This is a genomic window from Fusicatenibacter saccharivorans, assembly GCF_027667425.1.
GTDB lineage: Bacteria > Bacillota > Clostridia > Lachnospirales > Lachnospiraceae > Fusicatenibacter > Fusicatenibacter saccharivorans.
This window is the reverse complement of record NZ_JAQEGR010000001.1, coordinates 174,819-232,489: the sequence shown is the minus strand read 5'-3', so window position 1 is coordinate 232,489 and position 57,671 is coordinate 174,819. Positions and strand designations below refer to the sequence as shown.

55 protein-coding genes, 1 other RNA gene, 1 riboswitch and 1 other annotated feature (2 of these 58 cut by a window edge) are annotated in these 57,671 nt (G+C 49.7%); of the genes, 2 read left to right on the top strand and 54 right to left on the bottom strand.

Features of this window, described 5'->3' with window-relative positions; genetic code table 11:
* The 25 genes from PGS38_RS01070 to PGS38_RS00950 all read right to left on the bottom strand — a co-directional run.
* Positions 1-825 carry the 5' portion of an aldo/keto reductase gene (locus tag PGS38_RS01070; protein ID WP_117804049.1) on the bottom strand. Its footprint begins 201 nt before the window's first position, so 825 of the gene's 1,026 nt are visible here — the first part of the coding sequence; it begins with the start codon at positions 823-825; its stop codon lies beyond the left edge, outside the window.
* 318 nt (positions 826-1,143) lie between these two features.
* Positions 1,144-1,791 carry a histidine phosphatase family protein gene (locus PGS38_RS01065; RefSeq protein ID WP_022461826.1) on the bottom strand — a complete coding sequence of 216 codons (648 nt, stop codon included), beginning with the start codon at positions 1,789-1,791 and terminating at the stop codon, positions 1,144-1,146.
* A 5-nt stretch (positions 1,792-1,796) separates the two neighbouring features.
* Positions 1,797-4,241, bottom strand: coding sequence for a phenylalanine--tRNA ligase subunit beta (gene pheT / locus PGS38_RS01060; RefSeq protein ID WP_119188479.1), 2,445 nt, complete (start codon positions 4,239-4,241; stop codon positions 1,797-1,799).
* 31 nt (positions 4,242-4,272) lie between these two features.
* On the bottom strand, positions 4,273-5,319 hold the full coding sequence (gene pheS, locus PGS38_RS01055; protein WP_022461828.1) for a phenylalanine--tRNA ligase subunit alpha: 1,047 nt from the start codon (positions 5,317-5,319) through the stop codon (positions 4,273-4,275).
* A 164-nt stretch (positions 5,320-5,483) separates the two neighbouring features.
* Positions 5,484-5,736: a binding site (T-box leader), on the bottom strand.
* Positions 5,737-5,808: 72 nt separating this feature from the next.
* Positions 5,809-6,678 carry a YihY/virulence factor BrkB family protein gene (locus tag PGS38_RS01050; protein ID WP_055226442.1) on the bottom strand — a complete coding sequence of 290 codons (870 nt, stop codon included), beginning with the start codon at positions 6,676-6,678 and terminating at the stop codon, positions 5,809-5,811.
* 113 nt (positions 6,679-6,791) lie between these two features.
* Positions 6,792-8,636 (bottom strand): alpha-amylase family protein, encoded by a 1,845-nt coding sequence (locus PGS38_RS01045; RefSeq protein WP_118639891.1) that lies wholly within the window; start codon positions 8,634-8,636, stop codon positions 6,792-6,794.
* 252 nt (positions 8,637-8,888) lie between these two features.
* On the bottom strand, positions 8,889-9,866 hold the full coding sequence (locus tag PGS38_RS01040; protein ID WP_270475757.1) for a LacI family DNA-binding transcriptional regulator: 978 nt from the start codon (positions 9,864-9,866) through the stop codon (positions 8,889-8,891).
* 78 nt (positions 9,867-9,944) lie between these two features.
* A complete protein-coding gene (locus PGS38_RS01035; protein ID WP_118639892.1) occupies positions 9,945-11,384 on the bottom strand; it encodes a SpoIID/LytB domain-containing protein in 1,440 nt (479 codons plus the stop codon).
* Between the two features lie 101 nt (positions 11,385-11,485).
* Positions 11,486-11,686, top strand: a riboswitch (cobalamin riboswitch).
* A gap of 575 nt (positions 11,687-12,261) precedes the next feature.
* Positions 12,262-13,305, bottom strand: coding sequence for an aldose epimerase family protein (locus PGS38_RS01030; RefSeq protein WP_055218365.1), 1,044 nt, complete (start codon positions 13,303-13,305; stop codon positions 12,262-12,264).
* 70 nt (positions 13,306-13,375) lie between these two features.
* Positions 13,376-13,570: non-coding RNA, 6S RNA (ssrS, locus tag PGS38_RS01025), on the bottom strand.
* Positions 13,571-13,674: 104 nt separating this feature from the next.
* On the bottom strand, positions 13,675-15,144 hold the full coding sequence (spoIVA, locus tag PGS38_RS01020) for a stage IV sporulation protein A (protein ID WP_022461834.1): 1,470 nt from the start codon (positions 15,142-15,144) through the stop codon (positions 13,675-13,677).
* Between the two features lie 171 nt (positions 15,145-15,315).
* Complete coding sequence (locus PGS38_RS01015) at positions 15,316-16,167, bottom strand: bifunctional 5,10-methylenetetrahydrofolate dehydrogenase/5,10-methenyltetrahydrofolate cyclohydrolase (protein WP_117509041.1); 852 nt, start codon at positions 16,165-16,167, stop codon at positions 15,316-15,318.
* Positions 16,168-16,254: 87 nt separating this feature from the next.
* Positions 16,255-16,887: a cyclodeaminase/cyclohydrolase family protein gene (locus PGS38_RS01010; protein ID WP_117509042.1), complete on the bottom strand. Its 633-nt coding sequence runs from the start codon at positions 16,885-16,887 to the stop codon at positions 16,255-16,257.
* 61 nt (positions 16,888-16,948) lie between these two features.
* Positions 16,949-17,620 (bottom strand): DUF3786 domain-containing protein, encoded by a 672-nt coding sequence (locus tag PGS38_RS01005; protein ID WP_117509043.1) that lies wholly within the window; start codon positions 17,618-17,620, stop codon positions 16,949-16,951.
* Between the two features lie 94 nt (positions 17,621-17,714).
* Positions 17,715-19,640, bottom strand: coding sequence for a corrinoid activation/regeneration protein AcsV (acsV, locus tag PGS38_RS01000; protein WP_119188480.1), 1,926 nt, complete (start codon positions 19,638-19,640; stop codon positions 17,715-17,717).
* 139 nt (positions 19,641-19,779) lie between these two features.
* Complete coding sequence (acsE, locus tag PGS38_RS00995) at positions 19,780-20,565, bottom strand: carbon monoxide dehydrogenase/acetyl-CoA synthase methytransferase subunit (protein ID WP_022462424.1); 786 nt, start codon at positions 20,563-20,565, stop codon at positions 19,780-19,782.
* A gap of 93 nt (positions 20,566-20,658) precedes the next feature.
* On the bottom strand, positions 20,659-22,014 hold the full coding sequence (acsC, locus tag PGS38_RS00990) for an acetyl-CoA decarbonylase/synthase complex subunit gamma (protein WP_022462425.1): 1,356 nt from the start codon (positions 22,012-22,014) through the stop codon (positions 20,659-20,661).
* 37 nt (positions 22,015-22,051) lie between these two features.
* The gene (gene acsD / locus PGS38_RS00985; protein WP_022462426.1) at positions 22,052-22,993 is read right to left on the bottom strand and encodes an acetyl-CoA decarbonylase/synthase complex subunit delta; all 942 of its coding nucleotides are present in this window, start codon (positions 22,991-22,993) and stop codon (positions 22,052-22,054) included.
* 297 nt (positions 22,994-23,290) lie between these two features.
* A complete protein-coding gene (gene acsB, locus PGS38_RS00980; protein ID WP_118639894.1) occupies positions 23,291-25,420 on the bottom strand; it encodes an acetyl-CoA decarbonylase/synthase complex subunit alpha/beta in 2,130 nt (709 codons plus the stop codon).
* 15 nt (positions 25,421-25,435) lie between these two features.
* Complete coding sequence (locus PGS38_RS00975) at positions 25,436-26,224, bottom strand: ATP-binding protein (protein WP_117509047.1); 789 nt, start codon at positions 26,222-26,224, stop codon at positions 25,436-25,438.
* Between the two features lie 62 nt (positions 26,225-26,286).
* Positions 26,287-28,179, bottom strand: coding sequence for an anaerobic carbon-monoxide dehydrogenase catalytic subunit (cooS, locus tag PGS38_RS00970; RefSeq protein WP_055226451.1), 1,893 nt, complete (start codon positions 28,177-28,179; stop codon positions 26,287-26,289).
* 126 nt (positions 28,180-28,305) lie between these two features.
* Positions 28,306-29,076, bottom strand: coding sequence for an ATP-binding protein (locus tag PGS38_RS00965; protein WP_022462430.1), 771 nt, complete (start codon positions 29,074-29,076; stop codon positions 28,306-28,308).
* A 38-nt stretch (positions 29,077-29,114) separates the two neighbouring features.
* Entirely contained in the window at positions 29,115-30,047 is a 933-nt protein-coding gene (locus PGS38_RS00960; RefSeq protein WP_118639895.1) for a methylenetetrahydrofolate reductase, read from the bottom strand.
* A 135-nt stretch (positions 30,048-30,182) separates the two neighbouring features.
* Entirely contained in the window at positions 30,183-30,365 is a 183-nt protein-coding gene (locus PGS38_RS00955; RefSeq protein WP_022462432.1) for a CooT family nickel-binding protein, read from the bottom strand.
* A gap of 14 nt (positions 30,366-30,379) precedes the next feature.
* Positions 30,380-30,730 carry a DUF8180 domain-containing protein gene (locus tag PGS38_RS00950; protein WP_055218122.1) on the bottom strand — a complete coding sequence of 117 codons (351 nt, stop codon included), beginning with the start codon at positions 30,728-30,730 and terminating at the stop codon, positions 30,380-30,382.
* Positions 30,731-31,094: 364 nt separating this feature from the next.
* Here PGS38_RS00950 and PGS38_RS00945 point away from each other — a divergent pair, with 364 nt between their 5' ends.
* Entirely contained in the window at positions 31,095-31,916 is an 822-nt protein-coding gene (locus tag PGS38_RS00945; protein ID WP_117509050.1) for an aldo/keto reductase, read from the top strand.
* Between the two features lie 48 nt (positions 31,917-31,964).
* On the opposite strand, the gene PGS38_RS00940 is transcribed toward PGS38_RS00945, so the two are convergent.
* From PGS38_RS00940 to PGS38_RS00905, 8 genes are all read right to left on the bottom strand, one after another.
* The gene (locus PGS38_RS00940) at positions 31,965-32,621 is read right to left on the bottom strand and encodes an ATP-binding cassette domain-containing protein (protein ID WP_070100780.1); all 657 of its coding nucleotides are present in this window, start codon (positions 32,619-32,621) and stop codon (positions 31,965-31,967) included.
* Positions 32,618-33,400, bottom strand: a complete 783-nt coding sequence (locus PGS38_RS00935; RefSeq protein WP_118639896.1) for an ABC transporter permease — start codon at positions 33,398-33,400, stop codon at positions 32,618-32,620. The genes PGS38_RS00940 and PGS38_RS00935 overlap by 4 nt, the downstream gene beginning before the upstream one ends.
* Entirely contained in the window at positions 33,378-34,460 is a 1,083-nt protein-coding gene (locus PGS38_RS00930; RefSeq protein ID WP_242998333.1) for an ABC transporter substrate-binding protein, read from the bottom strand. Before PGS38_RS00930 ends, PGS38_RS00935 begins: the two co-directional genes overlap by 23 nt.
* Before the next feature lie 25 nt (positions 34,461-34,485).
* The gene (locus tag PGS38_RS00925) at positions 34,486-36,009 is read right to left on the bottom strand and encodes a 4Fe-4S dicluster domain-containing protein (protein WP_022461521.1); all 1,524 of its coding nucleotides are present in this window, start codon (positions 36,007-36,009) and stop codon (positions 34,486-34,488) included.
* Positions 36,010-36,197: 188 nt separating this feature from the next.
* Positions 36,198-37,211, bottom strand: coding sequence for an NAD(P)H-dependent glycerol-3-phosphate dehydrogenase (locus PGS38_RS00920; protein WP_118639897.1), 1,014 nt, complete (start codon positions 37,209-37,211; stop codon positions 36,198-36,200).
* 3 nt (positions 37,212-37,214) lie between these two features.
* Positions 37,215-37,862 (bottom strand): glycerol-3-phosphate 1-O-acyltransferase PlsY, encoded by a 648-nt coding sequence (gene plsY, locus PGS38_RS00915; protein ID WP_117509053.1) that lies wholly within the window; start codon positions 37,860-37,862, stop codon positions 37,215-37,217.
* Between the two features lie 6 nt (positions 37,863-37,868).
* Complete coding sequence (der, locus tag PGS38_RS00910) at positions 37,869-39,197, bottom strand: ribosome biogenesis GTPase Der (protein WP_022461518.1); 1,329 nt, start codon at positions 39,195-39,197, stop codon at positions 37,869-37,871.
* Positions 39,151-40,545: a DUF512 domain-containing protein gene (locus PGS38_RS00905; RefSeq protein WP_117509054.1), complete on the bottom strand. Its 1,395-nt coding sequence runs from the start codon at positions 40,543-40,545 to the stop codon at positions 39,151-39,153. Before PGS38_RS00905 ends, der begins: the two co-directional genes overlap by 47 nt.
* Before the next feature lie 223 nt (positions 40,546-40,768).
* Between PGS38_RS00905 and PGS38_RS00900 the strand changes: the two genes are divergently transcribed.
* Positions 40,769-41,932: a ribose-phosphate pyrophosphokinase gene (locus tag PGS38_RS00900; protein ID WP_055226464.1), complete on the top strand. Its 1,164-nt coding sequence runs from the start codon at positions 40,769-40,771 to the stop codon at positions 41,930-41,932.
* Positions 41,933-42,030: 98 nt separating this feature from the next.
* Here the strand turns inward: PGS38_RS00900 and pgeF are convergent, their stop codons facing one another.
* The 21 genes from pgeF to PGS38_RS00800 all read right to left on the bottom strand — a co-directional run.
* Positions 42,031-42,885 (bottom strand): peptidoglycan editing factor PgeF, encoded by an 855-nt coding sequence (pgeF, locus tag PGS38_RS00895; RefSeq protein ID WP_270475752.1) that lies wholly within the window; start codon positions 42,883-42,885, stop codon positions 42,031-42,033.
* Positions 42,886-42,898: 13 nt separating this feature from the next.
* Positions 42,899-43,261, bottom strand: coding sequence for a YraN family protein (locus PGS38_RS00890; protein WP_022461514.1), 363 nt, complete (start codon positions 43,259-43,261; stop codon positions 42,899-42,901).
* 35 nt (positions 43,262-43,296) lie between these two features.
* The gene (locus tag PGS38_RS00885) at positions 43,297-44,064 is read right to left on the bottom strand and encodes a ribonuclease HII (protein ID WP_055266587.1); all 768 of its coding nucleotides are present in this window, start codon (positions 44,062-44,064) and stop codon (positions 43,297-43,299) included.
* A 36-nt stretch (positions 44,065-44,100) separates the two neighbouring features.
* The gene (gene ylqF / locus PGS38_RS00880; protein ID WP_055226467.1) at positions 44,101-44,943 is read right to left on the bottom strand and encodes a ribosome biogenesis GTPase YlqF; all 843 of its coding nucleotides are present in this window, start codon (positions 44,941-44,943) and stop codon (positions 44,101-44,103) included.
* 24 nt (positions 44,944-44,967) lie between these two features.
* A complete protein-coding gene (gene lepB, locus PGS38_RS00875) occupies positions 44,968-45,528 on the bottom strand; it encodes a signal peptidase I (RefSeq protein WP_243038274.1) in 561 nt (186 codons plus the stop codon).
* 81 nt (positions 45,529-45,609) lie between these two features.
* Positions 45,610-45,957: a 50S ribosomal protein L19 gene (rplS, locus tag PGS38_RS00870; protein WP_022461510.1), complete on the bottom strand. Its 348-nt coding sequence runs from the start codon at positions 45,955-45,957 to the stop codon at positions 45,610-45,612.
* A gap of 88 nt (positions 45,958-46,045) precedes the next feature.
* A complete protein-coding gene (gene trmD, locus PGS38_RS00865; protein WP_117760368.1) occupies positions 46,046-47,170 on the bottom strand; it encodes a tRNA (guanosine(37)-N1)-methyltransferase TrmD in 1,125 nt (374 codons plus the stop codon).
* A gap of 18 nt (positions 47,171-47,188) precedes the next feature.
* On the bottom strand, positions 47,189-47,695 hold the full coding sequence (gene rimM, locus PGS38_RS00860) for a ribosome maturation factor RimM (RefSeq protein WP_022461508.1): 507 nt from the start codon (positions 47,693-47,695) through the stop codon (positions 47,189-47,191).
* Between the two features lie 176 nt (positions 47,696-47,871).
* On the bottom strand, positions 47,872-48,102 hold the full coding sequence (locus tag PGS38_RS00855; RefSeq protein WP_022461507.1) for a KH domain-containing protein: 231 nt from the start codon (positions 48,100-48,102) through the stop codon (positions 47,872-47,874).
* Between the two features lie 21 nt (positions 48,103-48,123).
* Positions 48,124-48,369 carry a 30S ribosomal protein S16 gene (rpsP, locus tag PGS38_RS00850; RefSeq protein ID WP_022461506.1) on the bottom strand — a complete coding sequence of 82 codons (246 nt, stop codon included), beginning with the start codon at positions 48,367-48,369 and terminating at the stop codon, positions 48,124-48,126.
* Positions 48,370-48,423: 54 nt separating this feature from the next.
* The gene (gene ffh / locus PGS38_RS00845) at positions 48,424-49,773 is read right to left on the bottom strand and encodes a signal recognition particle protein (protein ID WP_118639899.1); all 1,350 of its coding nucleotides are present in this window, start codon (positions 49,771-49,773) and stop codon (positions 48,424-48,426) included.
* A 2-nt stretch (positions 49,774-49,775) separates the two neighbouring features.
* Complete coding sequence (ylxM, locus tag PGS38_RS00840) at positions 49,776-50,120, bottom strand: YlxM family DNA-binding protein (RefSeq protein WP_330377042.1); 345 nt, start codon at positions 50,118-50,120, stop codon at positions 49,776-49,778.
* A gap of 160 nt (positions 50,121-50,280) precedes the next feature.
* Positions 50,281-51,534 carry a peptidoglycan-binding protein gene (locus PGS38_RS00835; protein WP_117804040.1) on the bottom strand — a complete coding sequence of 418 codons (1,254 nt, stop codon included), beginning with the start codon at positions 51,532-51,534 and terminating at the stop codon, positions 50,281-50,283.
* 73 nt (positions 51,535-51,607) lie between these two features.
* On the bottom strand, positions 51,608-52,900 hold the full coding sequence (gene rseP / locus PGS38_RS00830; protein ID WP_022461502.1) for an RIP metalloprotease RseP: 1,293 nt from the start codon (positions 52,898-52,900) through the stop codon (positions 51,608-51,610).
* A 6-nt stretch (positions 52,901-52,906) separates the two neighbouring features.
* The gene (locus tag PGS38_RS00825) at positions 52,907-54,061 is read right to left on the bottom strand and encodes a 1-deoxy-D-xylulose-5-phosphate reductoisomerase (RefSeq protein ID WP_117760369.1); all 1,155 of its coding nucleotides are present in this window, start codon (positions 54,059-54,061) and stop codon (positions 52,907-52,909) included.
* A 50-nt stretch (positions 54,062-54,111) separates the two neighbouring features.
* A complete protein-coding gene (locus tag PGS38_RS00820) occupies positions 54,112-54,903 on the bottom strand; it encodes a phosphatidate cytidylyltransferase (RefSeq protein WP_022461500.1) in 792 nt (263 codons plus the stop codon).
* A 5-nt stretch (positions 54,904-54,908) separates the two neighbouring features.
* A complete protein-coding gene (uppS, locus tag PGS38_RS00815) occupies positions 54,909-55,646 on the bottom strand; it encodes a polyprenyl diphosphate synthase (RefSeq protein ID WP_118639900.1) in 738 nt (245 codons plus the stop codon).
* A 67-nt stretch (positions 55,647-55,713) separates the two neighbouring features.
* The gene (gene frr, locus PGS38_RS00810) at positions 55,714-56,232 is read right to left on the bottom strand and encodes a ribosome recycling factor (RefSeq protein ID WP_373141022.1); all 519 of its coding nucleotides are present in this window, start codon (positions 56,230-56,232) and stop codon (positions 55,714-55,716) included.
* A gap of 210 nt (positions 56,233-56,442) precedes the next feature.
* Complete coding sequence (pyrH, locus tag PGS38_RS00805; protein WP_022461497.1) at positions 56,443-57,141, bottom strand: UMP kinase; 699 nt, start codon at positions 57,139-57,141, stop codon at positions 56,443-56,445.
* 58 nt (positions 57,142-57,199) lie between these two features.
* A complete protein-coding gene (locus PGS38_RS17730) occupies positions 57,200-57,451 on the bottom strand; it encodes a helix-turn-helix domain-containing protein (protein ID WP_226906317.1) in 252 nt (83 codons plus the stop codon).
* A 75-nt stretch (positions 57,452-57,526) separates the two neighbouring features.
* Positions 57,527-57,671: the final stretch of an aspartate kinase gene (locus tag PGS38_RS00800; RefSeq protein WP_117800910.1), read on the bottom strand. The gene runs 1,175 nt beyond the window's last position; the window shows 145 of its 1,320 coding nt (coding positions 1,176-1,320); its start codon lies beyond the right edge, outside the window; its stop codon occupies positions 57,527-57,529.

The following is a 57,671-nucleotide window of genomic DNA, read 5'->3' as shown; positions in this document are numbered from 1 at the left end:
CGCGCAGGTGTTAATCTCAATGCCTGCCGGACATGGCATACAGTAACCGCAGCCGCGGCAGAAGTTGCCGGAGAGCTCTTTCTGGTCTTTCTCGATGATCGTCTTGATTTCATCCGTCATGGCAGGCGGACAGGCAATGTAGCTTAAAAACTCGTCCAGCTCTTTTTCTCTCTGGACGCCCCAGATCGGAAGCACGTTGTCGTACTGATCTTCAAAAGCATATGCAGCCGCGGAGTTTGTGATCAGCCCGCCCGAGAGCGCTTTCATTGCGATAAAGCCGATATTTTTCTCTTTGCATCCCTGTACCAGTGCTTTCTCACGGTCCGTTGCCAGATAGCAGAACGGGAACTGCAGCGTCTCGTAAAGACCGGACTCGATGATCTCCTCTGCCACGCTCATGCGGTGGTTCGTGATACCGATGTGGCGGATTTTTCCCTGTGCTTTTGCTTCCAGCATCGCCTCATACAGGCCGGTTCCATCTCCCGGCTTAGGACAGAAGGACGGATTGTGGAACTGATAGATATCGATGTAATCCGTCTTCAAAAGGGAAAGGCTTGTCTCCAGATCCTTCCAGAACCCCTCCACATCCTTTGCCATCGTCTTCGTAGAGATAAAGACCTTCTCACGCATTTTCTCAAACGCTGCGCCTAATTTTTCCTCGCTGTCGCTGTATGCACGCGCGGTATCAAAAAAGCGGATGCCTCCGTCATACGCTTTGCGCAGCAGATAAACAGCGTCTTCTTTCGTGACACGCTGTACCGGCAGCGCGCCGAAGCCGTTCTTGTTTACACAGATTCCTGTACTTCCCAGTGTTACCATGGACATACTTATGTTCCTCCTTTTTCGCTTTCATTGTTTCAACTCACAGTCGGTATTTCACGGAGTCTGACATGTCGAAAATAGTTCGACTGTGACTTACCTCATGTCAGTGGAGGATACCGATTTCTCTCCGCCCGCCAATGCCGTTATGTTTCTTTTAGCAATTCATCCCACCGCTTCAGAAACGGGGGACTTCTTGTCTACTGGTGTTAAAATCCGTTATTTCTATAGTATCACACTTTCTGTCAGACGGCAAACGCGATTTAAAGAGGCAGGCACAAAGGGAAATACTTTCCTTTTATGTCTGCCTCTGAATATCATTTTTTATTTTACTTCTTTATAAAAGTTTACGCAGTCCGACGGATCATAATAGATTTTATTATCCGCAAGCAGCGTGGAAACACCGTTCTGTACTTCGATGATGCTGACCGCACAGTTGTACGGCACGCCGCCGTGCCAGAAGTCGTTCTTGTCTTCATAGACATTGCGCAGCAGCGCACGCATGCAGCAGCCGTGGGTGGCGATCAGGATCGTCTTGTCCTGGAGCTCCGGTTTTGCAGTCAGCTCATGATAGAACGCTTCTGCCCGGTCGCAGACTTCCTGGATCGTCTCTCCGTCTCCCGCCGGGCAGAAGTGGAACGGATCTCTGTAAAAATCGTCGAAGTGTTCAGACGGAATCTCAAAATTGTTTGCCCGGCATCCAAGCCCTTCCCAGGAGCCAAAGGAAAGCTCCATCAGGCGGTCGTCGGTCGTAAGCGGCACATTTCTGCCCGCAAGGACGAGCTCTGCCGTGTGCTTTGCGCGGCGCAGTGGACTGGAAATTCCAAGGTCAAACGGGATATTTTTCAGTCCTTCCGCCGTCACTTTCGCCAGACGGACACCGTTCTCATTCAGCTCGGTGTCCGTCTGGCCCTGCAGTCTGCCTTCTACGTTCCACGCAGTTTCACCGTGGCGTATGATATAAAGTTTCATAAAAATCAGCCTCTCAGTTCGATGTTGAACTCATTCTGCAGTTTCTTGCAGATCTTCTCGACAAATTTCTGTACTTTTTCGAAGTCAAATGCTTCTTCCTTCGGTGCAAAGGTGACGGTGAACGCCATGCTCTTCTTGCCTTCCGGAATCTGGCCGCCCTCGTAAACATCGAACAGACGGATCTCTTTTACGTATTTGTTTGCCTCGCGGATGCAGTTCTCTACATCGCCGCAGCTGATGTTTTTGTCCATGACAAATGCCAGGTCACGTTTCTCCTCCTGGAATTTGGAGATCGGCTGGAAGGTGCGTTTTTTGCCGTACCATCTGGAGAGCTCTTTTAAGTCAAGCTCCATGATGTAAGCGGAAGTACGCATGCTCAGCTCGTTCTGGATATCGTATGCTGCTTTTCCGAAGTATCCGATTTCTGTACCCTCGCAGAGTACTTTCACTGCCTGATACGGATGCAGGAAGGATTTCTGAACCGGCTCGTAGGTGAACTCAATGTCCATGCTCTCGGCGATGGTGTTGGCGATGCCCTTCATAGTGAAGAAGCTCTCGTTGTTTCCGAAGGTTCCGACGCAGAGAACTTTTCTCTCATCCGGGTAGGATGTCAGCGGCAGGGACTCCGGAATGTAGATGCTTGCTACCTCGAACAGTCTTCCTTCAAGGGTGCCCTGTTTCTCATTTCTGGAAATGGCATTCAGCATGGAAGCTGCCAGTGTGGTACGCATCAGGGACAGATCCTGGTTGATCGGGTTGATGATCTCGATGGCATTTCTCTCTTTTGCATCTGCCGGCAGTTTCAAAAGATCCAGATCTGCAGGGGAGAAGAAGGAGTAATGCATGCACTCGTAGATACCCATGGTGCATAAGGTATTCTTCAGTGCCAGCTCGCCTTTCTGCTCTTCATTGTAGCCGCCCATCGTTACCTGTGCAGCGGAAAGGAAGGTATCGGTTACGTGATCGTAGCCGTACATACGGATGACTTCCTCTGCCACGTCCGGATAGCGCTCGACATCGTTCTCTCCCTCCGGCAGCATATCCTCACGGTAAGCCGGAACCTGGATGGTCAGCTCATCGCCGTTGATTTCCGGTGCAAAGTTCAGGTTTTTCATAATGCGGAGAATCTCTGCTTCCGGAACTTCGATACCGAGTACGCCGTTTACTTTGCTGACACTGACGGTCATCGGAGTCGGATCGATGGAGTTTCCGGTGTTCACATCGAAATGGGTACGGGAAACTTTACCGCAGCCAAGCTCTTCCATCAGATGCAGCGCACGTTTCATACCAAGTACGGTTGAATACTCGTCCACGCCTTTCTCATATCTTGCACTGGCATCCGTCGCTTTTCCAAGCGCACGGGCTGTCTTTCTGACGTTGTCGCGTGCGAATTTTGCGGACTCAAACATAACAGCCTCTGTCGTGTCGCGGATCTCGGAGTTTAAGCCTCCCATGACACCGGCAAGTGCAACCGGTTTTACGCCGTCGCAGATCACGAGGTTGTTCTCATTCATTGTATATTCCTGCTCATCGAGGGTCACAATCTTTTCATTTTCTTTTGCTCTTCTGACACAGATTTCATTGCCTTCCAGATAAGAGCAGTCAAAAGCATGCATCGGCTGGCCGATCTCTTTTAAGACGTAGTTTGTGATATCAACCACGTTGGAGATCGCGGACATGCCGACGAGTGCCAGACGGCGTTTCATCCATGCCGGGGACTCTCCGATTTTTACGTCATATACGTAATGAGCGCTGTAACGCGGGCAGAGTTCCGGAGCTTCCACGCGGACAGAGAAGCCTTCTTTTTCCACATCCGTCTCGGTGTAATCGGTTGCCGGCATTTTTAAAGGTTTTTCCAGCATCGCCGATACTTCTCTTGCGATACCGAGGATACTCTGGCAGTCCGGTCTGTTTGCAGTCAGGGAGATATCAAAGATCCAGTCGTCAAGACCTGTCAGCTCTTTGACATCTGCGCCAAGCTCGGCATCTTCCGGCAGAACAAGCAGTCCGTTGTAGCCTGCGCCCGGGTACAGATCCTCGGTAAGGCCGAGCTCCACGCCGGAGCAGAGCATTCCGCAGGACTCATATCCTCTTAATTTTCCTTTTTTGATGGTCATAACACCCTCGATGGTCTTATGATCCTTTGCTGTTGCATAAACAGAAGCGCCAGGAAGGGCAACCGGGAATTTTCCGCCGGTGTGCACGTTGTCTGCGCCGCAGCAGATCTGCATGGTGCCGTGTTCTCCTGCATTTACCTGGCACACATGAAGATGGGTCTCCGGGATCGGCTCGCAGCCCTCCACCAGACCGACAACAACATTGCTGATGTCTTTTCCCACCTGATAACGCTCTTCTACTTCAAAACCGCCGTCGAACAGTTTTTTCTCCAGTTCTTCCGGGGTAACATCGATATCTACATATTCTTTCAGCCAACTTAACGGTACTAACATATTAAACCTCCAAATTCAAACTGTTTCGTCTTTATTTCTCGTTAATCTGATTTAAAACCCGCAGATCGGAACCGAATAACAGTTTGATGTTGTTGATTCCGTATTTCAGCATGGCGATACGCTCCAGGCCGATGCCAAAAGCGAAGCCGCTGTACTCTTCTGAATCAATGCCGCAGTTCTCCAGCACGCGTTTGTTTACGATACCTGCTCCAAGGACCTCGATCCAGCCGGTTCCCTTGCAGAGGCTGCATCCTTTTCCGCCGCAGGCGAAGCAGCTGCAGTCTACCTCAACGGACGGCTCCGTGAACGGGAAGTAAGATGGACGAAGACGTGTTGTCGTTCCCTCGCCGTAGATCTTCTGTACGAGTACGTCGAGCATTCCTTTCAGGTCGCAGAGGGTGATGTTTTTGTCGACAACGAGTCCCTCCATCTGATGGAACATCGGAGAATGGGTTGCGTCGTCATCAGACCGAAAAACACGTCCCGGGGAAAGGATCTTGATCGGCGGCTTTTTGTTTTCCATGACATGAATCTGGCCTGCCGATGTCTGGGTACGAAGCAGGAATTCCGGGGAGAGATAGAAGGTATCCTGCATATCTCTTGCCGGGTGATCCTGTGGTGTATTCAGTGCAGTAAAGTTGTAGTAATCGGTCTCGATTTCTCTTCCCTCGTATACCTCAAAGCCCATGCCTGCAAAGATGTCGATGAGCTGTTTGCGGATCAAGGTAACCGGATGAAGGTTTCCGATCGCTGTCTCTTCTGCCGGAAGGGTCAGGTCGATTTTCTCGGACTCATATTTCTTCTGCAGCTCGCGCTCTTTCATCTCCTCTTCCACTTTCTGGAAGCGGCCAAGCGCCCACTCTTTTAACTCATTGACGGATTTACCGTAGTTTGCGCGCTCTTCCGGGGCAATGTTTTTCATTTCTTTCATCAGCCCGCTGATCTTACTTTTCTTTCCTTCCAGATACTCGCTCTTAAATTCATACAGTTCTTTGGAGCTTTTCAGCTCTTCCAGTCCATTTTCAATCTTCTGTTTTAATTCAGACAGATGGCCGGTTAATACACTTTTTTCCTGCATTTGACTCTCCTACTTTCTTTTTCTTGCTTGTTTGATGGTAAATGTGAAAAACAGTCAGATACCCCGCTGCAAACAGCGGAGCATCTGATTTTCGTGGCAGTCGCCAAATATCCATGCAAGCATGGCTGTCTGGCTCGTTGCTCACAAAAAAAGACCCCGCCCCACAAAGGGACGAGATCTGAAATTTCGCGGTACCACCCTGATTTCTGCAGATACTTCCTGCAGACACTCATAACCGGTGCTGTAACGTACACCAAACGTCTGTCCCTACTTGCATTTCCAGTATTCTGCTATACGTTCCGGACATCTGCTCCAATGCGAAATTTGAAATATTCCTGAACCTGAAGGAGCTTGCAGCCGATGACTCCCTCTCTCTGGCGGAAAAAATATTTCTCTGAACATCTTCACAGCATTTTTCCTGTTAGATTATTTATAAAACTTTCATAAACAATATTTATTGTACCGTCTTGACCCCCGGATGTCAAGCCATTATTTTCCCGCTTCTTTATTCGTCTCTTTATTTTCCATAAAATGCTCGATCGCCGCGTTCTGCAGTTTCCGCAGTTTATCCTCAAAATACGCGTTGATCTCCGCGCCGATCAGAAGGATCCACATGCAGAAATACATCCAGATCATGATAAACACGATCATCGTCAGACTGCCGTACATATTGGACGCCGCAAGCGCGATGTCGAGGTACATGGAAAATGCAAGGGAAAAAATAGACCAGGCAAGGGATGAGATCAGTGCGCCCGGGCACTGGCTCTTAAAGCTCGCCTTCCGGTTTGGAATACATTTATACAGTACAAGAAACAGAAGAGCCAGCACGCCTGTCGTGATCAGGGTACGCATTCCCATGATAGAGGATGTCACACGCGCCACCATCGGCAGATGTTCCGTCAGCTTATTCTGAATGCGGGTTCCGAAGACCAGAAGCACCAGACTGGTGAGGAATGCAACGACAAATATCAAGGTATATGCCATGCCCCGCAGCCGGTTGATGATGTAATTACGTGTCTCTGTTACGTGATAAATGCTGTTCAGCCCATTTGTCAGCGCCGCAATGCCCTTTCCCGCCGACCACAGCGTTGTGATGATCGTAATCGGCATATAAGCAACGGACTGATAAAAGATCTCATTTACAATACCGCCCACGTAGCTCTGAAACTCCGTGGGCAGCATATTGATCAGAACGCTGTAAACATCGTCGCGCGTCAGCGGCGTATATTTTACAAGCGTAACAACCAGAAGAACAAACGGAATAAAGGAAAGAAGAATGAAATACGCACTCTGCGCTGCATAAGCACCGACATGGTCCTCATTCAGGCGCTTCATAAAACCGCGGATTGTTTTTATCATCTGGCAAAACCGCCTTTTCTTTGTTTTCGTGAATCTATCCCATTCTTGCACATATATCGTACTTCAGGATAGCCTACAAAGCATATCATACTTTTCTTTCCTTCGCAAGGGATTTAATTCCATTTCCGGTAATACCATGCGTAACCGCGTGCCGGAACCGGAACGCCGCGCAGAACACGTTTCTCGCCGGTAAACAGATCCTTCCAGGTGAACTCACCCATATCGATCCAGGCCGTGCGGTCTTCATTGCTGAAGTTAAAGAGACCCGTTACCATCTCATTGCCGGATTTTCTGCAGACACAGAGAAGCGCCGTATCATACGTTTCCTCGGTCCAGACATCCGCCTCACCCTCAAACGGACGGTATTTGAATTTCAGCTCCTCCATCTTTTTCATCGAAGCAAAAATCTGATTCTGAACCGTTCCTTTTTTCTCCTTCTGGGGCTCCAGATCCCAGCGGAAGTGGCCGCGGTGCAGATAACGGCTGTCGGCTGCGCGGTCAGAATCTTCACTCTCTTTGTAGGAATAATCGTTGACCTGGCCGATCTCATCGCCGCTGTAGATAACCGGAATACCAGACTGGATGAAAAGGTATGCGTTCAGCATCTCAATTCTCTGGATCGCCTGTTCGGTCTTCGCCTCATTCTGCTCAAAGCCTGCCGCCTCAAGTCCACACAGGGAAGCGGTTGTTCCGCAGAGACGCGCATCCTGCAGCACCGGATCGTCGTTATAGAGCTCTCCTCTTGCGTCGCTTCCCTCCACATAACCGCGGAAATAGTCATTCAGATATTTCTTATGCGGTGCCTCGGCGATGCCAAACTGTTTCAGCCATTCGTAATCGAGGCCCCAGCCGATATCATCGTGGCATCTCAGATAGTTCAGGAAGACATAGTCCTTCGGCAGTCTCGTCACAATATCCATCTGATGTTTCAGCAGGCGGGTATCCGCCGTTGCAACCGTGTGCCAGGTGGATGCCATCGTCGTTACGTTGTACAGCATATGGCATTCCGGTTTCTCGAGTGTTCCGAAGTACGGAACAACCTTTTCCGGCTCCATGACAACCTCGCCGAGCAGCAGAACGCCCGGGCAGACGATCTCGGTGATCATACGCATCATGCGGACAATGGTATGTACCTGCGGCAGGTTACGGCAGGTGGTGCCGAGCTGTTTCCAGATGTATGGAACGGCATCAATGCGGACGATATCGATTCCCTGGTTGACGAGATAGAGCATATTGTTTACCATCTCGTTAAAGACAACCGGGTTCGCATAGTTCAGATCCCACTGGTATGGATAGAACGTCGTCATGACAAATTTATGGCAGTCCTCTCTCCAGGTAAAGTTGCCCGGTGCCGTTGTCGGGAATACCTGCGGACAGGTCTTTTCATATTCGGACGGAATATCGTAGTTGTCGAAGAAAAAGTAACGGTCCTGGTACTCTTTTTCACCGGCAAGTGCACGTTTTGCCCATTCATGATCCTCGGAAGTGTGGTTCATAACGAAATCCATACAAAGGCTCATGCTCTGGTCATGGCATTTTTCAGAGAGGGCAGCCAGATCTTCCATCGTTCCAAGGGACGGCTGTACCGTGCGGTAATCGGCAACCGCATAGCCGCCGTCGCTTTTTCCCTTCGGCGTTGCAAGGAACGGCATCAGATGCAGGTAGTTGACGTTGCACTCTTTTAAATAATCCAGTTTTTTCTCAAGGCCGCTGATGTTATCTGCGAATGCGTCGATGTACAGCATCATACCGAGCATTTTCTGGCTCTTGTACCAGTCTTTCTGTTTTTCTCTTTTCCGATCCAGCGCTTTCCATTTTTTATTCCGCTCTTTGTACCACTGCTCCATGGCTGCACAGAGTTCCTCAAAGCGTCCCTGGCCGTTTGGATACAGCTCACAGTAGAGCCATTTCAGCTCGTCGTAGTGTTTTTCGAGTCTTCTCTGATATTCCACTGTCATGTTGTTTATTCTCCTTTATCTTATTCTTTATTTTGTCACATCATTCCGGTAACGGTAATTCTGTGTTACGTTTCTTCTCTTGCAGTATACCGTTGTGTGAATTATATGTCAACCGTTTACATACCATATTTTTCAACAAATTTCCGGCTTCTTCTTTGTCTTTTTTGCTATTTTTCTGTCTATCGTTTACCGCAGGGCAGAAAAAAACTCCGCGGTTTCTTTTTTCCGCAGAGTTTTCTTTTCGTTTTTGTTTCACGCCGAATCGCGCACCACAAGGCTCACCGGCATGGTCGTCACATTCGGCACCATCTCTCCCTTTCTTCTCCGGTCGATATACGCAATGGAAAGCTCCGACATTTCCTCAATCGGCTGATGGATCGTCGTGATGGAAGGCGTGGTAATCCCGGCGATCACAGTGTCATCAAACCCGACAACTTTAATATCCTCCGGCACCCGTTTTCCCATGGCGTAAAGGCGCTGGAGTACCTGTGCGGCAATCAGGTCACTGCTTGCAAAAATGCCGTCCGTCTCCGGGTGCTCCAGAAGGCCCTTTTCAATATAGGATTCATAGTGCATGGAGCCGTAGCTTAAGCGGTCACTCAAAAGAACTTCCCCTTCAATCCCCCGCTCCCGGCAGACGCGCAGGAATCCATCCGCACGCCGGTCCGCCGGCATATCTCTTCCGACGATTCCGCCGAAATGAAGCAGATGGCAGCAGCCGCAGTCCGCAAGATGCGATGCTGCAAGCGCTCCTCCCTGCTCGTTGTCACACTGGATTGTAATGGCCTCCGTATTTTCCTCTCGCTCGAAATTGACGATCGGAATTTTCAGATCATGAAACTTTTCAATCTGCACCTCGCGGCTTGCCATCACAACGCCGGTTACACGGTTGGAGATGAACATATCGAGATATTCGGTTTCTTTCTCCGGCTGATCTTTCGAGTTGCAGAGCAGAATCTTGTAGCCCCGCTTTGCCGCCGCGCTCTCGAGTGCACTGATCATTTTACTGAAAAACGGGTGCGAGATGTGCGGAACGATAACCCCGATCGTATTGGAATGCGCTTTTGCCAGGGAACGCGCCAGCTCATTCGGCTGGTAATTCATCTCCTGCATCGCCTGCGTTACTTTTTTTCTTGTCTCTTCACTGATGTATCCGCGGTTGTTGATCACGCGGGAAACCGTCGTCGCCGTAACGCCGGCGCGTGCCGCTATGTCCTTGATTGTCGCCATGTTTCTCTCCTCGTCATTTTCTAACTGTTTTTCACTTTCGCCCATTATAGCACAAAAAATCTGTTTTCGGTGATTTTTTTAAAAAAGGGAACGGCAGTCGCCGATTTCGATGTTCTGGTAAAAATAGCGGAGAATCTCCTCATACGATTTTCCCTGCTCTGCCAGATGTTTCGCACCGTTCTGTGACATGCCGACGCCGTGGCCGTAGCCGCCGCCGTAAAATGTAAAGGAGACAGCCGTTTCCCCTTCTTTTTCCGGAACCACGATAAAGCAGGCACTCGGAAGCAGCTCCATCTCACAGCTTACAGTTCCGTCATTTTTCTGAATCGGCCAGCCTTTCGCCGAGAGGAACTTTCGGATCTGATACTCTCCCTCGATTTCCATGGATCCTTTTTTCCCCTCGATACGGACGGTTTCTGCCGCACCTCCCTCTGACCGCCGCCGCACCTCAATCCCCGTGATCTCCCCGATTTTCTGATCCGCTGCCCGTTCTGACAGCACATCCGCCGGAATCGTCACCTGCCAGCGGTACCAGCCGTCCTCCACTTCCAGACTTGTGCTGTCCCTTTTGGTGATAAACGATGCAAATGCCTCCTCCGTCTCCGGTTCCTGCTTCTCCCCGCCTACCGTCACGCTCTTCAGATATTCTGCCGTCTCCGCCGTATTCCACACTTCATCCGTACTCGTCTTCCCGCAGGAGGTTGAGAAAAAATACGCCTGAATTGGTTCCCCGCCGCAGGTGATGATTTTTCCTTCTGTCTCCGCCACCGCAGCGTCTGTCTCCGGCTGCGCTTCCATATTGTGGTAGACCTGGCTTTCCACGCTGTCGTCTACATCCGCGTGGTAGTTCTCCCACGTTTTTTCACGAATCCTGGCACACGCATACGTTCTCGCACAGACCGCCTGTGCTTTTAATGCCTCCTTTTCGTAGGAGGACGGCATCTCACTCGGCACGACATACCGAAGATACATTTCCAGATCAAGTTCATTTACAACGAGAAGTCCCTCTTCGCTTTTATAGATGACAAAACTTCCCGGATAAACCGTCTCGTCTTCCGGCTTTCCCGTCAGGGAAACCGCCGTTCCCGCCGTCTCATCGGCCGGCACCACATGCACAACTTCCCCGCATTCCTGTTCCGTCACACAGATCGTCTCCTGCGGGGAAGCTATGTATGCGCCGTCGTTCATGGAAAGGCTTGCGTTTCCACGCAGGGACACCTGTTTCTGTGCGTATCCCAGCTTTCCGCAGTCCGTCAGAAGGACACGAATCTGTACCGGTCCGGCTGCCGTTGTTTCTTTTTGTTCTTCCTTTTTACTGTTCAGAAAAGCCGCGTTTTCCTGTTCCATGTTCTGTATCGTCTCCTCCTGCTTTTTGCCTTCCATCGTCTCCGTCCTGCTTTCTGCTGTCGCTGTCTCTTCCGGCGCATCCAGACGGCGCTTCACAACAAACAATAACAGCAACAGGAGAATCCCCACTCCTAACAGTATCAATTCCAATTTATCATTTTTTCTCTTCATATCTCATTCTATGCACACGGCTTTTTGTCCGATTCCTTTTCTTTTTGCGATTTTTCCTTGACAAATACCGCCCTATGGTATATAGTACGGTTGTGTATAAATTTCATATCAACATCCAGAGTGCATCAAAAGAAGATCCGTCTTTTGGTGAGAGAGGGAATTCAGGTGAGATTCCTGGGCGATCCGGTCACTGTAATCAGGGAGTGAAGCATAACAAATCCATTGTATGTCCGCAACATATGAGAAGGAATGTGGAACGATGATCTGTAAGTCAGGAAACCTGCTCTGTATGCATAGGGTTGATGCTTCCGATGAAAGCTTCCATTCAAAGACTATTATGGGATATGGAATGTCTGAAAATTTTCGATTAGATTTTTAGAAACCTTCGAGCGAGATTTATGCATTGCATTAAACGGCCGGGTAAACCGTTTCAGATTCTGGTTTCGCCTGTTCTTAGTCAGGCGCCATCCTCCGCTTAAAGGTGTCTGCTATTCCGCTTGCAGGTTGATTCAGATGGCGAAGCGGTTACCCACCTCTGAAAAGAATATGACATAACTGGTAAGATTCTGTTGGATTCGAAAACAGGGTCTTTTCTTTTTCTGTTTTTTCAGAATTCGTTTTCTGCATATTTTCCCATAAAAAGGCTCCCCGCCTGCGCTCCTGTTTTCACAGGACGCTGCAGGAAGGGAGCTTTTTTATGCTGTTTCTATAGCAAGACCCGAAAATAATGCAAAAAAGGCAGTGCTGCAGAGCGCGAATTGCAAGGAACAGATTTGAAGGCGTACCGAGGTACGACGAAAATCTGTGACGCAGTAATTCATGCTCTGCGGTGCTGAATTTTTTGCATTATTTTCGAGGATTGCTATAAAATAGGATCTTAGAAAATGAATTTGTATACGGTTGTGGTGTCGTAAGTATCGCCTGCCTCGAGGATCGGTTTCTCCTCACCCTCCTGGTTGATGGCATTCGGCACATACTGAGATTCCAGGCAGAAGCCGTTGCGTTTGTCATAGAATACCCCATTCTTTCCGGTAACCGGAGCAATGAAATTTCCGGCGTAGAACTGAACGCATGGCAGATCCGTGAAGGCTTCCATGGTGATGCCGCTCTCTTTGCAGGATGCGACTGCCATCAGCTCAATGCTTCCCTCGACAGCCTTGTCCAGGATAAAGTTGTGGTCGTAGCCGCCGGTCAGTTTGAGCTGTTCGAAATCTGCTTCGATCTCTGCTCCGATTGCTTTCTCGCTGGTGAAATCCATCGGGGTTCCCTGTACCGGTGCATGCTCGCCGGTCGGGATGGATGCAGAATCGATCACCGGGCTGAACTGCTCCGCTTTTAAGACAAGTGTCTGGTTCTCAATAGATCCGGCATCGTGGCCTGCCAGGTTGAAGTAGCTGTGGTTTGTCATGTTGACAACGGTATCCTGATCGCAGCTTCCCTCATAGTGGATTTCTACGGCGTTCTCATCGGTCAGGGTATACGTAACGGACACTTCAAAGTTTCCCGGGAATCCCTGGTCTCCGTCCGGGCTCATCAGAACGAAGGTAACGGCGCTGTCATCCGCCTCTTCTACGTTCCAGAGGCGGTAATCGTATCCGTCCGGGCCGCTGTGCAGGTTGTTGTTGTTCTCATTTTTTGCCAGCTGGTATGTTTTTCCGTGCAGTTCAAATGCTGCTCCCGCGATACGGTTTCCGTTTCTTCCGATGGTGGCTCCAAAATGGCTTCCGTCGGTCTCATAGCCGGTTACGGAGTCAAATCCAAGGACAACGTCTCTCTTCTTTCCATCCTTATCCGGAACGAGAACCGATACCAGATGTGCGCCGTAATCGGTTACACTGATTTCCATTCCGTTTTTATTGGAGAGCGTGTAGAGCAATGCTTCTTTTCCGTCTTTTGTTGTTCCAAAACCCTGTTTTTTCATGTTCCTTCTCCTTTTGGTTGTATGTAACGTATAAAAGAGAACCATTTTCATGATTCTCTTTTTTCTCTTTTGTAACCCCGGAATGCCGTTTCCCATACTTTGACTCCTAGCAACGCAAGCTAGGTGGGTAGCCGCAGTCACCATTTCTGCCTTCCACTGACGTCTGTTTCCAGGGTGGCCTGACATCCACATGACAATAATAAGCCTCCCGTTTAAAGTAAATGTAGGTTCAAAATAATGAGATCATCGAACATTCCAGGAAGTTACATTTTTCTTCTTTTCTTTTCACAATTCGGATTATACGCTATTTTGGTTCGCTTTTCAAGTATTATTGCACAATTACTCAAAAATATTCGAACAGCTTTTGTATTAAATGATAATACACACCATTCCGCCCCGGCTGTCGTTGACAATTTTCTGCATGGAATCCTGGAGTTTTGCCTGGCCATCCTCGGTGATCTGGGCGATTTTGCTGCGGATGCCGTCGTCAACGAGCTGCTCGACGGATTTGCCGAAAATGTTGGTATTCCAGATTCCCTCCGGGCTCTTTGCGCTCTCTTTGATATAGGCGATCAGATCCTCCGCCTGCTGCTCACTTCCGACGATCGGCGCAATCTCCGTCTCGATGTTGGCCTTGATCATATGAATCGACGGGCTCACCGATTTAATTTTCACGCCGTATTTGTTTCCCTGATGGATCACGGCTGGCTCCTCCAGCTGAATCTCCTCCCTCCCCGGAATCACGACGCCGTAGCCGCATCCGCGCACCGCATGAATCGCGTCCTCTACCTTGCGGTACTCTTCCCGCTGTGCCGACAGCTCGCGGATCGTCTGCACCAGATCATACTCGCCTTTGATCTCCACGCCGGCAAGTACACTCAGCATTTCATAATAATACTGCTCTTTCACCTCAATCCGCACCTTCACCGTACCGCTCGCAAGATCCATCGACTGCAGCAGTGTCTGGCTGACATACTGACTGGCAATCGCTGTTTTTCCGCCCACTGCATCCTTCAGGCGCGTCTTTTCCCTGCACATCTCACGGATCTTCTGCAGCAGCTCTGCCTTCAGCGGATGGTCATCGGCAAGAAGCTCCACCCATTTTGGAATATAAAATTCCATCTGCTGAAGCGGGAACTCATACAGCACCTTTTCGAGCATATGCAGAATATCTTCTTTGCGGAGCTGGTCGCAGTTCACCGCCATCGCTGCCACGCCGAATTTTGTTTCAAGCTCCTTTACCTGCCGCTGTGTCTCCTCCCGGTACGGTTTTTTCGCATTCACAAGAATCAGGAAGGGCTTTCCCTGCTTTTTGAGCTCCGCAACGGTCCGTTCCTCCGCCTGCAGAAAATTCTCCCGCGGCAGCTCGCCGAACGATCCGTCGCACGTCACCATAAGACCGATCGTGGAATGTTCTGCGATCACCTTCTTCGTACCGATCTCCGCCGCCTCCCGGAACGGAATCGCCTGCTCGGACCACGGTGTTTTCACCATCCGCTCCTTCTCATTTTCCAGATTTCCCGCCGCGTCCGGCACCAGAAAGCCGACGCAGTCGATCAGTCGCAGCCGGATCGGATCGCCCTCCCCAAGCTGCAGCTCCACGGCGTCTTTCGGCACAAATTTCGGCTCCACCGTTGTGATCGTCTTTCCCTCCCCGCTTAAAGGCAGGGCATCCCGTACCTCCGCCTGTTCCTTTTCCGAAAGATACGGCAGTGCCAGCACCTCCAGGAAACGGCGGATCAGGGTGGACTTTCCCGTCCGTACAGGCCCCACCACTCCGATCAGGAACTGGCCCTTCGTTCGTTTCTGAATATCGCGGTATACTGAATATGCATCCATGCGCTATTGTCCCCCTTTTGATCTTTGTTGCTATGTACTGTTATATTCTATGAGCCGGCCCCCTCTCCTATCACCAAAACTGCACTGCCGCGCACGCAAAAAAGGCACCGCCGCCCTTTTTTCGGACGCACAGTGCCTTTTTTCTGTCACTTTCTTATCTTCAGCCTATGATCAGCTGTTTTTTCTCATGGCAGCCTCTACCACATGGCCGACCAGAACAGATGTGGTAACGGATCCTACGCCGCCTGGAACCGGTGTGATTGCCTCAACGATCGGCTCAGCTTTTGCGTATGCAACGTCTCCGCAGAGTTTTCCTTCTTCGTTTACGTTGATTCCGACATCAATAACGGTCTGGCCTGCACACAGGTAAGTATCATCTACAACACCTGCACGGCCTGCTGCTACGATCACGATATCTGCCTCTTTAACTACAGACGGCATGTCTTTCGTTCTGGTATGGCAGATGGTTACGGTTGCGTTTTTCTTTAACAGCATCATGGCTGCCGGTTTTCCTACAACGAGGCTGCGGCCTACGACAACGGCTTTTTTACCGGTGCAGTCGATGCCGTAGTGGTCGAGGATCTCCATGCAGGCCTGCGGAGTACATGGCGGGAAGCCCTGTTTTGTTCCGGCGAATACGCCTACCATGGAACCGTCTGTGATACCGTCTACGTCCTTCTCCGGGGAGAGTGCTTTGATGACTGCTGCCTCATCGAGATGTTTCGGAAGCGGACGGAAAATCAGAACGCCGTGGATGGAATCGTCTTTGTTTACTTTATCGATGGTAGCCATCAGCTCTTCCTGGGTAACGTCTGCCGGGAGAAGGAATTTCTCGTATGCAACGCCTAAGGTCTCACAGCGTTTGGTTGCTCCTCTTTCGTAGGAAAGGTCATCCTCTCTCTCTCCGACACGGATGATTCCGAGAGTCGGTTTTACTCCTTTTGCTTCCAGCTCTGCTACATTTGCTTTGATCTTCTCATTTAATGCTGCTGTTACTTCTTTTCCTAATAACTGTTTTGCCATTTTTTTATCCTCCGCTTTTCTTTTCGGTCAAAGAGAACTCCTTTTGCAACCCGCTTGCTGCCGGGAAGTTTCTCTGGCCGTTTGTTTTCAGGCTTTCAGTCTTCCCAGTACGTTCCGGAAAATCTCGTCTGCTTTTACGGTATAGACCGCAAGCATTTCATCACATTTTCGATTTAGTTCTTCTGCATATTCCCGGTTTTTCATAGATTTCGTGTTGATATATACATTCAGGGAAGCACCCTCTAAGGCTGCTTTGCAGAATGCTGCGCCAACACCTGCGTCACTGATCGCAAGTGCAGAACCTTTTGCTGCAAATTCTACGATCAGGTCGATTGCTTCGCAGCATTTTTCCATAATTTCCATTGGAACAGAGCAGGCATCCTTCAGCACAATCTCCATGACTCTTGCTTTTTCTGCCTTCTCCTCCTCTGTCTCGCGCGGCATGCCGTATGCTTTGGAGAGCGGTTCGAACACTTCTGCATCGCGCTCGATCAGGTGAAGCAGTTCGTCCTGAAGCGTGGTTGCTTTCGCCATCAGCTCTTTCATTTCCTCTTCGACATCCGCATATTTCTTTTTACCTACTGTCAGCGCACCAACCATGTTGCCAAGCGCTGTGCCGACAGCGCCAACCAGTGCAGAAGCTCCGCCGCCGCCCGGAACCGGTGCTTTGGAACCGAGCACGTCTACAAACTCATTGCAAGGTACTGTTGAAAATCCCATGTTATTTTCCTCCGCTTATTTTTTTCGATCCAGAAGCCATCCTGATGGCCTCAAACCATAACTATTTTGCAGCCAGAGCCTTCAGCATATCAATTGTGACATCTCCCACAACCGCCATATCCTCTCCCTGCGTAAATGCAGCCGGGAAATTGTCCGAAAAGAGGATCTGCGCGGACGGCGGAAACTCATCATCTCCTGCCCATAAAATCAGTCGTACAAAAAGCCCTTTCATAAACTCCAGCTCATATCCGACATCACCGGATGAAATCGCCTGAGCGCCGACACGTTCCATGATCTCACGGAATGCATCCAGCTTTCCGCCAAAGCCAAACGCAAGACGGAACAGGCATCTTCCCTGGAACTGTTTAAAATAAACTTCTCCCCACGGAATCTCCCGGTACGTCAAAAATTTTCCGGTAGACGGAGCAGCTCCGCCCTCTGTCAGATAACGCAATACCAAAATTTTTGCATTCGGTTTTTTCTCGAGTGGATACCAGCCAATTATCGGCGAAACGCTTCCATCATCTCCAATATGAAATACGTTGTACTCCGGCCACGAAATCCGGTAGGAAACACCCATCAGGGAAACGGTAAACTCCTGTTTTTCCGCATCATACGGAACGTCGCACCGGCTGGAAATCTCTCTTGGATCTGCATTCTGATACACTTCCAGATAATGCTCATACGGAATACGCTCTTTGCTGTCTTTTTCGTAATTTAAGTCTACTGCCATGTAAATCCAATTCCTCTCAAAAAGGTTCGCCACAATTCAAAGCAAAACCACATGTGTTTCACCTTGAATCGTAACAGAAAGTTCTGCTTCCGTTTTATGCTTCCACAGACGGGAACATCGTCGTGTCTGTGTGCGGCAGGAAGCACGCCGCTACAAATTCATCCATATAGGTTGGTACCGTAGAGAGTTCCAGATATGTCATGTTCCGGGCAACCTCATACGTTTTCTTCTCTGCTGCTGTCGATAAAAGCATTGAATACGCACCGGTCAGGGAAGAGTTACCAATGTAATGGAATTTTTCCAGCGGAATATCCGGGAACATACCGATGGTAACGGCATTTTTCATGTTGATGCCGCTTCCGATACCGCCCGCTACGTAAACCTCCTCGATCATGGAAACATCCATATCCAGATAGTTCAGCATCGTACGGATCGCTGAGAAAATCGCGCCCTTGGCGCGGATAAAGTTGTCGATATCGACCTCGGTAATCTCAACATCGCGGACACTTCCAGCCTCCTCCTCGAACGCAATGACATAGCTTCCCATGCCATATTTGTCGTGGCGGATCCGTTTTCCCTCACGGATAAATTTACCCTTCGGATTGACCATCTTCGCGCGGAACAGCGCCGCAATCACATCGATGATACCGGAACCGCAAAGGCCGATCGGTTTCGTACCCTCATCTCCGATAACATGGCACGAAGGTTCCATCGTCTCCGGATCAATCGTACATTTTTCAATCGCACCGTCGGTCGCACGCATGCCACAGCTGATATCGCCGCCCTCAAAGGCCGGTCCGGCCGAGCAGGCACAGCTTACCATAAAGTCAGAGTTTCCAAATGCAAGCTCGCCATTGGTACCAAGGTCAATAAAAAGACTCATCTCCGGCCGGTTCCAGATCATGCTGACCAACGCGCCGGCAGTAATATCTCCGCCCACATAGCTTCCGATGTTCGGTGCCAGAATGATATGGGCGTCCGGATGAATCGCAAGATTGACATCCGATGCAAACAGTGAGTTTGTCTTAAAGAAGGCCGGAATATACGGCTCCATCCGAAGCGGATCTGCATTGATGCCCATCATCAGATGCTCCATGGTGGTGTTTCCGGCAATCGCCGCACGGTAAATCTGCTGACTGCTGATTTTCGCTGCACGGCACATGTTGGAGATCATCGGGTTTAAGGTTTCTTTGATGATTGCATTCTGCAGTCTTTCATGGCCTCCCGGTTTCTGGGATTCAATGATACGGTTGATAACATCCGCACCATACCGGATCTGTCCGTTTCCGGAAGAGGCTTTTGCCAGGATTTCTCCGCTCAGCATATCCACGATCAGTGCAGAAACTGTCGTTGTTCCAATGTCGACAACGAGACCGCCGACAACTGCTTTTGCTTCCATTGGAAGCATATCGTATAAAAAGACGTCATTTGGCGTAACCCGGACGACACACTGTGCCTGAAAATGGGATTCCCGAAGGACATCCGGCATTTTTTTCAGTACAGAGTACGGAATCCGTACCCGGTCAAGCCCCGTCGCTGCCTGTACAGCCCAGGTTACTCTCTCGTTATCCGGCATCGTATCATCCAGAGTAGGCTCTTCCATTGAGATTGTAATCACCTGCATGCTGTTTTTCAGCTCCAGACCAGCGTCTGTAATTTTCTTTTTCGTATCTTCAAAAATTGCAATTTCACTCGGTGAACTAAGGTCTGCCACTTTCATGCGGCTCCGGTAAGCGGATGCAATGTCCGGCACTTCCACTTCAACATCGCCTTTGACGGTGCTGACGCACGCCAGTCTCCAGCCATTCTGATATTCTTCCTCAGAAATATGGCGGGTTATTTTGGAATCCAGCTCACCGCTCACAAGACGAACGCGGCATTTACCGCACGATGCGTTTCCGGAACACGGTGCATCGATCGGCACATTGCTCTTCTGCGCTACTTCAAGAAGGCGCTCACCCTCGGTTGCGTAGGTGACTACCGGTTCTCCCTCTTCAAATCGAAAGGTTACTTTTGCCATAATCTGTAAATCCCCCAGTCGTATATATTCTCCGCTGTTTTTTTATTTTTCCGCTTTTAGATAGAAAAACCCCTGATGGTGCCTCAGGTTTTCGCAAACGCTACGGCACCATCAGGGGAAAACCTGCGAGATTTAAAGATTAAAGCTCCAGATAAGAATCTGCGTACAGAGTGTTGCCTTTGAATACGTCACAGGATTTAATGGTCTCCATCAGTCTCAGGTCATTCGGGTTAACGATGGCGCTGGTCAGACCCTGCATCATAGCCATAGCTACAAGTGCGGAATCCATGATCGGACGGATGTTTTTCGGCATACCGTTGGAGTTGTTGGAAAGTCCGCCGGTAGAATTCAGTCCCATATCGCTGAACATCTTAATGCACTCAAGAACTTCCATCTGTTTGTCCTGCATTCCTTTTACAACCAGGAACAGCGGATCAAACCACAGATCTGTCGGCTCCATGCCATGCTCCATACCTCTTTCCAGAAGGGTCTGGCAGTACATCATACGCTCGTCGTTGTCTTTTGCAATTCCTTCACCGTTGCAAAGTGCAATAACGATTGCATCGTTTGCAGCCGCAAGGTCAACGTACTCGATTCTTCCTGCAGCATCTGCAGAGTTTACGATCGGTTTTCCTTTGGAGCGGTTGTATACAGAGATACCAGCCTCAATTGCTTTTTTGTTGGATGTATCCAGAGCCAGAGGAACATTGTCAAAATTGCTCTGCAGCAGCTCAACAGCCCATTTCATGATGTCTTCTCCATCATTCTCAGCCGGTCCGATGTTTACATCAAGGTAAACGGCACCAGCGTCCAGCTGCTGTTTTGCTCTCTTTAAAATTGGCTCTTCATCTCTTGCTGCGAATGCTTTGTTTACAGTAGGAGCTGTAACGGAAAGTCTTTCGCCGATGGTTACAAATTTTGCCATATCTCTTCTCCTTTTCTTTTGGGAATCCCCCATAATTATTTTTTCACGGAAGAAACTTCCGGATACCGGAGTTCCTCCCGGAATTTTTATGTATTACAGTTCTCCGTTTGCCTGCAGATCTTTCATGAATTTTACAAGCTGAACTGCCTCAAGCGGAGCAACGATTACTTCCCATCCAGGAAGCTTGGACTCAATGTCGCCCTTTAATACGGCTACTTTACCAGGAATGATAACTTTTCTGGATTTTACTTTATCTTCTACATTCTCTTTGAAGAATTTGGAGATAGAGTTACCGGAGAATTTACCTGCTGCCCAGGATGTCAGTACAGAAAGTCCGCCGGCGTCGTTGATTACAAGGTTGACCGGAACTCCGGATCTCTCGAGCTCTCCGGATACCAGGAAATAGGTCAGAGCAAAGTCTACGGTGGTCAGGCAGATCGAATTTTCATCTGCGCCGTTCAGCGGGTAGATGCCCGGCTCTACTTTCATCGGTTTCTGCGGATCGGTAAATACGTTCTGGCGAAGTCCGAATACCGGAAGTGCCTCTGCGTATCCCATTTCCTCAAGAACAATAATGGAACCGTATTTCATGGTGAACAGGGAAAGCAGTGCCTGCTGCATATATCTGTCGCCCTGTGCAATTTTTGCCAGATTTACAATAGACGGATAACCAAAGGTACGGTCTGTATCCTTTAAGGATGCACGTCTTACCTGTACAGTAGTAGCAAAGGTCTCTTTGATGGTCGCTTCTGTGGTATCAAGAACAAGGTTCTTGTTGCCGAGTTTCTCGATTGCTTCTACGGTGTCGTGAAGCTCATCAATGTTTGCGCCACTAACGCCGAGAACAACGCCTGCCTCTGTGGCAAGTTTGCTCATCTCTTCATAGTTGGATGCATTTGCACCATTCAGGATCGGTTTGCCTGCTTTGCATACTTCCAGAGCAGCTTTTGCAGCGTCTGCGTCCTCACAGCCAAGTACCAGAACTTTTCCGGTTGCTGCTGCTTTCGTTACAAGAGATACGTATTTGTCTACGCCATTTCCGGCATAGTTTACATACAGCATCTCTGCGCACATACGCTCACCGATACGGTCGTAATCAACTTTTTTGTCTTCTTCCAGTTTTGCATCGATCTCTTCGTCAGACATGCAGCTGCAGAGAGATACCGCATAACGGGTTTTGCTTACAAATGTTTTCTCATGACGATAGAGGACCGTCTCTCCGCCAAGAGTGTACTCACTGTCGCCGGTTCCGACTTTGATCGTCTTCATTGGCGGTGCGGTAGCTTCGGAAAGCTGTGCCATAGCGTCGTCAGACATATATGGGCACGCTGAAATATCCATAGCGCCCTGTGCAACCTTCATGGAGAATGCCATACAGGTCGGACATCCGCACTCCTTACAGTTTTTCTTTGGGGTCATTTTAAAAATCTGAATACCTGATAATGCCATAATTCTTTATCCTCCTAATCTCTTCCTTACGTACTGATTACATCAGTTCCTGAATCATTTTGGAAATGGTTGCAACAGACTGTGGATGTTTGAGGATAACTGCATCAGAACCAGAAGCCAGAGATGCGGCTGCTGTCTGAATCTCCATAGAGACTCCTCGTACTTCCTGATTTCCCCATTCCGGAGATTCCTCTTCTGTTGCCATTGCCTCTTTTACATTCCATGTCTCAGAAGCGATTGGAGTAATAATTGGCATCTGCAGCATTTTATCGTCCTGGGATAATGCTGCTGCTTTGATACGGTCCAGTGTAGATACTACGTACTCATATCCGTATCCGACTGCTGCAGAACCTACGTTCATAACAATGCTGTCTGCGCTGACACCAAGCTGGGTCATAACAACATTCAGCTGTTTTGCAAGGTTGATATCTACAGCGGACTCAGCGCCGACTTTCTGGCTGTATGCCAGACCTGCGGCTGCACCAACTGCCTTGTAATCTTCTTCTCTTGCGGACATAACAAGAACGTTTCTTCCCTGAAGGACCTCTGCTACTTTTGTGAGCAGTTCGGAATCCTTCTCAACGTTTTTACATCCTTCTACAACAAGCGGCACGTCAACGGCATCAGCAACCTCTTTGACTGTCTCAATGAGTTCTTCTACCGATTTGTTCAGACCGTTCGGGTCTCCGCCTGCCAGACGAAGGCAGAGGAAATCTGCACCTTCCATAGCTGCTGCTTTTTTTGCAATCTCGCCCATGGTAGCTGCACCTTCATAGTATGCTTTTACGCTTTCCGGTTCTCCTTCCATACCAAGATCTGTGATTTCAACGCCGACCTTCGGTCCGTTTTTGATTTCACCATCGAAAGCATAGAATGGTAATACGTTTTCTCCGCCAAGAGTTACGGTTTTGTCTCCGCTGCCGATTACAACGGATTTAATTGCTGCATTAAACTTTTGTGGTTTGCGATTAAACGGCATAAAAAAAGCCTCCTTAAAAATAAATTCCATACAGGCATATCTCCATGATTCCGCTTCATGGACACACCTGTTATTATTTTAACGTTTTTTCCCAGAGAATGCAAGATTTACCAGGATATTTTCCAAGATTTTCTGACAAAAAGTATCCGTTTTCTCTTCGTCAGCCGTTTTTTTCCAGAAAATCACTTTACAGCTGCCGGCATGTGCCGGAAAGGGCTTCCTCCTCCGCTTTGGAATCCCCTCCCAAGCCATGCCGGTCTGCTTATTCTTTCACAGGATAAGCCTGTAAAATACGAATTACATCATTGGATCCATGCCAAGTGCCGGATGACCTTTCTCGGTCAGGAATGCAACCAGTGTCTCCGGATCTTCTGCGATGGTCTCATCACCGATCATATCGGTAAAGTTGTCGATACCGTACAGCTCTTTTGCTGTTTCATTCAGTTTCTCTGCAACCTGCTCTTTCAGCTCTTTCGGCATCCATACGATACGGGCAACACCGCCTTCTGCTTTCATAAACTTCTTGGAAGCGATGAAGTGTTTGCCGTGTCCCATGAATCCAGGAGTCTGAACACCGCCGCCTGTCATGGAAGCCAGCTCGGAGAAGGTCATTCCCAGAGGAGTCATGCCAGCGTACTCACGGTTTGCGATGCAGACACCGTTGGAGAACGGCTCGATACCACAGATACATTCGAAGCATCCGCAGGATGTCATTGGTTTTTCCATGATGGAGTACAAAGATACATCATCAAGAGCGCCCTGGGAAAGTTTACGAACAGCCTCGTTAACATCCTCGTACTCACCGATTCTCTCATCGATTACTTTTTCTTTTGTGATAACCTGGCAAGGTCCGTTCGGATCCAGCTCGTTGGTAGCTTTTGCATCCAGCCATGAAACAGCACCGCAAAGTCCGAGACGCTCTGGTGTAACAACACATACATGGCTCGGGGAGAATGCCTGGCACATGATACAGCTGTAGTATACCGGTACGGATTCATCTGTCATGGTAGACAGACGCTCATCACGTTTGTCGAATACCGGAATTGCAATTTCGTGACGGATCTTGGTACAGTCTTCCGGATTGGTGTAGATCTTAACCTGACATTTGTCAACAACAGCCTCGAACTCGTTCTTCACCTGTGCGTACAGAACTTCTCCGAAGTGTTTTGCACGGAAGCCTGCGTTGAAAGCTTCTTTGCTGACACGGATACGGATCATATCACGCTGTCCGGTATGCATCACACCTTCGATGCAGTTCAGGTAGCTGTGGAATTTACGCTCAAATACAGGCTCGAAATCCGGCTGCATGCTCTTTCCGGCAACCTCAACAACGTATGCAATGCTGTGCTTGGAACCTACCTCGAACTCGTCAATGTCCGGTCCGATCAGCTCGATCTTGTGATCTTCTACTTCGGAAGCATCTTTTGTCTGAACCAGCTCGCAACAGTCTACACGGGAACCGTCAAACTCAACCTGCATATCACCGCGGCGGATGATTTCGCCCTCAAATGCAGATGCGAATGCAACCGGGATATCGATGTTTGTAATTTTAATCTTGATGTCGCGGGCTTCCAGAGAAGTTGCGTTGAATTTGGAAACGTCCTTCTGGATAATGAGACTCTTCGGAATAGCCGGAACGTCTTTGTCATCGTTTGTGATAACCGGGAAACCAAGTGCAATCGCACCAGCGCCGCATGCAACGATCACATCATCCAGAGGAGCAAAAGCATTTACGAATGCCGGTACACGGTCTTTGGTGTAGGTCATCAGTGCGCCTGCATCGCCTGCGGTTACGTTACCGAAGATCAGGGCTGCACGGATTGCTACGGATACAACATGGATAACAGATGTTACGTCTTTTCCAAGCGGAATAACACGTACGTTTGCACCGGTCTTGTATCCTAATTCCTGACACTGATCGATGATTCCGCCAACCAGTGTTACAAGAATACCCTGTGCCTGATAGCTCTTAACCAGATCCACGCCTTCCTGTGCGGTCGGAGCGCTTCCAAGGATAACAGCTACGCCCGGGATATCGCCTGTTACAAGCGGCACACCAAGCTCACGGATGATGGCATCGCTTAAATGGCCGTAGCACGGCTCATCATATGGTTTTGCACCGTCGATGTATTTAATTGCCTCGATGAACTCTGCGCAGAGTGCAGTTGCAACACCGGACATAAATACATCGTTCAGCTGATTTTCTCTTGTCATCAGAGATTTTACCACGCCAAGAGCCTCTTTCATCTCTTTTAAGTTGGTAACCTTTACTCCTGTTACAGCATAGTAACACGGAAGTGCGTAAGCAGTGTCCGGGAAGCTGACTGCTTTTTCCTCTCCGTTTGCTGCGATTGCGGCGTCAACGGCAGCTTCGGTAAGACCGTATACTGCATCATTTCCGCCAAATACTCTCTCGAATAATGTCATGTGTTTTTCCTCCTATCACACTTTTTCCATGCCAGGCATGTTTGACTTATCGATTTTTGTTTTTATTTTCCGTATCTCTTCTACTGCAGCCGCGCTGTAATCATATGGAGACGAACCTTCCCTGTCCGCTTCCATAATTTCCGGGTTGTAGTGGACCATGCCCAGAAGATCCTCCGGGGGGATACGGTCCTGTATGAATGCCTCATCTTTTTCGTCGCGTACTTTGTTTGCCACGACATGAACCTGATGAACGCCAAGCTCTTCGGCCAGACGTTTGACATTCTTATAGGTCTGAATACTTCTTGCACCCGGCTCGATGACTACGATGAACATATCCATGCCCTCCGTCGTTCCTCTTCCCAGATGCTCAAGGCCTGCTTCCATGTCGAGGATGACAACATCCCCTCTGTGAAGGACCAGGCTGTTGATGATTCTCCGCAGCATCACATGCTCCGGGCAGACACAGCCGCTTCCGGCCGTCTCCACGGTGCCAAGCGTCAGGAGTTTGACTCCATTGTACTCTTTGCTGTATTTATCGGGGATATCACTTACTCTCGGATTTATCTTGTAAAACCGGTTGTCTGCACTTGCCTCGGTGCGCTCTTCGATCAGTTTTCTCATTTTGGTAATCGGAATGATCGAATCGAGGATTTCTTCCGGAAATCCAAGCGCAAGGCCCAGATTGGCATCCGGATCGACATCTGCAGCCAGAACCGGATGGCCTTCTTCTGCATAAAGTCTTGCAAGGGTCGCTGCGATGGTTGTTTTTCCTACGCCACCCTTTCCAGTTACTGCTATTTTCATTTTACACCTTTTCACTTCAAAAAGGGCGGTCTCTTTTTACGTCAGGGACCGCCCTGTCCTTTTTATACGCCGAGTGCGGCACGTTTCTCTTCGATTCGTGCGAGCATTGCATCGCCCAGCTTGTCGATGTCTTTTTCTACTGTGTAAGCTGCCTCAACCCAGTCGCGGACACCGTTGGTCAGAAGTCCTGTTACCTCAGTGGATCCGGATACATACGGCTCTACGCCAAGGTAAGTATCGATACCGGTTGCTACAACATAGTTTCCGATGGAAACTGCTTTCTCAGACATCCACTCCGGAGCACATCCGACAACCGGAAGCTGGGAAATATTGACATTACCGATTTTAGCAAGTTCTGCTACAAGAACCATCATACGGGAGATATCAACGCAGGATCCCATGTGGAGTACCGGCGGGATATCAGCCAGCTCGCAGACACGTTTCAGACCTGCACCGCAGAGATCTTTAGCACGTTTGTCCATCAGACCTGCTCTTGCTGCTGCCTGTGCAGAGCATCCGGAAGCAACGATGATAACGTCGTGCGCGATCAGCTTCTTCATCAGCTCGATGTGAGCGGTGTCCGGACGGACTTTCGGGTTGTTGCATCCTACCATGGCAACTGCACCGCGGATAACGCCGGATGCCACACACTGCCACAGCGGCATCAGAGTTCCGGTCTGGTCAACCTGGGAATTGGTTACTTTATCCAGAGTCTTGATGATGGACTCAAAAGAGTATCCAACGGTTGCTTTCTGCTTCATATGCGGGATATGTACCAGCTCCGGTTTCCGGTTTTTAAAGTTTTCAATTGCCATTTTTACGATGGCTTTTGCATTCTCACCTGCTGTTTTTGCGTTGAAACGAATGTATTCTGCATCCGGCATCTGCGCAATCGGGCTGGTGGTAACGAATTTAGTATGGAAACATTTGCTTAAAGGTCCAAGGGCCGGGAAAATACACTGTACGTCAACAACGATGGCCTCGCAGGCACCGGTCAGTACCACGTTTTCCTGCTGCAGGAAGTTACCTGCCATCGGCACGCCGCGGCGCATTGCTACTTCATTGGAAGTACAGCAGACACCTGCCACGTTGATTCCCTTTGCTCCCATTTCTTTTGCATATGCGATCATCTCCGGATCGTCTGCGTATTCGCAGATCATCTCGGAAAGTGACGGATCATGGCCATGAACGATGATATTTACTTCATCTTCTTTCATAACACCAAGGTTTGCCTCGGTTTCGATCGGCTTTGGAGTTCCGAACAGTACGTCAGAGAACTCGGTACCCATCATGGAGCCGCCCCATCCATCGGAAAGTCCGGAACGAAGGGACTGGCGAACGAGTGCTTCCGGAAGGGAAGAACATCCCATATGAGTCATATGAAGAGAACATGCAACCTCACGGTCAATCGCACGCGGTGCGATTTCTTCTCTCTCCCAGATATCCTGTGTATGCTGCGGAGCACGTTTCAGGAATCTCTGTGTTCCGAACGGTTTACCATACTCTAAAAGAGCCAGCTCGGACATCTCATGTGCCAGATCGTAAATATCTTTTCCTTCTGTCTCTACGCCCCACTCTTTTGCGATACGGATCAGTTTCTCCGGATCTTTTACTTTGTAGTTTCCGTTTGGATCAGCCTCATGCAGTGTGTGGCAGATCTCACGGCCATGATCGGAATGTGTTGCGGAACCGCCTGCTGTAAAGCGCAGGAAGTTACGTCCTACAATACCGTGTACATCGCATCCGCAGATTCCTCTCGGTGCCTTTGGTGTAATACGGCAAGGTCCCATCGTACAGATACGGCAGCAGGTTCCCTGCTCACCGAATTTACAGTGCGGGGTCTGGTTTTTTACACGAAACTGCCATGCGTCAGCGCCAACCTTTGCACCATTTTCCAGGAGCTCATTCGTGGCCTGTTCGAATTCTTCTACGCTTGTTAATTTGAATTCGCTCATCTTGTCCTCCTCAAGATTGTATTTTAATATTTTTATGGTAAAAACATCCTCCCATGGGGGATATTTTACTTTTGAAATATCCCTCCGTCTGCAGCGTGTACAAAGCGGAGGGCAGATTCTCTGTTTTTATAAATCAAGGTTTTCTACGATTTTCTTTAATGCCGCGCGTACCGGAGAGTCTTCCGGCAGACGTACGGTTGGTTTTCCGTCACAGTCATATTCATAAACCTGATCATCGTGCGGAACAACGCCAAGGAGAGTTAATCCCTGTTTTTCAATCTCCTCACGGGTTCCCTCATTTAACACGCCATTCGGCGCACGGTTTACGATTAGTCCTACCTGCTTCGGCTTCATATCGCATTCTTTGATCAGCTCCGCGATTCTCGCAGCGGCCTGTACTCCTCTTCTTGAGCAGTCACTGACCAAAATAGCTGTATCCATTCCCGGAAGTATACCACGGCTGATATGCTCCATGCCTGCCTCGTTATCCACAACCATGAAGGGATAATTCGGATACAGCTTTGCAAGCTGATTCTGCAGAAGTCCATTGACGAAGCAGTAGCAGCCTTTTCCCTGTGTTCTTCCCATCACAAGCAGGTCAAAATCATCTTCCTCAGTCAGAGCGCCTGCAAATTTAAATTCCGCATAATCTGCCTTGCTCATACCTGCCGGAATCGGGTTTTTGGATGCCATCTCTGCACGGGCAATCTCCTCCCGGATATCTCCAAGGGTAGCTTCTACTTCTACACCGAGTACCTCATTCAGGTTCGAGTTTGCGTCCGCATCAACCGCAAGAACAGGACCTTTTCCTGACTCGCAGAGATACTGGATCAGCAAGCCGCATAATGTTGTTTTTCCAACGCCGCCTTTTCCGGCGACAGCTATTACATGTGCCATAAAAATCGGATGCCTCCCAAATTCAAGTAATTAATTCATTAAACCAGTGTGCAAAGGCCGGATCTGTCGATGATTTCAGATACGTCTTTCCATTTATTCAGTGCATACAGATGAATTCCGTTGACACCGAGTGCACGGTATGCATCAATCTGTTTTACGGTATATTCGATACCCTCTTCTTTGAACTCTGCAACTTTCTTGTCGTAGAATACGTCGAACGGTTTTCCTTCTGCATCTTTTGCTGCAAATGGGTTCGGGAACAGCCAGTGTCTGGAGATCATTCTGGAAAGCTCTCTGTCCATCACACAGCCGTTTCTGGAAAGTGCCATGTTAATAGTAGCAGCCTGATCCAGGATCGGCATTACTCCAACGTCTACCGGCATGGTGATTCCTGCTTTACGGATTGCATCCAGCCAGTATTTGAACTGCTCCATATCCCAGCAGAGCTGTGTCATGATGTAGTCTGCTCCGTTGTCCTGTTTCTGTTTCAGAACTGCGATATCAGACTCCAGACTTCTGCAGGAGATGTGGCCTTCCGGTGAACCTGCAACAGCGATTTCAAATTTGTCGCCGTAGGTATCACGTACGAATTTTACAAGATCGGTAGCATAGTCAAAGTCACCACAGGTTGTAGTCTCACCAAGCGGAATATCTCCGCGCAGTGCCAGCATATGGTCTACGCCATCAACCAGATACTGATCCAGCTGCTCTTTGATTCCTTCTTTTGTGTTTTTGATAACGGTGAAATGGGTAACCGGTGTAGTTCCGGCATTTTTGATCATCTGACATACTTCACGGTTTGCTCCGACGTTGCCGCCGCCTGCTCCGTATGTACAGGAAATGTAAGACGGGTTGTACTTCATCAGGTGGTCGATGGTACCCGGCAGATTCTGCAGTCCCTTCTCTGTCTTTGGCGGGAACAGTTCAAAAGACAGAAGGGTCTTGTTTTTCATCTCTTCTGAAAGTTTCATAATTCAATTTACCTCCGCTTTAATATAATATATTCCTATTCTAAGTCCCGGTTCGCTTGTTCTGTTTGTTCCGATTTGCAGAGCCCGGGGGCCTAAAACCGCTTTTATAGAATAACTGGTTCCGTCAACCAATTATCATTCACAGTCCAGCTCTACGATGCTGTTTGCAAGATCTACCATTTTGATCTTACCCTGCAGTCTGATCTCCTCACCCATGATGTCACGGATCAGAACGTATTCTCCATCGACATCGATGCGGCTCACATTTTTACAGACAACTGTGTTTTCCGGATTTTTGTATACCGTTGCAAGGCACATAGCTTACGCCTCCTCTACTTAACTTCTTTCAAATGCTCTTTTACAAGTGTCAGTGCAAGGGACAGGCGCATATTGCCTTTCTGGAAATCGGATACTCCCTCCCTGATCTGTTTTGCGGCGTCCGCCATTCCGGCTTTTTCCAGTTTGTCGGCCATCTCGTCGAGTTCTGCTGCGTGATGTTCATTGTGCTGCAGCATATAGGTTAAAAGGGCAAGATTCTCGTCCTTGCATTTTTCTTCGGAACCGCATGCATTGCAGGCATGTCCGCAGTCTTCTCCCTCGTGATGATGGTCATGGTGATGATGGTGCTCGTCGTGAGCTCCGTGCGGAATGGGATTTCCATTCTCGTCATATAATAAATGCATAATATGGCCTCCTCTGTCCCCGTTTTTCTGCTCTGCCGTCCGTTTCGTCCGCTTTTGTTTTCCTGAAACGTCCTGCAGATTGTACAGGGAATGATAAATAAATATCAATTCAAATTTATTATACTCTATTTCATGCACAAAATCAATACGGCCTCCACAAAATTTCTGTACAATTCGCCGTACAGGCCGTCCTGGCATCCTTCTTTTTTCTTGCATGGCTTGTTATTTTTTTTCATTTCCCGATTGTGTTAAACTTTTTTAATATATTTGGTCTGATTTCTTTAAATTTTCATGTTATACTAAACATAATTATGAGAGAAATACGGCAAAATCTTTTTTTTGATTCAAGATACGGAGGGTTTTTATGGCACTTTCTATTCCAACCATTACATTGAACGACGGCAGAGCGATGCCGCTTCTGGGGCTTGGCACTTACAAATCGACAGAAAAAGAGGCAGAAAAAGCAATTGTCACCGCGGCAAAATACGGCTACCGTCTGATCGATACCGCCTCCTCCTATAAAAATGAGGACAGCATCGGCCGCGGGATCCGCGCAAGCGGGATTCCGCGGGAAAACTTTTTTATTACCACAAAGGTATGGAATACCGCGCAGCGGGTCGGTGATATCGAAGGTGCCTTCAACCGCAGCCTCGACCGTCTCCGTCTCGACTACGTTGATCTTTACCTGATTCACTGGCCGGTGCCGGGCTGCTACCCGGAGACGTGGCGCGCACTCGAAAAAATCCGCGAATCCGGGCGTGCAAAATCGATCGGCGTCAGCAACTTCGAGGAGCCGCACCTTACCGCCCTCTTTGAATTTTCCGGCGTCATCCCGGCCGTCAACCAGATCGAATGCCATCCGCTCTGGAACCGGAAACCGCTCATCGCTTTCTGCCGTTCACATGGAATCGCCGTTCAAGCGTATGCGCCGCTCGCAAGAGGTCTTTATCTGAACCGTGAGATTATGCAGCAGCTGGCAGAAAAGTATGTACGCACTGAAGCACAGATCGGCCTCCGCTACCTCGTCCAGCAGGGCATCAGTGTCATCCCGAAATCGACACAGCCGGACCGCATTTTTGCCAACGCGGATGTCTTCGACTTCGAACTTTCTGAAGCCGACATGGCGCTCATCGACACGATGGACGAACAGCTCCGCTCTGCTTCCATACCGGATGACCTGCTGTAACTGCGGATTCACAGCAAAAGCAGCACAGAAAATCTGTTTCTTTCCGTTTCAGATTTCTGTGCTGCTTTTTCTGTTTCTCTTTATTTCGAGGATACCATCCAGTCTGCTGCAGGTGCAGATCCAGTCCCCCATTGCTTCGGCTTCTTCTAAATCATGCGTGACCAGAAGCATCGTTTTTTCTTTTCCTTTTCTGCGGATATAGTTCATCGTTTTCTTTTTCGTCCCCGCATCCAGTCCCCGGAACGGCTCATCCAAAAGGAGGAAATCTGCGTCCATGCGCATGGCCCGCAGAACCGCCACCCGCTGGCGCATGCCGCCCGACAGTTCCGATACAGCCTGGTTTTCACAGCCCGAAAGGCCGAGTTCCTCCATCTCCTCCACAAGATGACGGGAGCTTCTTTTTTCTTTTCCAAACATGCGGCGCCTTACCGCGAGCTGGATATTGGCTGCAGCTGTCAGTTCTTCTGCCAGCCGCGGTTCCTGAAAAACCATACTTTTTCTTAAGGCTTCCAGTCCCCCGATTTTTCCGCCGTCCGCCTGCTCCAGGCCTGCCAGAATCCGCAGCAGGGTTGTCTTTCCAGCCCCGGAAGGAGCCATCAGACAGGTCACTGCTCCTTTTTTCAGTTCCATCGTAAGATTCGAAAAAATAACGTGTTCTCCATACGCTTTTTTCAGATGGCAGATTTCAATCGTATCTTCTCTCATTTCATCACCAGCATCCTTTTTTCTGCAAGATCCATTCCTTTTAAAACAGCTTTTTCGAGACAGAAGCTGACGTACACGATCGCTGCCGTCCAGGCAAAGAGTCCCGGTGTGTCGAGATATATTTTTGCCTGATACAGATGCTCTCCGATGGATCGGTTCGGAATGCCGATTACTTCTGCTGCCGTTCCGGCCTTCCAGCAAAGGCCGAGGGAAAGTGAACATCCCGTCCGGATATATGGGTACAGCTGCGGCAGGATCACCCAGCGCAGCCGCACCGGCCGCGGAACCTGAAAAACGTCTGTCATCTCCAAAAGCGCTGTGTCCAGTTCCCGTAGGCCGTTCCGCGTGTTTGTATACAGGATCGGAAATACCATCAGAAACGAAATCACAACCGAAAGATTCTTCGAAGAAACCCAGATCAGGATCAGAATCACAAAAGAAACGACCGGCACTGCTTTCACTGCTGCAACCAGCGGCGTCAGGAGTTCTTCTGCAATGGAAAACCGACCGGCAAGTGCAGCTCCTGCAATTCCCGCCGCCGCACCAAGAAGGAATCCGGCTCCGATGCGTGCTCCGGAAAACAGCAGGGACTGCCAGAAGACCTGTTCTGTTACAAGCGTAAAAAGGCGTTTCAAAACAGCAGCAGGAGATGCCAGAAGGATCTCCTGCCCGACAAAAACGCTTACCGCCTGCCAGATCATAAGCCAGAACACGATCGGCCAGAGCTTCGTTTTTCTCTGTTTCTCTTTTTTGTTTTTATTCGGAATAATAGAAGTCATCTCCTGGAAGTTCTCCTCCGACTGCCTCCGGGTTCTGGTCTTTGAGTACACCGAGATAACCGGAAAGCTTCTCTTTCATCTCATCACCGGTGATGCAGACAATGTTGCATGCCGGAAGCGCTTTCTTTGCGACTGCCTCCGGAACAATGTCATAATCCCCGATCAGTTTTGCCGCCTCATCCGTGTTTTCGGTTACGTAGGATACGGATGCCTGGTAAGCTTCCATGAAGTCTGCAACTGCTTCCGGATGCTCCTTGGCAAAGGCAGTGCGCACAACGGTAACACCTGTCACCAGTGTGCTCGCCGTTCCTTCGGACTCCTGGATTTTGTTCCATTCTTCGGTCAGGTCAAGTGCGGTGCGCAGCGTTTCTTTTTTCGTCTGTGCCGTCGTTACAAACGGCTGCGGCAGCATGGCGATTCCATCGGCATCTTCTGCAAGTGCTGCCACGCACTCGGCGTGTTCGCTCTTCCACTCGATCGTTACGTCCTCACCCGGTACGAGGCCGTTCTTTTCGAGGATATAATTCAAAGCATACTCCGGAGTTGCACCTTTGCCGCCCGCATAAATGGTTCTGCCTTTCAGATCCGCAATGGAATGTACGGTATCGCCGTCCTCGACGATATAAAGGACACCGAGCGTATTGACTGCGAGCACCTGCACGCCGCCGTTTGTCTTGTTGTAGAGTACGCTTGCAAGGTTCGCCGGAACCGCGGCGATATCCACCTCTCCCTGTACCAGTTTTGCGCTGACCTCATCCGGGGCAGCGGCAAGTTCAAACGTGTCCGCAGGTGACTCTTTGCTGTCGTTATCGCTCATCATTTTTACCATTCCCATGCTGGTCGGTCCTTTTAATGCAAGCACATGGACCAGTGTCTCATCTTCTGTTTCCGATGCCGCTGTGCTGCTCTCTGTCTGCGTACTTTCTGATACTGTACTTTCTGATCCTGTGCTTTTTGTCCCGCTGCTCTCCGTCTTTGTCTCTGTCTGGCCGCATCCTGCAAACAAAAGTACCATTGCAAGAATCGCTGCCGCAAAGCCCATCTTTCTTTTCTTTTTCACTTTTTTCTCCACCTTGCTGTTCTTTTTAGTCTACCAGCTTGTCCAGTTCTTTTACATATTCTGTCTGGCTGGAAATCTTGTGTTTTGCCTGCGCCGCATATTTGTTGACTGCCGCCTGTGACTTTTTGATCGACTGCATCGTGCCGGCTCCTGCCACGCATCCGCCCGGACAGGCCATGCCTTCGAGAAGATAACCGTTGTACTTTCCGGCCTTCGCCATTGTCAGCAGTTTCCGGCATTCCTTCAGACCTTCTGCATTTGCCATCTTGATTTCGCGGTCCGGGTATTTTTCACGGATTACATTTTCCACAGATTTTGCAACGCCGCCGGAGACAGCAAAGTTTCTTCCGTCCACCGATGCATCGCTGACGCCGTCCGGATCTTCCTCAAGTGCACTCACATCTACCTGGCGCGCATCGAAAATGCCCGACATCTCTTCAAACGTCAGAACGAAGTCCACCTCACTGCGGACAGACCGGCGCATGGCCTCCAGTTTTTTCGCCGCACACGGTCCGACAAAGACAACCTTCGCATTCGGATTGTGTTTCTTGATCAGACGCGCCGTCAGCGTCATCGGAGTCAGTGCCATCGAGATACAGTTTGCGTAATCCGGGAACAGTTTCTTCGCCATTACAGACCAGGCCGGACAGCAGGATGTCGCCATAAACGGCAGTTTCTCCGGAACTTCGTTCACAAAATCCTCTGCCTCCTGTGCCGCACAGAGATCCGCTCCGATCGCAACTTCAAAGACATCCGCAAAACCGAGCTTTTTCATCGCCGCACGCAGTTTTCCAGGCGTTACTTTCGGTCCGAACTGGCCGACAAACGCCGGTGCCAGCGCTGCATAGACGCGCTCTCCCGACTGGATCGCACGGATTACCTGGAAGATCTGGGATTTGTCCGAAATAGCGCCGAACGGGCAGTTGACGAGACACTGGCCGCAGGATACACATTTCTCGTAATCGATATCCGCTTTTCCGTTCTCATCTGAACCGATGGCATCCATTCCGCAGGCTCTCGCACACGGACGCTCCTGAATGATAATAGCCTGGTATCCGCATACCTTGGCACATTGACCACATTTGACGCATTTATCCTGATCAATATAGGATCGTCCATTGGTGCGGTCCAGCGTAATGGCCTTTTTCGGACAGACTTCCACGCACGGATGTGCAAGACACCCCTGACATCCCTCCGTGATCAGAACCCGTTTTTCATGACAGGCGTTGCATGCAAATTTGATGACATTAATGAGCGGCGGTGTATAATACGTCTCCGCCTGGTCCGCCAGTTTGATATTGTCCGAGATCGGGGCGTGCTCTGCCGCGCTTCTGCACGGAAGTCCCATTGCAAGGCGAAGCCGCTCTCCTACAATCGCCCGCTCCAGAAACACATCATTTCTAAAATTTCCGACCTCACCGGGAATTACACGGTAAGGAATTTCCTCGATCGTCTTTTCCACCGGGGAGTCCACGTCATACGCCATTTTTGCAACTTCCGTAAAAATGGCATGGCGGATTTCCTGAATTCTTGTTTCTACTCCTCTCATTCTTTCTTCCTCCTGCTGTATTTTCCTCCGCATCTTTTCAGTTAAAATTATTCCGCTTTCTATTACTATACTTGATTTCGAAAGTATTGTCATCTTTTTCCCGTATTTTTGCTGAAAAATTTCGGTCTGCACAAAAAAAGAACCTGCCGTCTCTGTATCATTTCACAGAAGTGACAGGTTTCTTATTTTTACCGCTCCCAGAGATCCGGGGCGAGTTCGTCTTTTTTCATACGCTGCATCAGTTCATCCACAGCCTGTTTCGGGTTTTTGTTTTCAAACAGAACCTGATTGACTGCCTGAATGATCGGCGTTTCGATTCCGAATTTTTTCGACAGGGTAAGACCCGCTTTTGCGGAATAGACGCCCTCGACGATCATCTGAACCTCATCCATCGCCTGCTGCATCGTTCTGCCCTGGCCGATCAGGTATCCGGCTTTCCGGTTCCGGCTGTGAACGGAAGCACACGTTACAATCAGGTCGCCGATACCGGAAAGACCGTAGAAGGTTTCCGCATGGGCACCCATCGCCGTGCCGAGCCGTGCAATTTCCGCGATCCCGCGGGTAATCAGAGCCGCTTTCGTATTGTCGCCGTAGCCAAGACCATCCGCCGTTCCGGCTGCCAGTGCGATGACATTTTTCAGAGCTCCGCCAAGTTCAATTCCCGTGATGTCCGGGCTTGTGTAAACGCGGAAGACCGGACTCATGAACACATTCTGCACATACAGTGCGCTCTCGCGGTCATGCGCGCCGACAACGATCGTGGTCGGCAGGCCGCGGCCGACTTCCTCTGCGTGGCTCGGTCCGGAGAGAACAACGACATTCGCTCCCGGCACTTCCTCCTCGATGATCTGAGACATCGTCATCAGGGTATCGGCTTCCACGCCTTTTGCCACATTGACGATGAGCTGGCCGTCCGGAATATCCGCCGCATACTTTTTACATGTGGTTCGCACGTACGGGGATGCTTTTGCCATCACAAGGATGTCCTGTCCGGAAAGGGAGCCGCGCACATCGCAGGTGAACTTCATTTCATCCGGCAGTCTTACGCCCGGAAGCTTCGTCAGATGCTCTCTGTGTTCCTTTAAGCTCTCAATTTCCTTTTCATTTTCCGAGCAGATCGTCACGTCATGCCCGTTGTTGCAGAGCAGGAGGCCGAGGGCAGTTCCCCAGCTTCCTGCTCCGATGATGCTAATCTTTGCCATATTTTATTTCTCCGACTTTTTGGATAAATACGTTTTCCGCTCTGTTCCCGCGATGAGACGCTTGATGTTTGCACGGTGCTCCCAGAAGGCAAGCACGGCAAGAAGTGCGATCACCACGTACATCTCATAGAGATACGGCGGTTCTAGCGCAAAGCAGCCCGCCTGTCCCATGATAACGGCCATTGCAAAAAAGACAACGTAAACCATCATGGAACCGAGGGAAACATAGTGTGTTACTGCAAGATTCAGGAAAAACAGCGCTGCACAGACCAGCGTGATTCTCCAGTCAAACGAGATAATCAGACCCGCGGTCGCAGCGATTCCTTTTCCGCCGCGGAAGCCTAAGTAAAACGGGAAGTTGTGGCCGAGAATCGTTCCGGCCGCAGCATACACCGTCAGCAGTTTCAGCATTTCCGGGTGCGATGCACCGAAGATCAGGCGTACCGTCAGGACCGCCAGAATGCATTTGATGCAGTCGCCGGCAAGCGTGATGGCGCCTGCTTTTTTCCCTAAAGTCCGGAGCGCGTTGGTCGTTCCTGCGTTTCCGCTGCCGTGTTCCCGGATATCAATTCCCTTCGTCCTTCCATAAATATATGAGGTCTGAAAAAGGCCAAATGCGTATCCGATCAAAAGGCATATGATCCGTACCATAACTCTTTACTGCTCCTTCTCTTTTCGTTCTCTGATGATGAATTTCAGCGGTGTGCCGCGGAAGCCGAACGACTCTCTGATTTTATTCTCCAGATATCGAACGTAGGAGAAATGCATCAGTTCTTTGTCGTTGACGAAAATAACAAATGTCGGCGGTTTGACCGAAACCTGTGTCATGTAGTAGATTTTCAGTCGTTTTCCACGGTCTGACGGCGGCTGCTGCATTGCCATTGCCTCGGTCAGAATCTCGTTCAGGACACCGGTCTGTACGCGCAGGTTCTGGTACTGCAGAACCATGTCGATCGTCTCGAACAGCTTCGGAAGACGCTGTCCTGTCTTCGCAGAGATGAAAAGAAGCTCTGCGTACGGCATGTAAGCCAATGTATTTCTTACTTTTTCGGTAAAGCGGTAGATCGTCTTGTCATCTTTTTCCAAGGCATCCCATTTATTTACCGCAATGATCATACCTTTTCCACGCTCATGGGCGATACCGGCAATTTTGGCATCCTGCTCGGTGACACCCTCGGTTGCATCGATCAGGAGAACGACGACATCTGCGCGCTCTACGGCAGATACTGTACGGATGATGCTGTACCGCTCCAGCTCCTCTTTGATCTTGTTTTTCTTTCGAAGACCTGCGGTATCGATGAAAATATATTCATTTCCATTGTGCATGATCGTGGTATCGATCGCATCGCGCGTCGTTCCGGCGATATCGGATACGATGACACGGTTCGAGCCCAGCAGTTTGTTGACCAGGGAGGATTTTCCGACATTCGGTTTTCCGACAATGGCGATGCGCGGAATCTCGCTCTCCTCCTCGTTTTCCATCTCCGGATCAAAATATCCTGTCACCTCATCGAGCATATCGCCGATGCCGAGCTTTCCGGATGCGGAAATGGCGTGCGGCTCTCCGATGCCGAGGTTATAGAATTCATAAACATCCATCATCTGACGGTCGAAGTTGTCGACTTTGTTGACCACCAGCACAACCGGCTTGCGGCTTCTTCTGAGCATATCAGCTACTTTTGCATCGGCATCTACAAGGCCCTGACGGACGTCAGTGATGAAGATGATGACATTTGCGGTATCAATGGCGATCTGCGCCTGGTCTCTCATCTGGGAGAGAATGATATCTTTGGATTCCGGCTCAATACCGCCGGTGTCTACCAGCGTAAATTTGTGGTTCAGCCACTCCACGTCGGCATAAATACGGTCACGGGTTACACCCGGTGTGTCTTTTACAATCGAAATATTGTCTCCGGCTAATACATTAAACAGGGTGGATTTACCCACGTTTGGCCGGCCCACAATTGCTACAATCGGCTTGCTCATACATTGTTCTCCTTCTGTGTATCGTCTCCTGGTTTTCCTCCACAACGGCTTTCACCAGGTCGCTGCCCGGCTCATCGATAATCTGTACCGGTGTTTTCAGGCGCTCTTCCACCTCTTCCACCGTCACATCATCGAGAAAGACGTTTTTTCCCGAACGGAGCATGTTGCACGGAAGCAGCAGGCAGTCGCCAAGATCTCTTCCCTCTAACTGCTCCATCAGATCCTTTCCGGTAATCAGACCGGATACGGTAATGGATTCTCCAAAGAAATAGTTGATAATCGTGATAACCTCCGCCTGTACATTCGGATATTTTTCACGAATTTTCTGCATGTGTTTTTCCAACGACGGCGCCGCAGCTTTTCCGGTCGCAATCGTTACATGGCGGTGACGGTCGTCCCCTTCTCGTTTCGAAAGTTCTTCCGCAACCTCGTCCTCCAGAAGCCGGAGCATTCCCACTCCGTTTTCCAGCTGGATATAGCCATCGTAATTTTCCTCCTCCGGGATCGGCTCTCCCGCCAGCAGATACCATTCATCACCAGCATGGATAAAGTGAAGTCCCCACTGTTCATACAGCTTTTTCTGCCATTTGTGAATCGTGGCAAGAACTTCTTTTGCATCCTCCCTGGTAAACGGTTCCAGAGGCGCCAGTCCGTCGCGGTACTTCGAAAGTCCGACCGGGACAACCGAAACACTTTTCAGATGCGGCAGATATTTTGACAGATCCGAAATACTGCGCTCCAGCTCTGCGCCGTCGTTGTATCCCTTGCAGAGCACAATCTGTCCATTCATCTCGATTCCCGCCTCGTAAAGGCGCTGAACCTTCGGAAAGATATTGCCCGCAAAACGGTTGTGCAGCATTTTGCAGCGGAGCTCCGGGTTCGTTGTCTGGAACGAAATATTGATCGGTGCCAGATGGTAGCGGATAATCCGGTCGATATCGTGGTCGCTCATGTTGGTCAGTGTAATATAGTTTCCCTGCAGGAAGGACAGACGCGAATCGTCATCCTTAAAATACAAGGTGGGACGCATTCCCGGCGGCATCTGATCGATGAAGCAGAAAATGCAGTTGTTGCTGCAGGAACGGTACTGATCCATGAACTCGTTCTCGAATGTGATGCCGATTTCCTCGTCATACTCTTTTTCGATTTCCAGGTCCCATTCCTCGCCGTCCTTTTTCCGGATCGTGAGTTCCAGATACGTGTCGTTGGTCTGGAAGTGGTAATCGAAGACGTCCTCGATGATTTCCCCGTTCACGCGGAGCAGTTCATCTCCCGGTTCGAGTTCCAGTTCTTCAGCAATACTGCCCGGTTCTATTGTCTTGATAATGTGTTTCGTCTTGTTTTTCACAGATCTTACGTTTTGGCCTTTCCATTTACTTCTTTATAACTTCTCTTTGCCCAGTAAAAAGCGTGCTTTTTTTGCATACCTTCCGGGCATTCATTCATTATAATAACAACAACCTGCACAAAAAGCAAGGATTCTTTCGTTTTTTGCTTGACGCGCCCTTTCCCAAGATGATATAAATAGGAAGTAAATGGTTTGTAAAAAATGTCGATTACTGGAGGTTTGTATGGCTAATTTAGATTTACTTGAAAATTCCATTCCGGTCGCCCCGTTAAAGCTCGCCGCTCTGCCGGGCAGCATGGAAATGGCAAAAAAAGTCGATGCGTATCTGGTTCAGTTCCGTAAAGAGCTCTCCGAGCGCCGCAACGGAGTTCCCTTTTCCGGATATTCCGAGGATTCTTTCCTGATTGACTGCGAGTGCCCGCGTTTCGGCTCTGGTGAGGCAAAAGGAAAGATCAACGAATCTGTCCGTGGTGCCGATCTTTACATTCTGGTCGATGTCTGCAACTACAGCATCACCTACAAGGTATGCGGCTACGAGAACCACATGTCACCGGATGACCATTATCAGGATCTGAAACGTATCATCGCTGCTGCAACGGGAAAAGCACACCGGATCAACGTAATCATGCCTTTCATTTATGAAGGAAGACAGCATAAGCGCACCAAACGTGAATCTCTCGACTGCGCACTTGCTCTGCAGGAGCTGATGAATATGGGCGTTTCCAACTTCATCACCTTCGACGCGCACGATCCTCGTGTCATGAATGCAATTCCGCTCGGCGGCTTTGACAACTTCATGCCAACCTACCAGTTTTTAAAAGCCCTTCTTCGTTCTGTTCCGGATCTGACGATTGACAACGATCATCTGATGATCATCAGCCCGGACGAGGGAGCGATGGCGCGTGCCGTATACTTCTCCAACGTGCTCGGCGTCGATATGGGTATGTTCTATAAGAGAAGAGATTACTCCACCATCGTAAACGGAAAGAACCCGATCGTGGCACATGAGTTTCTCGGTGATTCCGTAGCAGGAAAAGATGTTGTCATCATCGACGATATGATCTCCTCCGGTGAGAGTATGCTCGACGTTGCAAAACAGGTCAAAGAACGCGGCGCGGAACATGTCTTTGTCTGCACCACATTCGGCCTCTTCACCGACGGTCTTGAGAAATTCGACGCTTACTATGAGAAAGGCTATATCAGCAAGGTCATCACCACCGACCTGACCTACCGGACACCGGAACTCGTTTCCCGCCCTTGGTATGAGCCGGCTGAAATGAGCAAATATATGGCAAGCATCATTGATACGCTTAACCACGACGTATCCGTTGCAAAAGTACAGTCTACGACAGAGAAAATCAATAAGCTGCTGGCAAAACACAGATAATCGATTTTGTGTCCGCCGGATGCATACAGCAAAAAAAACGGATCTGTTTTTTCCAGGTCCGTTTTTTGATGCTTTCTATTCTGTTTTCGATCCTGTTTTCAGACCAGGGAAAGGAATGCCGCGAGGTTTCCTCTTTTTCCCTTCGATGCACGGTGGGAATACAGGAAATCCGGGTTGCAGCAGGTGCAGAGGTTCGGCAGATGAATCTGCTTCTCCGGCACTCCTGCTGCAAGAAGGATCTGATGATTCGCCTCCCAGAGATTTAACTGGTATTTTCCATCTGGTTTTCCGTAGAACAGTTTCTCATGCAGTGTTTCCGGGAATGCTGCCCGGAACTCTTCGATCACGTCACCGCTCACCTCGTAGCAGTCCTGGCAGATCGACGGGCCGACGGCGGCGATCACATCTTTTGCTTCTGTTCCAAACCGTTCGTGCATCGCATCGAGCGTTGCCTGTCCCATCTTGTGGACCGTTCCACGCCAGCCGGAATGTGAAAGTCCAATTGCACGGTGTACCGGGTCGACAAAGTAGAGCGGCACGCAGTCCGCATAGAATGTCGCAAGTACGACGCCCGGCTCGTCAGTGATCATACCGTCAATATCATGAAAATCGCGGTCTCTTGTCACGCCGCTGCCGCAGTCTGCTTTCATCACATAACGGACCTTCGTTGTGTGTGCCTGATCGGAGGTAACAATGTTTTCCACTTCAAACCCCGCCGCCTCACAGAATCTTCTGTAATTCTCCCGCACATTCGCCGGATCGTCGCCGCGCGAAAAGCTGAGATTCATGCTGGAAAGATGTTCCTTACTCCCCCCGCCGATCCGTGTGGAAAATGCATGGCGGATGCCCTCAATTTTCTCAATCGCCGGCCAGGTCAGATAGACCACGCCGTTTTCCGCCTCGTTGACATGCATCGTTTTTTTATCGTTTTGTTTCCATTGAATTGGTATCATAAAAACTCCCTTCCTACCAGCCGCTCCCCTGATAATAAAACGCGTTCGCATAGACGCGGATCTCCTCCGGTGTCTCTGCCACGACGTCGAAACGGCAGGGCACATCCATCGGGATCTGGTGGAGCATGCGGTAGTAATCTGCTGTTTTTGAAATTTTCTTCTGTTTCTTTCCATCCACGGCGCTTGTCGGGTCTCCGGCTGTCCGGCCGGTGCGGTATTTTACTTCGATAAAAATGTATGTGTCGTCCTGTTTTGCGATCAGGTCGATCTCACCGAAGCGGCACCGGAAATTCCGCACCAGGATGTGATATCCCAGGCTTTCCAGATATTCTGCCGCACGGCTCTCCTGTCTCGTTCCTACTTCCCGCTGGTTCAAATGCGATACCCTCTCCTTTTTTTGATGCAGTGCCTTTACACGAAATGGCCGATAAACGACTGCCGGTGGATCGGTGACGGGCCGATTTCTTTTAAAGCAGCGATATGCTCTGCCGAACCGTAGCCCTTGTTCGATGCAAAACCGTAGCCCGGAAGCACCTTGTCGTACTCTTCCATCAGGCGGTCCCTTGTCACCTTCGCAACAATACTTGCCGCCGCAATCGAAACACTCTTGGCATCTCCCTTGATGATCGGCACCTGGCGGATGTCCACCTGCGGGATTTTCACCGCATCGTTTAAGAGTACATCCGGCTTCACGGAAAGCTTGCTGATCGCCTCCCGCATCGCCTCGTACGTTGCCTGTAAAATATTGATCTCGTCGATCCGCGCCGGGGAGGCATAGCCGATGCCGACGGCCACTGCCTCGCGCATGATCACATCGTACAGCTCGTCGCGTTTTTTGGCCGTCAGCTGCTTGGAATCGTTCAGATACAGGATTTTACTGTCGCGCGGCAGAATGACCGCACCTGCGACCACAGGGCCCGCCAGAGGGCCTCTTCCGACCTCGTCGATGCCGCAGATCCAGCCAAGATCCTCATATTTGTGCTCGTAGATCTTCATCTGTTCCGTGCGCTCGCGCTCTTTTTTTAAGGCCTCCTCCTGTTTCTGGTATTTTTGAATCAGATTTTGTACGCCGGCACGGGAATCCTCTTCATATTCCAGATAAAGGGCGGGCAGCTCCGTCTCCGAAGCTGCCGCAAAAATTTCCCGTATGGCGGATATCGATTGTTTTTTCTCTGTCATCGTTGTTCTCCGCATTTTTTATTTTGATAAATCCATTTATTCCGGTTTTTCCAGCGTGATTCTGCCGAGCTTTCCGCTCCGGAAATCATCCATCAGAAGCCGTGCTGCTTTTTCGTAATCGAGCTCATTTCCCTTTTTCAGGCAGCCGCGCACACGCGCAATCTCACCCAGGATTTCCACACGATCCGTCATGCCTTCAAAGCCAAAGCGTTTCTCCAGCGTTCCCGGGTATTCTGCCGTCAGATAATCGATGACGGACAGCGCCAGCTCCTCCACGTTCAGGATCTCATCGTTGATGGAACCGATCATCGCAAGATGCAGTCCCACCTGCTGGTCCTCAAACTTCGGCCACAGGATACCAGGTGTGTCCAGAAGCTCCAGCTGTTTGCTCAGACGGATCCATTGTTTTCCCTTCGTGACGCCCGGTTTGTTTCCGGTCTTCGCACAGGCTCTGCCCGCATACGCATTGATAAATGTCGATTTTCCGACGTTTGGAATACCGACAACCATCGCGCGGACCGGACGGTTCAGGATGCCGCGTTTGCGGTCGCGCTCGATTTTCTCTTTGCAGGCCTCCTGTACGGCGCTGTTGATCGCTTTCATGCCGGCTCCGGAACGGGAATTGACCTTCACAACAGAATATCCCTTTCCCTTGAAATATTCCATCCAGGCATCGTTTCCGCGCTCATCGGCAAGGTCCGATTTGTTCAGCAGGATCAGCCGTGCTTTGTTCTTTCCAAGTTCATCTATATCCGGGTTGCGGCTCGCTGCAGGAACTCTCGCATCGACCAGCTCAATCATCAGGTCGATGAGCTTTAAGTCTTCCTGCATCTGTCTGCGGGCCTTCGTCATATGACCCGGGTACCACTGATAATTCATGTTTCTTCTCCTTCTATGCTGCGTTTACACGAAACCGATTTTCTTCCACGGCGAAATCGTAAACCAGAGCTTTCCGACAATGCGGTCCGAATCCACGAGTCCCATGCCGTTGTGGCGGCTGTCCTCGCTGTTGTTCCGGTTGTCGCCGAGCACAAAGTACTGTCCCTTCCCGACCGTGATCGGCTCGGAGGCAAGTCCCGCGTTTGTGATGGCCGGAAATTCATCTTTTTCATTATAGACTTCCCCGTTGATGAGGATCTGTCCGTCTTTGATCTGTACCGTCTCGCCCGGCAGCGCAATCACACGCTTGATGTGGATGCTCGCCTTCTTGTCCTCACTCGTCCGGAACGCGATGATATCCCCGCGTTTCGGAGAACTTAAGCGGTACCAGGCGGAGTCCATCAGCACACGCTCCCCCGGCACGAGAGTCGGCTCCATCGAGCCCTCCTGCACCACGACACTTCTGCAGAAAAACCAGGAAAATGCCGCCGCAAGAAGAATCGCTGCGATGATTTCCAGATTCCATACAAGCATGGAACGGATCTTTTTCTTGTAGAAATATTCTTTTACATATCTGGTATTCATACCCATAGTGTAATTCTCCGTAAGACAAAACCGGAGAAACACAATTGCTCATGTTCCTCCGGCCATCCTTTTAACGACTTATTATTTTACCAGCTCTTTCACTTTCGCTGCTTTACCAACACGGTCTCTTAAGTAGTTCAGTTTCGCACGTCTTACTTTACCACGTCTGATAACTTCTACTTTCTCAACGTTCGGAGAGTGTACCGGCCATGTTTTCTCAACGCCTACGCCGTTAGAGCTCTTACGAACAGTGAAGGTCTCTTTGCTTCCGCCGCCCTGTCTTTTCAGGACAACGCCTTCGAATACCTGGATACGCTCGCGGTTACCCTCTTTGATTTTACCGTAAACTTTAACGGTATCACCAACGCGGAACTCCGGTGCTTCTGCTTTTAACTGTGCATCTTCGATTTTCTTAATAATGTCGTTCATTTCTTTATCTCCTTTTTTTACCCTGGATGTTCTTAATGCCTTTTTGCAACAGCGGACCATCTCTTTACTCACAACAAAATATATTATACTATAATGCATCCGCAGATGCAAGTATTTTTTTCACTTTCCATTCGCCGCTGTACAGCAGACTGCGAAGCGCGAAAGAAAACCGCTGCAGGCCGTCCGCGGACGGTATGCCGGTAAGCCGTGCGACCAGACGGAAACCGTTTTTTTCCAGCTGCTCTTCGAGTTTTTCTTCCTCTTCCGAGAATCCGTCCGGGCACAAAAACACCAGCGGTGTTTCTTTTCCGGCAAAGCTGCGGATATACTCGCTCTTTGCTTTCATACCCTCCTCAAGCGTTCCCGGAAGCTGCAGAATCAGCAAATCATGGTCATCAAACAGATTTTTCTGTTTCCGGATCTTCTTTCGTCCGAGATCAAGGCTTACACCATAGCGTGTCATGCCTGCCAAAAGATCGTGCGCCCAGGCAGACGATTCCTCTTTTTCATTGCATGCGCAGGAAATCTGGAATGCATTTTCCAGAAGGTCCGGCCGCCGCTCGGCTGTCCGCACCAGGGATGCCTCATGACGCCATGCTTCGATCTTTTTGTGGTCACCGGAAAGAAGCACCTCCGGAACTTTTTTCTCGTGCCATGTCTCCGGTCTTGTGTAATGCGGATACTCAAGCAGGTTGTCCTGCAGTGACTCAAACTGCGAAGATTCCTCGTTGCTTAAGACACCCGGCACAAACCGCGATACCGCATCCACCAGCACCATTGCACCGAGTTCTCCGCCTGTTAAAACATAATCCCCGATCGAGATATAGTCCGTTACCACTTCCTGCAGTACGCGGTCATCGATGCCCTCATAGTGGCCGCAGAGCAGCACAAGATCGTCCTCAAGCGCCAGCTCTTCCACCATCGTCTGGTTCAGTACTTTTCCCTGCGGTGTCAGATAGACCGTGCGCGGCTTTTTCCCGATCTTTTCGGCTACCGACTGGTAGGCGCGGAACACCGGCTCCGCCTCCATGACCATGCCCGCACCGCCGCCGTACGGGTAATCGTCCACGCGGTTGAATTTATTTGCTGAAAAATCCCGGATATTCGTCGTCTCGAGGGAAATATAGCCGTTGTTGATGGCTCTTCCGAGGATGCTGGTGTGCAGCCCCTGCTCGATCATCTCGGGAAACAGCGTCAGAATATGATATTTCATCGTTCTTTACTCTCTTTATCAGTCAATCAGGCCCGGAAGAAGGTGAATCGTCATCTTCTGCTCATCCAGGTCCACATCCAGAATGCAGTCATGGATCGCCGGAATCAGAACCTCTCCGTGCTCTTTCGAATCTACAATATAGACGTCGTTCGCACCGGTCTCCATCACATCGCGGAGCGTGCCGAACAGTTCGCCGTCCTCGGTGTACATCTGCATTCCCTGCAGGTCTGCGATATAGTATTCGTCCTCTTCCAGCGGAATGGCATCCTCTCTCGTCACATAGAGGCTGCAGCCTTTATACCGTTCGATATCGTTGATGTTGTCAATTCCTTTGAATTTTACAATGGCAAGCTGTTTGAAAAAACGCACGCCAGTTACATGGAGTTCTTTTTTTTCTTTTCCTGTATCGAGAAAAACGCGGTCCAGAGAAAGAAAACGCTCCGGATCTGTCGTCGGGTATACCTTTACCTCACCGCGTACGCCGTGGGTTGTGGTAATTACGCCAATCTGCAAATATTCTTCCATTCAAAAACCCTTTCCAACCAGTTCTACTGTGTATTGCGACTTGAGAAACACGCTTTGCGAGTTTCTCAAGTTATCGCGGCAGTCGCCAAGGTCCCGTGCAAGCACGGACTTTGTCTCGTTGCCCGCGTAAAGAAAGGAACCGGCAACAACTGTCGGTTCCTTTTCCTATCTTTTACTTACTGTAAAATTTCTACGACAACTTTTCTGTCGCTCTTTGAGGAAGCTGCTTTTACAACCGTACGGATTGCTTTCGCAATGCGTCCCTGACGTCCGATGACTTTTCCCATATCTGACGGATCTACTTTGAGTTCCAGCAGAAGGTCATCACCGCTGACGGTTTCTGTCACAACTACCTCAGATGGATGATCAACCAGAGATTTTGCAATTACTTCGATAAGTTCTTTCATTACAAGATACCCCCGTATGAATTATTTCTCGATACCAGCCTGTTTTAAGAGTTTGGCAACGATTTCGGTCGGCTGTGCGCCGTTAGCCAGCCATTTTTTAGCAGCCTCCTCGTTGAAGCTGATTGCGCTCGGCTCGCGGTTCGGATCGTAAGTTCCGATCTCCTCGATGAAACGTCCGTCTCTTGGGGATCTGGAATCTGCTACAACGATTCTATAAAAAGGAGCTTTCTTCTGTCCCATTCTTCTTAATCTCATTTTTACTGCCATTTTTCTTTACCTCCATTGTAAATTCATGTATTTATTTATATTTTTTCTTTTATGCTAAAAGGGAAGTTTGAATCCTCCTCTTTTACCACCCTTACCGACCATTCCGGTCATCTGTTTCATCATTTTTCTTGACTGTTCAAACTGTTTGATGAAACGGTTTACCTCCGCGATGTCAACACCGGCGCCTTTTGCAATTCTCTGCTTTCTCGACGGATTGATGAGATCCGGGTTTTCTCTTTCCTTTGGCGTCATAGAAAGTACAATAGCTTCCTTTCTTGCCATGTCTTTTTCATCCACCATGCTCTCAAGATCCTGACCCTTCATTTTCGCGCCGACGCCCGGAAGCATATTCAGGATGCTGGAGATGCCGCCCATATTGCGCATCTGCTCCATGGAATCCAGATAATCGTTGAAGTCGAACTGCGCCTTCTTCATCTTCTGTTCCATGGCTTTTGCTTTTTCTTCGTCGATGTTTGCCTGCGCTTTTTCAATCAGGCTCATCACATCGCCCATGCCGAGGATACGGGACGCCATACGGTCCGGATAAAACTGCTCCAGATCCGAAAGCTTTTCGCCCATGCCGACATAGAGAATTGGTTTGCCGGAAACTGCACGGATTGAAAGTGCCGCACCGCCTCTGGTGTCACCATCTAATTTTGTAAGTACTACACCGTCGATGCCGACTTTATTGCTGAACATCTCGGCCACATTGACTGCGTCCTGTCCGGTCATAGCGTCTACTACCAAAAGGGTCTGATCCACAGGAACAGCCGCTTTGATATCCTGTAACTCCTGCATCATCTCTTCATTGATGTGCAGACGGCCTGCGGTATCCAGAATCAATACGTTAAAGCCGTTTGTCTTTGCATGCACCAGCGCTGCCTTTGCGATATCCACCGGACGGTTTTTATCTCCCATAGCGAACACTTCCACGCCCTGCTTTTCTCCGTTGACCTGCAGCTGTTTGATCGCTGCCGGGCGGTATACGTCGCAGGCTGCAAGGAGAGGTTTTCTTCCCTTGGCTTTTAACTTTCCTGCAATCTTTGCGGTTGTGGTTGTTTTACCGGCTCCCTGAAGACCTGCCATCATAATAATGGTAACTTCGCTCGCCGGGCGCAGTGCGATTTCCGTTGTCTCGGAACCCATCAGCTTAACCAGCTCGTCATTTACGATTTTAATGACCATCTGACCCGGATTCAGTCCGTTCATGACGTCCTGTCCGACTGCCTGCTCCTGTACGGATTTGATAAACTGTTTTACTACTTTGAAGCTGACATCCGCCTCGAGAAGTGCCATTTTTACTTCCTTCAGCGCAGTCTTTACATCCGCCTCGGTCAGGCGGCCCTTGCTTCTGAGATTTTTGAAAACATTCTGGAGTTTCTCGGTTAAACTTTCAAATGCCATGCTCAAAGCTCCTCTAATATATCCGATGCAATTGCTGCAATCCGCTGCATCACATCTTCTTTCGGGGTATCACCAGAAGGATCTGTCAGCTTTCGGATCTCGTTTACATTCTCCCGGATCTGCACAAAGCGTTGTACCAGATGAAGCTTTTCTTCATACTCTTCCAGTGTCTTGTTGCAGCGTCTGACCAGATCGTGGACTCCCTGGCGGGAAATGCCCCGCGCTGCCGCAACCTCGCTCAGGGAAAAATCGTTGAGCACCACGTCCTCATATACCTGACGCTGATGTTCAGTCAGAAGTTCGCCGTAAAAATCATACAGTAATGTCTGTTCCAATATTTTTTCCATTGCGATCACCTTGGTTATCATACACGAAATGATGCTGGGTGTCAAGTATTTTTTCTTGACAGTTTTAAAATTTTTCTGATCCGTTTCAAAAGCCGCAGAAAAGGCGCATTTTCCGCGTTTTTTCGCAGAAAACACGCCCCTTATAAAGACTTTTGTATACCTACTGCAGCTCCGCAATCCTCGTCACAGCCACATAAATCGACTGAATTTTGTACCACGTCGGATAATCCACAATGCCGGAAACCGGCAGGCCGAACAGCCGCTGGAACGCTTCGACGGCGTCCTGCGTCTCTTCATCGAAATAGCCATTTTCATAGACCGTCGGAATCGATGAATACACCTCCGCAATCACGTTCAGCTGCTCCTGTATCTGCAGTACCTTGTTCCCGGACGAGCCGATGGTGAGGTCATACCCCGGCCAGGAGGACGGGATGCCGGAAATCTCCTCCGCCGTGTTGATATACATATTGTCTCCATAATAATTGCGGAGAATCTGAATCGTTGAATACCCTTGGTCCGCCAGGTTTTTGGACCCCCACTGGCTCATCCAGTTCGGGCAGCTCACACGGTTTCCGTCACAGTACTGCGTCAGAATCGGCTGTTTCACATTCGGGCGCGACAGGTAATCAGCAAAAATCTCATCGACCACAAGGGAAATGCTGTCGAAAATATTCCTGCCGTAAATCCATTTGTGATCGTAGGCCGTCGACGAAGTGATCGTAAAATCGTATCCCTTGTTGCGGTACCATTCTGTATAGACACGGTTCAGCGTAAATGACATGATTGCGAGGATATTCGCCCGGATCGCCGCATCCGGCCATGTTGCATAGATTTCCGAGCACGCCACGTTTTTGATGTAGTCGCGGTACCGCACATAATAGTCGCGTGCCGTGCTGTCGGTCGGCGCTCCGTCGTGGACGATGATATACTCCGGGATCACGACACGGGACAGCACAATCTCACCGCTCTCCCTCGTCGGCTTGATCTCACTTTCCGGAATTTTCGCCGGATATTCGCCGAACAACGTATGGTCCGGGATCGTCACATCCGCAAACGCTGCGCCCTCTGCCAGTTTGAGGTCCACCTGCTGGACGGACTGTTCTCCTGAAAGAAGCTCGGAGCCCGTCACTTCAACCGGTTCATACCCTTCCGCCTCCACTTTCACCGTATATTCGGAATACGGCTGATTCACATTCGGTTCCAGACTGTACTCGAGCGGCGGCGTCGCCAGATCCAGCGTCTCCGTTCTGCCGTCCCCGTCGGTAATCAGCTCCTCGATCACATTCTGCGGATCTCCCGTATACGAAACCGTCACCCGCGCCCCGGAAACAGGCCGCGCCTGGATTCTTGTATTTACCCGGATTTCCAGCCGCCCGCGGTCAGTCATTTCCTGCTGCATACGCAAATTTTTCATAAAAAAGCCCCATATCCTGCACTCCTTTTATGGTATGCAGAATATGAGGCTTTGTTGCTTTTCATTTTTCGATTTACAGGATCCGCTGGACGTCGTGGATCATGACGTAGACCATCAACGCCATCAGAAGCACCAGGCCCGCGAAGTGAACCATACCCTCCAGGTCTCGCCGGATTGGTTTTCTGCGGATGGCTTCTATGATCAGAAAAACAAGCCGTCCGCCGTCGAGTGCCGGGAGCGGCAGCAGGTTCATGACGCCAAGGTTCGATGACAGCAGAATCACCATGTTCAGCATCGTCATCACCGTAACCAAAACGCCCTGCGATTTTACATCATCATAGGCGGTTCCGATCGCATCCACCACGCCGACCGGGCCGGAAAGATCGTTCACAGAATACTGTCCGGTGATCAGCATACTGACGCTGTCAATGACGGTGCGCACCCAGTATTTGATCTCCAGCACGCTGTATTTCAGCACGCCGATCGGGGACTGTTTCTCCCGGAGCTGATACGAAAACTGTACATTCGCATACGTATTTTCAACCGGTGTCACCGTAATCTCTTTCGTCTTTCCGCTGTGCTCATACTCCAGCGTCACAGCGCTTCCATCGAAAGGATGCTCTGTCTGGTAAGCAGTAAAATCTGCCACACAGGTGATCGGCGCTCCGTTGATCGATACGAGCAGGTCGCCCGCGACAACACCCGCAGCGGCAAGCGGCATATTCTGCTGCACATACGTGAATTCCATGCCGCGGTCACAGTCATCGTAGTTAAAGCCCATCATATACCGCGTTGTCACCGTCGGTTCATATGTGATCGTTTTCTTTTCCCCGTCGGCCTTTTTAACCTCCAGCGTAATCTCATCCGTCGGCACACCCCGTACCGTCATCACAGAGTTCAGCTCTTTTCCGATGGAAATATGTCTTCCTTCATAGGAAGTGATGATATCTCCCGCTTCCAGGCCTGCCTCTGCCTCCGGCGAACCGTCTGCCACTTCTGTGACGCGCGCCGGGGAACTTCCCGCGTAACTGATCACAAAGATTGCGCAGAAAAATGCCAGAATCATGTTGAACACCGGTCCCGCCGCAACGACGGAAATTCTTGCCCACACGGATTTGCTGTTAAAGGTTCCTTCCCCCTCCTCTTCACCGTCCTCGCCGAGCATCTGGCACGCACCGCCGAAAGGCAGAAGTTTTAAGGAATAGACCGTTCCTCCTTTTTCTGTCTTTACCACCGTCGGGCCAAAGCCGATCGAAAATTCCGTCACGGTAATACCATTCGCTTTCGCCAAAAGAAAATGCCCCAGCTCATGGATAATGACGGTGATTCCGAAAATGAGTACGGCTATCAGGATTTTTACAATCATGCTGTCTTATTCTCCCATCTTATATCTGTTCGCAATCCATTCATACGTCTCCTGCTCCGCCGCGAGAATCTGCTCCAGCGTCGGATCGGCAATCGTTTTGTGTGCTTCCATTGCACCGGCGATCACGTCGTAAATCTCGAGGAAACGGATCTTCTTCGCGAGGAACAGTGCAACGGCGCGTTCATTTGCCGCATTGAAGACCGTCGGCATGGAGCCGCCCGTCCGGGACGCCTGCATTGCCATCGGAAGGCCGAGGAAGGTATCCATATTCGGTTCTTCAAACGTGATCTGTGTCAGCGCCGCAAAGTCGAGGCGGTCGCCTGCAAGGAAGCGGCGCTCCGGGTAATACAGTGCGTACTGGATCGGCAGTTTCATATCCGGTGTGCCAAGCTGTGCCATGACAGCGCCGTCTTTAAATTCTACCATGGAATGGATAATGCTCTTTGGCTGTACCACAACCTGGATGTGGTCGAGATCAACACCGAACAGCCATTTTGCTTCCATGACTTCCAGTCCTTTGTTAACGAGTGTCGCGGAATCAATCGTGATCTTGTGCCCCATCGACCAGTTCGGATGACGGAGCGCCTGCTCTACCGTTACGTTTTCGAGCTCCGCTCTTGTTTTTCCGCGGAACGGACCGCCGGATGCAGTAATCAGAAGTTTTTCAATTTCTTTTCTGTTTTCCCCGTGCAGGCACTGGAAAATCGCCGAGTGCTCACTGTCCACCGGAAGGATCTGCACACCGCATTCCTCTGCCAGCGGCATAATAATGTGTCCCGCCGTTACCAGTGTCTCTTTGTTTGCCAGTGCAATGTCTTTTCCTGCCTTCATCGCCGCAACCGTCGGGCGAATGCCGATCATGCCGACGATCGCTGTCACAAGGATTTCGCTCTCCGGCATCGTGGCAAGCTCGATCATGCCGTCCATGCCGCTGCCGATTTTTACAGGAAGATCCTTCACTCTGTCACGGAGTTCTGCCGCTTTCGCCTCATCGCCGACTGCCGCAAACTTCGGATGAAATTCCCGGATCTGCTGCTCGAGCAGTGTAATATTACTTCCGGCGCTGATGCCGACCACCTCAAGATCGCCGTTGGCACGCACGACATCGAGGGTCTGGGTTCCGATCGAACCGGTTGAACCAAGAATTGCTATTTTCTTCATATTCCAGTTTCTCCCATCTGCTTCCCGTTTATGCTGTAGGGGAAGCTTTTTTAATGAATCAGAAGCACCGACAGGAAATAGATGATCGGTGCGGTAAAGATCACGCTGTCGAAGCGGTCAAGAATACCGCCGTGGCCCGGAATCAGCTTTCCGTAATCCTTGATGCCCTGATTTCGTTTGATTGCGGATGCCGCAAGGTCTCCGACCATGGAGATCAGCGCGCCGACACCGCAGATGATGGCGTATTCCACCATGCCGCCCTTTGTCGCAGCCGCATAGATGATGCCGAGCAGAATCGCTCCGACGACACCGCCGACAGCTCCTTCTACGGATTTTTTCGGGCTTAAAACCGGCGCCATTTTATGTTTTCCAAAGAGTACGCCGACACAGTATGCACACGTATCGCAGCCCCAGGAGCACAGGAAAATCAGCCATACATGGAATTTTCCGCCGTCCAGCATACGGGTCTGATATACATAGGAAAGCATTACGCCGACATAGACAATCGCAAAGAACGCCGGCATCACCTGATTGGCGTTGTATTTCGGATAAGTAAATACGTATACTGCCATCAGAAGCACGAGATCCAGGATCAGCGCGAGCATCTGGTACATCGGGTCATGAAGCAGCAGGGACAGATAGAAAATCACAACGCCCGCATAGCCCGTAATTTCCAACAGATTCCATTTATCTTCTCTTACCTTCATCACGCGGAACAGCTCTCCTGCACCGATCAGCGACAGGCACAGAACCGTCATATAGAGCACGGTTCCGCCGCTGCAGATCGTAAGCAGCGCCACAAGGACGAGCACGATGCCGCTTAACAGTCTTGTCTTAAACATCTTTTTTATTCCTCCTTCACGCCGCCGTAACGCCGGTCTCTGTTATTATATTGTTCGATGGCTTTTCTCAATTCCTCTTCGTGGAAATCCGGCCACGGAACCTCGGTAAAGTAAAATTCCGTGTAGGCAAGCTGCCACATCAGGTAGTTGGAAAGGCGCTGCTCGCCGCTTGTACGGATCAGAAGATCTGGATCCGGGATTCCGGCGGTGTCGAGGTAGCTCTCAAAACACTGCTCCGTCAGTTTTCCGTTCTCATCAAACGCATTCTCTGCGAGAGTTCCGTCTTTCACATCCTCGATCATGCGGGTCATGCCGCGCAGAATCTCATCGCGGGAACCGTAGTTCATTGCGATCTGGAAGTACATGTGATCGTAATCTTTGGAGCACTCCTCCAGTTCATGAATGCTGTCCTGAATATCCTGCGGGAATGCGCTCGGATCTCCGATGATTTTGACGCGCATCTGATTTTTATGTGCTTTTTTGATGCATCGTTTCAGATACTGGCGGAACAGCTTTAAGAGGCCCTCCACCTCGGCGCGGGAGCGTTTCCAGTTCTCGGTTGAGAACGCATAGACGGTCAGATATTTGACACCCATGTCTTTGATCACGTCACACATTTTTTCCAGATTGTCGCATCCGACGATATGGCCGTAGCCGCGCGGCATATTGCGTTTTTTCGCCCATCTGCCGTTTCCGTCCAGGATGATGGCGATGTGATTCGGCACTTTTAATTCATTATCCATACTTTTTTCCTCCGTAAACGATAACAGGCTGCCTGCAAATGACAGGCAGCCCCTCGTTTTCTTTGTATTACACGGTCATAATTTCTTTGGATTTTACGTCCACCATCTGATCTACTTCTTTGATGTATTTGTCTGTTAATTTCTGGGTCTGCTCCTCGAGCTCTTTGATTTCGTCCTCGGAAACGTCCTCTTTGGCAAGTTTCTTGAACGCATCATTGGCATCGCGGCGGATGTTGCGGATGGCTACCTTTGCGCCCTCTGCTTTTTTCTTTACCTCTTTTACCAGCTCTTTACGACGGTCCTCGGTAAGCTCCGGGAATACCAGACGGATGACTCTTCCGTCATCGGACGGGTTGATGCCAAGGTCAGACATCATGATCGCTTTTTCGATCTCTTTTACCAGGGATGCTTCCCACGGCTGGATCTGGATCATACGTGCTTCCGGAACAGAGATGTTTGCCACCTGCTGCAGCGGAGTCGGTGTTCCATAGTAATCTACAGTAATGCGGTCCAGTACGTGCGGGTTTGCACGGCCTGCGCGGATGGTTCCGAATTCGGAATCGAGGCTTGCAATGGATTTGCCCATTTTTACCTCAAACGGTTTTACTCTCTCGTCGATCTGATTTGCCATATTAAATTTGTCCTCCTGCTATCTCTTATACGGTCACAGTTCTGCGAACTGTGACATTCGCAGCTCTCATTTAAAGTTTTGCTTCGCAAAAGGAGAGCTGCTCACACCTGAATCATTTTCTTACGCAGTAAAACAGCAAGTGTTTTACTGCTGAATTTTTATTAATTATACCGTCACTCTTGTGCCGTTGATTTTTCCGTTTGCAGCATTTACAATGCTGTTCTCTTCATTTAAACCAAATACCAGCATCGGCATTTTGTTTTCCTTGCAAAGGATGGATGCGGTCATATCTACCACTTTCAGATCCTTTTCAATGACTTCCTGAATGGAAATCTCGTCAAATTTCTTTGCATCCGGGTTTGTTTTCGGATCGCTGTCGTAGACACCGTCTACTGCTTTTGCAAGCAGAATCTCGTCTGCCTCGATCTCGATCGCGCGAAGTACGGTTGCCGTATCGGTTGAGAAATATGGATGGCCTGTACCGCCGGCAAAGAATACAACCATGTTGTGCTGGAAATATTTGTTTGCACGGTCTTTGGAAAATCCTTTTGTGAACTCTCCGCATGGGAATGGAGTCAGAACTGCGGTCATCATTCCCTGGGAACGGAAGATTTCTGATACATAGATACAGTTCATAACGGTTGCCAGCATACCGATCTGGTCTGCTTTGGTACGGTCGATATTTTCGGAACTGCGTCCTCTCCAGAAGTTTCCTCCTCCGATTACGATGCCGACTTCAATCCCCTGGTCTACCAGAGTTTTTACCTGTTTTGCCACTTTTGTGACGGTCGGCTCGTCAAAACCGGTGTGTTTCTCTCCTGCAAGAGCTTCTCCGCTCAATTTCAGTAATACTCGTCGTTTCATCTTGCATCCTCGTTCCTTTATGATATTTTTTCACAAATGTCTTGCATTTATGAAATGATTATACCATCTGTTCCCAAAAACGACAAGGGCAAAATTCGTTTGTGTTCCGCAGATCGTCTGCCGCTGCGAGAATCCGTCTCCACTGCAGATATTCCATCGGCGTCCGGTGCAGATACGCTTTGAAAATCCGCTGACATTCCCGTGGAGAGAGGTGAACGCTTGCGGCGGCTTCTGCGAACCGACGACCTGGATCATCTGCTGTGTGGTAATCTGTATTTTTACATTCACCATTCGAAAAGAATCCCGCGATACGGCGGCATAAAAACCATAAAAAAATCTCTGTCGGAAGTTCAGACTCCTGACAGAGATTTTTTATAGATTCATTTTAGATCTGCGCTACGACAAAGATATCATAAATTGCTTTGATTGCTGTTTCAAAGTCGCGGTTTTCAACGCCAATGATGATGTTGAGCTCGCTGGAACCCTGATCGATCATCTTGACATTAACGTGTGCATGCGCCAGTGCGGAG

Excerpts from the sequence above, each read along its gene's own strand:
- PGS38_RS00945 (WP_117509050.1), top strand. The coding sequence starts at position 31,095 with ATGGCACTTTCTATTCCAACCATTACATTGAACGACGGCAGAGCGATG.
- rimM (WP_022461508.1), bottom strand. The coding sequence starts at position 47,695 with ATGGAAGAATATTTGCAGATTGGCGTAATTACCACAACCCACGGCGTA.
- acsE (WP_022462424.1), bottom strand. The coding sequence starts at position 20,565 with ATGGCAAAATTTGTAACCATCGGCGAAAGACTTTCCGTTACAGCTCCT.
- PGS38_RS00920 (WP_118639897.1), bottom strand. The coding sequence starts at position 37,211 with ATGGCAAAGATTAGCATCATCGGAGCAGGAAGCTGGGGAACTGCCCTC.
- trmD (WP_117760368.1), bottom strand. The coding sequence starts at position 47,170 with ATGAAATATCATATTCTGACGCTGTTTCCCGAGATGATCGAGCAGGGG.
- PGS38_RS00835 (WP_117804040.1), bottom strand. The coding sequence starts at position 51,534 with ATGAAAAATTTGCGTATGCAGCAGGAAATGACTGACCGCGGGCGGCTG.
- pheT (WP_119188479.1), bottom strand. The coding sequence starts at position 4,241 with ATGTTAGTACCGTTAAGTTGGCTGAAAGAATATGTAGATATCGATGTT.
- plsY (WP_117509053.1), bottom strand. The coding sequence starts at position 37,862 with ATGGTACGGATCATATGCCTTTTGATCGGATACGCATTTGGCCTTTTT.
- PGS38_RS00955 (WP_022462432.1), bottom strand. The coding sequence starts at position 30,365 with ATGTGCCTTGCAACGGTATACAAAAATCCGGAAAACACAGTTGTCTGT.
- PGS38_RS00885 (WP_055266587.1), bottom strand. The coding sequence starts at position 44,064 with ATGACAGAGAAAAAACAATCGATATCCGCCATACGGGAAATTTTTGCG.
- PGS38_RS00820 (WP_022461500.1), bottom strand. The coding sequence starts at position 54,903 with ATGTTTAAGACAAGACTGTTAAGCGGCATCGTGCTCGTCCTTGTGGCG.
- PGS38_RS00900 (WP_055226464.1), top strand. The coding sequence starts at position 40,769 with ATGGCTAATTTAGATTTACTTGAAAATTCCATTCCGGTCGCCCCGTTA.
- acsV (WP_119188480.1), bottom strand. The coding sequence starts at position 19,640 with ATGGCAAAAGTAACCTTTCGATTTGAAGAGGGAGAACCGGTAGTCACC.
- ylxM (WP_330377042.1), bottom strand. The coding sequence starts at position 50,120 with ATGGAAAAAATATTGGAACAGACATTACTGTATGATTTTTACGGCGAA.
- pheS (WP_022461828.1), bottom strand. The coding sequence starts at position 5,319 with ATGCAGGAAAAAAGTGTATTAACCGGCCATCTGTCTGAATTAAAACAG.
- PGS38_RS00950 (WP_055218122.1), bottom strand. The coding sequence starts at position 30,730 with ATGCATTTATTATATGACGAGAATGGAAATCCCATTCCGCACGGAGCT.
- PGS38_RS00940 (WP_070100780.1), bottom strand. The coding sequence starts at position 32,621 with ATGAGAGAAGATACGATTGAAATCTGCCATCTGAAAAAAGCGTATGGA.
- PGS38_RS00965 (WP_022462430.1), bottom strand. The coding sequence starts at position 29,076 with ATGGCACATGTAATAGCTGTCGCCGGAAAAGGCGGCGTTGGAAAAACA.
- ffh (WP_118639899.1), bottom strand. The coding sequence starts at position 49,773 with ATGGCATTTGAAAGTTTAACCGAGAAACTCCAGAATGTTTTCAAAAAT.
- PGS38_RS00975 (WP_117509047.1), bottom strand. The coding sequence starts at position 26,224 with ATGAAAATAGCAGTAACTGGAAAGGGTGGCGTAGGAAAAACAACCATC.
- PGS38_RS01050 (WP_055226442.1), bottom strand. The coding sequence starts at position 6,678 with ATGATAAAAACAATCCGCGGTTTTATGAAGCGCCTGAATGAGGACCAT.
- acsC (WP_022462425.1), bottom strand. The coding sequence starts at position 22,014 with ATGGCATTATCAGGTATTCAGATTTTTAAAATGACCCCAAAGAAAAAC.
- rplS (WP_022461510.1), bottom strand. The coding sequence starts at position 45,957 with ATGAACGACATTATTAAGAAAATCGAAGATGCACAGTTAAAAGCAGAA.
- pyrH (WP_022461497.1), bottom strand. The coding sequence starts at position 57,141 with ATGAAACGACGAGTATTACTGAAATTGAGCGGAGAAGCTCTTGCAGGA.
- acsD (WP_022462426.1), bottom strand. The coding sequence starts at position 22,993 with ATGCCGTTTAATCGCAAACCACAAAAGTTTAATGCAGCAATTAAATCC.
- PGS38_RS01040 (WP_270475757.1), bottom strand. The coding sequence starts at position 9,866 with ATGGCGACAATCAAGGACATAGCGGCACGCGCCGGCGTTACGGCGACG.
- lepB (WP_243038274.1), bottom strand. The coding sequence starts at position 45,528 with ATGAATACCAGATATGTAAAAGAATATTTCTACAAGAAAAAGATCCGT.
- PGS38_RS00925 (WP_022461521.1), bottom strand. The coding sequence starts at position 36,009 with ATGAGAGGAGTAGAAACAAGAATTCAGGAAATCCGCCATGCCATTTTT.
- PGS38_RS01045 (WP_118639891.1), bottom strand. The coding sequence starts at position 8,636 with ATGACAGTGGAATATCAGAGAAGACTCGAAAAACACTACGACGAGCTG.
- PGS38_RS01030 (WP_055218365.1), bottom strand. The coding sequence starts at position 13,305 with ATGAAAAAACAGGGTTTTGGAACAACAAAAGACGGAAAAGAAGCATTG.
- cooS (WP_055226451.1), bottom strand. The coding sequence starts at position 28,179 with ATGAGCGAATTCAAATTAACAAGCGTAGAAGAATTCGAACAGGCCACG.
- PGS38_RS00825 (WP_117760369.1), bottom strand. The coding sequence starts at position 54,061 with ATGAAGAAAATAGCAATTCTTGGTTCAACCGGTTCGATCGGAACCCAG.
- pgeF (WP_270475752.1), bottom strand. The coding sequence starts at position 42,885 with ATGATACCAATTCAATGGAAACAAAACGATAAAAAAACGATGCATGTC.
- uppS (WP_118639900.1), bottom strand. The coding sequence starts at position 55,646 with ATGGATAATGAATTAAAAGTGCCGAATCACATCGCCATCATCCTGGAC.
- PGS38_RS01005 (WP_117509043.1), bottom strand. The coding sequence starts at position 17,620 with ATGGCAGTAGACTTAAATTACGAAAAAGACAGCAAAGAGCGTATTCCG.
- PGS38_RS01010 (WP_117509042.1), bottom strand. The coding sequence starts at position 16,887 with ATGGGATTTTCAACAGTACCTTGCAATGAGTTTGTAGACGTGCTCGGT.
- PGS38_RS00855 (WP_022461507.1), bottom strand. The coding sequence starts at position 48,102 with ATGAAAGAACTTATCGAAGTAATTGCAAAATCTCTGGTTGATCATCCA.
- PGS38_RS00935 (WP_118639896.1), bottom strand. The coding sequence starts at position 33,400 with ATGACTTCTATTATTCCGAATAAAAACAAAAAAGAGAAACAGAGAAAA.
- rseP (WP_022461502.1), bottom strand. The coding sequence starts at position 52,900 with ATGATTGTAAAAATCCTGATAGCCGTACTCATTTTCGGAATCACCGTC.
- ylqF (WP_055226467.1), bottom strand. The coding sequence starts at position 44,943 with ATGAATTATCAGTGGTACCCGGGTCATATGACGAAGGCCCGCAGACAG.
- acsB (WP_118639894.1), bottom strand. The coding sequence starts at position 25,420 with ATGACATTATTCGAGAGAGTATTTGGCGGAAATGATGCAGTATACGGT.
- rpsP (WP_022461506.1), bottom strand. The coding sequence starts at position 48,369 with ATGGCAGTAAAAATGAGATTAAGAAGAATGGGACAGAAGAAAGCTCCT.
- PGS38_RS00960 (WP_118639895.1), bottom strand. The coding sequence starts at position 30,047 with ATGAAACTTTCAGAAGAGATGAAAAACAAGACCCTTCTGTCTTTTGAA.
- PGS38_RS01035 (WP_118639892.1), bottom strand. The coding sequence starts at position 11,384 with ATGAAGAGAAAAAATGATAAATTGGAATTGATACTGTTAGGAGTGGGG.
- PGS38_RS01065 (WP_022461826.1), bottom strand. The coding sequence starts at position 1,791 with ATGAAACTTTATATCATACGCCACGGTGAAACTGCGTGGAACGTAGAA.
- der (WP_022461518.1), bottom strand. The coding sequence starts at position 39,197 with ATGAGCAAGCCGATTGTAGCAATTGTGGGCCGGCCAAACGTGGGTAAA.
- spoIVA (WP_022461834.1), bottom strand. The coding sequence starts at position 15,144 with ATGGATGCATATTCAGTATACCGCGATATTCAGAAACGAACGAAGGGC.
- frr (WP_373141022.1), bottom strand. The coding sequence starts at position 56,232 with ATGGGCAAATCCATTGCAAGCCTCGATTCCGAATTCGGAACCATCCGC.
- PGS38_RS01015 (WP_117509041.1), bottom strand. The coding sequence starts at position 16,167 with ATGGCAAAACAGTTATTAGGAAAAGAAGTAACAGCAGCATTAAATGAG.